We start from the raw sequence: 54,625 nt of genomic DNA, 5'->3' as shown, positions 1-54,625 counted from the left end.
CTGAGCTACCGGGGCGGGGAATCGCAGTATACCCGCCCTGTCCGCTGGTCCCAAACGCTCGCCCCGCCGTCGTTCCAACCCCCTGACGCGGTCCGGTCGACCCGGCCTTTCACGGACTGTCTCCCCTGCTGTGCGCTAGATTGCGCCACCGGCCTCACCACCCCCTTGGAGCCGAATCCTGAGGTCCTCGTAGCCACCGATGTGGGTCCCATCGATGAAGACCTGCGGGATCGAGCGCTCCCGGGGTAGGCGTTCCATGAACTCCGTGCGGACCTCGGGTTCGCTAATGTCCCGCTCGCTGTAGGCGATCCCATGTTCGGCAAGGAGTTGCTTGGCCCGTTCGCAGTAGCCGCAGCCGGGGCCCGTGAATATCTCTACCTGCATGATGTTTGCCCCCTGTGTTGGGGCGCGGCGCCGGCCGCGCCCCCGCTGACTTCAGTGTGAGATGGTGAGCTTCGGGTTTACGCCCTCGAACATGGGTTCAAGCGCGACCCCCAGTGCGTCGCCGAACTTCGAGACCGCAATGTAGGTGCAGGTGACGAAGGCGGCGTCGACGATCTGCGGCTCGCTCCAGTGCTTGTGCAGGCGTTCCCAGAGTTCCTTGGGCACCCGGTTCGCGTCCTCGCCGATCTGGACGGCAAAATCCAGCAATGCCTTCTCGCCGTCGCTGAACTGCGGGCTGTCCCGGTACTTCAGCCCGTCCAGGTCCGCGACCTTCTCCTCGGGGATCCCCAGCATGTCGGAGAGCCGTTCGTGCTGGACCACGCAGTACTGGCAGTCGTTGCCCTGGGTGGCCTTGAGGATCAACAGCTCCTTGGTCTGCCAGTCGAGGACGCCATCCTTGAGGATGGCCATAATGGTGTCGGTGAACACCTGGCCGTATTCCGGCTGGTGCCCAAACACCTTGAAGATATTGAGCAGCGCGCCGAAGCGCTCCTCGGCTGCGTCGTAGAAGGCTCGCGTGGCCGCATCGGCCTGTTCACGTTCGATGTAGGAAACAGCCATTTCCATCTCTCCTCTCTGTATGTGGAACGATCGTTCCAAACTTGCCAAAAAAACTACTCAAGCAGCGTCCGTGCCCGGGAGGCCACCGCTTCTCGCATGGCGGGATCCGCTTCCGAGCGATGGAGCACGCGCAGCCCGAGGAACAGGCCCAGGAGGGCCTCTGCGGTCTCCTCCGCGTCAAGGGTTGTCGGGAGCTCCCCTGCCTGCTGTCCCTGTCTCACCATGTCACGGAAGAACCCGCGCACGGCGGCGAGGGCGGAATTGACCAGCTCGCGCACCTGGGCATCGTGGGGACTGACCTCGAGGGCGGAGTTGACGAGCAGACAGCCGCCCGGTGCCCCCCGCGCGCCGTGCGCTGCGGCATCAAAGGCCGCGAGTATCGCCTCGCGCGGCGTGTGTTTCTCGGCAAGGCGCGCCAGGAATTCCTCGCGCTGGCGGCGGTCGTAGCGGCGCAGGCTTTCCAGGAACAGGCCGCGCTTGTCGCCGAAGCCCGCATAGAGGCTGCCGCGGTTGATGCCGGTGGCGCCGACCAGGGCGCTCACCGAGCTCCCCTCGTAGCCCTGCGCCCAGAAAAGCCGCATGGCCCGGTCCACGACCTCATCGGTGTTGTACTGTTTGTCCCATGGCATGGGGAAAGCGTGACGGGTGTGGAACGAACAGTCAACACAATGCCGACGAACGCCGTATGCGCGAGGGCTTACCGCCATAAACGGCGATGGTGCGTACGGTACGAAGAAAATGGGAGATGGGGGTGGCAAGCGTGGCCGGGCCTTGGGCTGGTCAACCCGCGAAGGCCCGTTGCTCACGATTGGTCGGCGATGTCTGGTGGAGCCGAGGGGAGTCGAACCCCTGACCTCTAGAGTGCGATTCTAGCGCTCTCCCAACTGAGCTACGGCCCCTTATGAAAGCGGCGAAAGTATATCACCGGCCCCGCTTGATGCCAAACCCGCCGGACGGTGTGGCCCCGCGGGTCCCTGTTCATTCGGCGGTGAGCAGCATCTTCACCGCCTTCTCCTCGGCGGCCCGGGAGAAGGCCTCGTAGGCGGCCTCGATCTCGTCGAGGCCGAAGCGGTGGGTGATCAGCCCGGCCGCGTCCACGCCGCCGGATTCGAGGATGCGCATTAGCACCGGTATGGTATTGGTGTTGACCAGGCCGGTGCGGATGGTGACGTTCTTGATCCACAACTCCTCGAGGCGGAACTCCACGCTCTTGCCGTGCACGCCGATGTTGGCGATGTGGCCGCCCGGGCGGACGATGCGCTGGCAGACATCGAAGGTCTCCGGGATGCCCACCGCCTCCATGGCCACGTCCACGCCTTCGCCGTCGGTCAGCTTCATCACGGCATCCACGGCATCGCCGGCGATGGTGTCGGTGGCGCCGAGGCTGCGTGCCATCGACAGGCGGTTTTCGTCGGGGTCGATCATGATGATCCGCGCGGGTGAGTAAAACCGGGCAGTGAGTAGCGCCGCCAGGCCGATGGGTCCGGAACCGACGATGGCGACGGTGTCGCCGAGGCCTACCTCGCCATTGAGCGCGCCGATCTCGTGGCCGGTAGGGAGGATGTCGCTCAGCATCACCGCCGCCTCGGAGTCGAGTCCCTCGGGCAGGGGATAGAGGCTGTTGTCGGCGTGGGGGATACGGACGTACTCCGCCTGGGTGCCATCGATCAGGTGGCCGAGGATCCAGCCGCCGTCGCGGCAATGGGCATAGATGCCGCGCTTGCAGTAGTCACAGCGCCCACAGGAGGTGATGCAGGAGATGAGCACACGGTCACCCGGGCGCACGTTGGCCACGCCCTCGCCGACGGACTCCACCACGCCAACGCCCTCGTGCCCTAGGGTGCGCCCGTCCTCCACGGCGGGGACATCGCCCTTGAGGATGTGCAGGTCGGTCCCGCAGATGGTGGTGTGCGTCAGGCGTACCACCGCGTCGGTGGGCTTCTCCAGCTCGGGGCGGGACTTCTCCTCCCAGCTGCGCTTGCCGGGCCCGTGGTAGACCAGTGCCTTCATCTGCCAATCTCCTTGGGGAATTCCCCTATACCGTCAGGGTGTCTCTCCGTGCATTATCGGCGAACACCTATTACATGAATAGGACAATCGTGACGATGGCGCGGCCCGACAATCCGCGGATTTCGGTGCTCATTCCGGCACTGGACGAGGCGGGGAATCTGCCGGCCCTCCTGGCCGATCTGCAGCCCTGGCGGGCCGCCGGCGATGAGGTCATCGTCTGCGATGGTGGCAGCCGCGACGGGACCCAGGAGCTGGCCCGGGCCGGGTCGGATCGCGTGATCAGCGCATCGCCGGGGCGGGCGTGGCAGATGAATGCCGCGGCGGCCACGGCCCGCGGGCGGTTGCTGTGGTTCGTGCACGCCGATTCACGGGTCCCCTCGCGGCTGCGCACGCAGCTCCTGGATGCCGATGCCGAGGACGCCGCCTGGGGGCGCTTCGACGTGCGCCTTTCGTGCCCGCGCCCGATCTTTCGGGTGATCGCCGCTGCCATGAACGCACGCTCGCGACTGAGCGGTATCGCCACCGGAGATCAGGGCATCTTCGTCCGCGATGAGGCGTTTCGCGCCGTTAGCGGCTTCCCGGAACAACCGCTGATGGAGGACGTGGCGCTTTCCACGCGGCTTCGCCAGCGGCTCGGCATGCCCCATTGCCTGGCCGGCCCGCTTTGGGCCTCGAGCCGGCGCTGGGAGGTCCATGGGATCTGGCGCACCGTTAGCCTGATGTGGCGCTTGCGCTATGCCTACTGGCGTGGGGCCGATCCCTCGGTGCTCCACGCCCGCTACTACGGATCCGGGGGCAGCGTGGGGGAGGGGAAGCGGTGCGGCGGCTGTTGATCTTCGCCAAACCCCCGGTGGCGGGACGGGTGAAGACGCGCCTGGCTCGCCGTATCGGGCAACGGGCGGCGCTCGCCGCCTACCATAGCCTGCTTCACGACACCCTTGCCCGGCTGGCCGGCGCCGGCCTCGCCACCGAGGTCGAGCTCTGGGGGGATGGCGGCCGGCATCCCGGTCTGACCCGGCTGGCTGTCCGCCATGGGGCACGATTCCGCCCCCAGGGTCAGGGGGATCTCGGTCGGCGGATGCACCGCGCCCTGGCTACGGCACTGGCGTCGGGCCGGCTGCCGGTGCTCGTGGGCGCGGATTGCGGTGGCATCACACCAGGGCACGTGGCCGATGCCTTCCACGCGCTGGAGTCCGGTTTTCCCGCCGTCTTCGCCCCCGCCGAGGACGGCGGCTACGCGCTGGTGGGTATCCGCGGGCCCATGCCGTCGATCTTTCGCGGTATTCCCTGGGGCGGTCAGCGGGTCATGGCCTGCACGCGGCGCCGGCTCGTGCGGGGCGGGTATCGCTGGCGGGAGCTTTCTGCGGCCTGGGACGTCGACGACCCGGCGGACCTGCGCCGCTGGCGCCACCGCCGCGGGCGGGGCGCGCTTGGAGGTGTCTCGCCGCGCCGGTATCCTTGAGCCCGCAGCAGCCGCCCCCGCCAAGGAGAGACGATGTTCCTGGAGCGCAACCCCCGCTTCGTAAGCCGCCTCACGCGCGACACCCTGGCGGTCATTCTCGCCGGCGGCCGGGGCGGTCGACTGGCCAACCTCACCGACTGGCGCACCAAGCCGGCGGTGCCATTCGGGGGCAAGTTCCGGCTTGTCGACTTCCCGCTTTCGAACTGCATTAATTCCGGGATCCGCCGTATCGAGGTGGTGACCCAGTACAAGGCCCATTCGCTGATCCAGCACGTGCAGCGCGGCTGGGGGTTCCTGCGCGGCGAGTTCGGTGAGTTCATCGAGGTGGTGCCGGCCCAGCAGCGTCTGGACAAGCCCCTCTGGTTCGCCGGTACCGCCGATGCCATCCACCAGAACATCGATATCATCCAGGCCCATAACCCGGGCTATGTGCTGGTGCTCGCGGGGGATCATGTCTACAAAATGGACTACGGCCCCATGATCGCCCAGCACGTGGCCAGCCGTGCCGATATGACCGTGGGCTGCGTGCGTATGCCCCGGGAGCGGGCCCGGTCCTTCGGGGTGATGACCATCAACGAGGAGGGACGGGTGCTGCGCTTCAACGAGAAGCCCTCGGAGCCCGAGCCTGACCCCGGCGACCCGGAGCGTGCCCTGGTCTCCATGGGGATCTACATCTTCAACCGGGATTATCTCTTCGAGCGCTTGCGTGCCGATGCCGAGGACATCGACTCCTCCCGGGACTTCGGCCGCGACGTGATCCCCGCGGCCATCGAACACGATCGGGTGATGGCCTATCCCTTTGCCGACGCGCGTTCCGGTGAGCAGCCGTACTGGCGGGACGTGGGCACGGTGGACGCGTTCTTCCAGGCCAACCTGGAGCTCATCGGCCGTACCCCCGAGCTGGATCTCTACGACGAGGACTGGCCCATCTGGACCTATCAGGCGCAGCTGCCGCCCGCGAAGTTCATCCATGACGTGGACGGGCGCGGTGGCATCGCTGTGGACTCCATGGTCTCCGGCGGTGACCTCATCGAGGGCGAGGTCCACCACTCGCTGCTATTCAGCCAGGTCCGGGTGCGTTCCGGGGCCCGGGTCACGGATGCGGTGATCCTCCCGGACGTGGAGGTGGGCGCCGGTTCTCGGGTGCGGCGCTGCGTCATCGATGAGGGCTGTCGCATTCCCCCGGGCACGGTCATCGGAGAGGACGAACAGGCCGACTGCGAGCGCTTCTACGTCACCTCGGCGGGGGTCACCCTGGTGACTGCGGAAATGCTCGGCCAGGAGGTCGCCCACGTCCGATAATGGAAGGGTTTTCCACTTTTTATGTTACCGATGAACGGTAGTTGTCGACATTTCTGTATCCATTGAAGAACCCCTTCTCAGCCCCTACAATTACACATGTCGCGGCGCAGCATAGCGGCAGCGAGAAAAGGTGTTTTCGAGGATGTTCTGAATTGGAGGTTCACCATGCGGAACGAAGGGCGTGACCTGATTTTCTTCCCCTCCCGGGCGCAGGAAGTGCTGTCCCTGAACGCGGCCGACCGCGATCAGTGGCTGCTTTTGGAGATGCGCCGGGCGCGCGCCCGCACGATCCGCCATGGGTTGACCGCGATTCGGAACTGGGTGGCGCGCCGTCTGGGGCTGGGCCATGCCGTCGCCGGGGGCAATGTGGTTTCCGTGCGCGAGCGCACCCGCGCCGGCGAGCAGCGCGAGGCGGGACGCCGGGTCGCCTGAGAGCGCCCCGCACGCGTCCGCGATGGAACGGCGGCCCGTAGGCCGCCGTTTGTCGTTGTGCGCCCGGCGCCACGCAGTAGCATAATCGGCGGCAGCGATGTGCCACCGGAGGATCCGCGATCATGGCTGATAGGCTTCGTCGTCTGACCGCGCTGGCCCTGGTGCTCGGGCTGCTGGGCGCCGCTGGCTGCAACACCATGGAAGGGGTGGGTAAGGATATCAAGGGTGCCGGTGAGGCGATCGAGCGCAAGGCCTCGGGAGAGTGAGGCAGGCCACGGGTTGCTCTGGTACCGGGAGGGGGACTTGAACCCCCACGCCCTTTCGGGCATCGGATTTTGAGTCCGACGCGTCTACCAATTCCGCCATCCCGGCAACACCGCCGTAGTATACGCGAATCGGGCAAAAACGGGGAAGCCGTACGCTGGGGTGGGGGCGGACCGATCGCTGCCCCCCGGCGGGTTTGCCAGCAGGCCCTTGGGAACTAGCCGCTCCTCGATCCAGTCCTGGCCTTTACCGTGGTGCTAGAAACCGCATCCACGTGACCCGCTTTCGCCAGCGCAGCCGGGCCAGGCGTCGGGTCTCAGCGACGCAGGAGAGGCATAGCTCCTCTGCTCTATGGATGGAGCTGTTGGGCGCGTAGCGAAGCAAGTCGTGAAAGCCGTGTACCAGGGTTCGCTGGCAACGCCGGCAGTTGGGGTCATCGACGCGACGATGGCCCTGCGGATTCGAGAGGTCGGTGCTGGCCTGCCCCATGATAGGATCCCTTGTTCGATGCTCTGCGGTAATCGAGCACCCACCCCTGCGATCTTACGCCCATATTGTTGAATAGATAGCGGGGGAGTAGTGCCGTTGATCGCCCCGTGCCGGCTCGGCTGCTACTATCGCCGGCTGTTCGTGGCCGGGACCGATCCCGATGCAATTGAGCGACTTCCAATTCGACTTGCCCGAGGAGCTGATCGCCTCGGAGCCACTGGCCGAGCGCAGCGCCAGCCGGCTGCTTTGTCTCGATGGCGGCAGCGGTGCGGTGGCGGACCGGCGTTTCGCCGACCTCCCCGATCTGCTCTTCGCCGGCGACCTGGTGGTACTCAACGACACCCGGGTGATCCCGGCGCGCCTGCACGGGCGCAAGGCGAGCGGCGGGGCGGTCGAGCTGCTGGTGGAGCGGCTTACCGGCGAACACGAGGTCCTGGCCCATGTGCGCGCCAGCCGGGCGCCGCGAGTAGGCACGGAGCTGGCGCTCGAGGGCGGGCTCCTGGCGAGTGTGATCGACCGCGAGGGCGCGCTCTTTCGATTGCGTTTCGCCGGCGACGAGCCCGTGTTGGGGTTGCTGGAGCGTCACGGTCACATGCCCCTGCCGCCGTACATCCGTCGCCCGGATACCCCGCTGGACCGGGAGCGTTATCAGAGCGTGTTCGCCAGCGAGTCCGGCGCGGTCGCCGCACCGACCGCGAGCCTGCATTTCGACGAGGCCTTGTTCGCGCGACTCGCCGAGCGTGGCGTGGATACGGCACGGGTGACCCTGCACGTGGGCGCCGGCACCTTCCAGCCGGTGCGAGAGGCGGACATCACCCGGCACCACATGCACAGCGAGTGGCTGCGGGTGCCGGAGGAGACCGTGGCGGCCGTTCGCCGCGCCCGTGGTGCCGGCGCGCGGGTGGTGGCGGTGGGGACCACCGTCGTACGGGCCCTCGAGGCCGCCGCGGAGGGCGGCGTCCTTGCCCCCTTTAGTGGCGAGACCGATATCTTCATCTATCCGGGCTTTCGTTTTCGGGTGGTGGACGCAATGATCACCAACTTCCATCTCCCCGGCTCGACGCTGATCATGCTCGTCAGTGCCTTCGCCGGCCGCGAGCACGTCCTCGCCGCCTACCGCCACGCGGTATCGGAGCGCTATCGCTTCTTCAGCTACGGCGATGCCATGTTCATCGCGCCACCGGCGCCGGAGGCCCGGGCATGAGCATCCGCTTCGAGCTGGGCGCCACCAGCGGCCGGGCGCGTTTGGGCCGGTTGTCGTTCTCCCGGGGTGCGGAGGTCCCCACGCCCGCGTTCATGCCCGTGGGCACCTATGGGACCGTCAAGGGGATGAGTCCGGAGGAGCTGCAGGAGCTCGGGGCAGGCATCATCCTTGGCAATACCTTTCACCTGTGGCTGCGTCCCGGCACCGAGGTCATCCGCGCCCACGGCGACCTCCACGATTTCATGAACTGGCACGGGCCGATCCTGACCGACTCCGGCGGCTTTCAGGTCTTCAGCCTGGGGGCGATGCGGCGGATTACCGAGGCGGGTGTGCACTTCCGTTCCCCTGTGGACGGCTCGGCGGTGTTCATGGGCCCGGAGGAGTCCATGGCGGTGCAGCACGCACTGGGGGCGGACATCGTGATGATCTTCGACGAGTGCACGCCCTATCCGGCCAGTGAGAGCGAGGCGGCGGCGTCCATGGAGCGCTCCCTGCGCTGGGCGGAGCGCTCGCGCCGCCACCACGACGCCCTCGGCAATACCAACGCACTGTTCGGCATCGTCCAGGGCGGTGTCCACGAGGGGCTGCGCAGTGCCTCGACGGCGGGCCTGCGGGAGATCGGCTTCGACGGCTATGCCATCGGTGGTCTGGCGGTGGGCGAACCCGCCGAGGAGCGCCACCGCATCCTCGATCACCTGGATCCAGAGCTGCCGCTGGAGCGGCCCCGCTATCTCATGGGGGTGGGCAAGCCCGAGGATATCGTCGAGGGTGTGCGCCGGGGCGTGGATCTGTTCGACTGCGTCATCCCCACCCGTAACGCGCGCAACGGCTTCCTGTATACCGACACGGGGGTGATGCGCATCCGCAACGCCCGTTTCGCCACCGACACGCGTCCGGTGGATGAAACCTGCGGCTGTTACACGTGTCGCAATTATTCGCGTGCCTATCTCCGCCACCTCGACCGCTGTCGCGAGATTCTGGGGGCGCGGTTGAACACGCTGCACAACCTGTACTACTTCCAGCGCCTGATGGCGGGCATGCGTGAGGCCATTGCCGTCGACCGGTTCGCCGAGTTCGCCGAAGCCTTCTACGCCCGACGCCGGGGGGTATGACATAATGCCCGACTTTGTCGCCGGAGCGGCCCTCCCGCGGCCGGCCGGGATTCATCCATTGAAGCCGAGGAGACCGACATGGACTTCCTGATTTCCGATGCCCTCGCCCAGGGCGAAGGCGCCGCCCCCGGGGGCACGCTGACCAGCCTCATCTTCCCCGTCGCGCTGATCGTGATCTTCTACTTCCTGCTGATCCGGCCCCAGCAGAAGCGGGCCAAGGAGCACAAGAAGCTGGTCGAGGGGCTGTCCAAGGGCGACGAGGTGGTCACCAGCGGCGGTATCGCGGGCAAGGTCACCGAGGTGGGCGAGAGCTTCGCCACCCTGGAGGTGGCTAACAACGTGGAGATCCGCATGCAAAAGAGCGCTGTCGCCCAGGTCCTGCCTAAGGGCACCCTCAAGCAGAAGCTCGAGAAGTCCGACAACGCCGAGGGGTGATCGCCCCGCCGCGACCAGGGAGTCGGCATGACCAACCGCTATCCGCTGTGGAAGTATCTCATCCTCTTGGTCGTCCTCGTCGGGGGGGTGATCTACGCGCTGCCCAATCTCTTTCCCCAGGATCCCGCGCTGCAGATCTCCACGGAGGCCGGCGATCCGCCGGCCGAGACGGTGCAGCAGCGAATCATCGACCTACTCGAGGAGATGGAGGTCCCCGTCAAGGGCACGGAGGTGCGCGATGAGCGCTTCCTGGTCCGGTTCCATGACACCGATGCCCAGCTGGCCGCCCAGGACGAGCTGACCGTTGCCCTTGGCAGCAGCTACACCGTGGCCCTGAACCTCGCCGAGTCCACCCCGCAGTGGCTGCGCTCACTGGGCGGCAGCCCGATGTTCCTGGGCCTGGACCTGCGCGGCGGGGTGCACTTCCTCATGGAAGTGGACGTGGATGCCGCCGTCGAGCAACGTCTGGAGCGCTATGTCAACGAGTTCCGTACGGTCCTCCGCGAGGAGCGGGTGCGCTATGACGGTGTCGCCATGGAGACCGGCGGGCTGCGCCTGGAGTTCAATGCCGCCCAGGAGCGCGAGCAGGCCTTCGAGGCGCTGCAGGGTGAGTACCCGGAGCTGGAGTTCTCCGCCGACGAGGCGGATGGCCAGTTCCTGATGTCGGCCACCCTCCCCGAGGAGGAGCTCCGCGAGCTCGTGGACTTCGCTGTGCAGCAGAACATCACCACCCTGCGTAACCGAGTCAATGAGCTCGGCGTCGCCGAGCCGGTGATCCAGCGCCAGGGCCGCGAGCGCATCGTGGTGCAGCTGCCCGGCGTCCAGGATACCGCCCGGGCCAAGGATATCCTCGGGGCCACGGCGACCCTGGAGTTCCGGCCCGTCGCCATGGAGCACTTCCCCTACCAGGGGGGAGCGGAGTCGCCGGCGCCGCCGGGTACCGAGGTCTATCCCCAGCGTGACGGTGGCCATGTGGCCCTGGAGCCGGACACCATCCTCACCGGCGAGTACATCACCGACGCCCAGTCGGGGCTCGATCAGCGCACGGGGCAGCCCGAGGTGGTGATTCGGCTGAACAGTGCCGGCGGGGATTTGATGAGCCGCTTTACCGCCGAGAACGTGAACAATTACATGGCGGTGCTGTTCATGGAGACCCAGACCATCACCGAGCGCGTCGACGGCGAGACCCAGCGGCGCCAGCAGACTACCCGCGAGGTGATCAGTGTCGCCCAGATCCAGGAGCAGCTCGGCAGCCGCTTCCGCATCACCGGCCTGGACAACCCCCGGGAGGCGCGCAATCTGGCGCTGCTGTTGCGGGCGGGCTCGCTGGCGGCGCCGGTGCAGATCATCGAGGAGCGCACCGTCGGGCCGAGCCTGGGGCAGGACAACATCGACCAGGGCTTCACCGCCGTGGTGGTGGGCTTCCTCCTGGTGGTGGCCTTCATGGCGCTGTACTACAGGGTCTTTGGGTTGGTGGCGGACGTGGCGCTGTTCGCCAACCTGGTGCTCATCGTCGCCGCGCTGTCGTTGCTGCAGGCCACCCTGACCCTGCCGGGCATCGCCGGCATCGTGTTGACGGTGGGCATGGCAGTGGACGCCAACGTGCTGATCTTCGAGCGCATCCGCGAGGAGCTTCGCGCCGGCGCCACGGCCCGCACCGCCATCGACTCGGGCTACGGCAAGGCGCTGTCGACCATCGCCGACGCCAACATCACCACCCTGATCGCCGCCATCGTGTTGTTCGCATTCGGCACTGGCCCGGTGAAGGGCTTCGCGGTAACCCTGTCCATCGGCATCATCACTTCGATGTTCACCGCGATCATGGGCACCCGGGGCCTGGTCAACCTGATCTACGGCAACCGCCGCAAGGCCAAGCTGGCCATCTAGGAGCCGCCATGGATTTCTTCAAGCGCGAGACCCACATCGACTTCCTCGGCAAGCGCCGTATCGCCGCGGTGATCTCGCTGGTGTTGCTGGCGGTGGCCATCGGGTCGCTGTCGCTGCGCGGGCTCAACTTCGGCCTGGACTTCACCGGCGGGACGCTGGTGGAGCTCGGCTATTCCGAGGGTGTGGCGTTGGATGCGGTGCGCGGCGACCTCGCCGATGCCGGCTACGAGGGGGCCGTGGTCCAGTACTTCGGCACCGCCCGGGACGTGCTCATCCGCATCCCCCCGGACGTGGATGCCGGCGAGCGGGTCGGCGATCGAGTGCTCGCCGCCGTCGGTGGCGAGGCGGAGCTCCGGCGCGTGGAGTTCGTCGGACCCCAGGTGGGTGAGGAGCTCCGCGAGCAGGGGGGGCTGGCCATGCTCTACGCCCTGGCGGGCATCCTCGCCTATGTGGCGTTCCGCTTCGAGTATCGCTTCGCCCTGGGGGCGGTGGCGGCGCTGGTCCACGACGTCACCATCGTGCTGGGCTTTTTCTCGCTGACCCAGGTGGAGTTCGATCTGACGGTACTGGCGGCGCTGTTGGCGGTGATCGGTTATTCGCTCAACGACACCATCGTGGTCTTTGACCGAATACGGGAGAACTTCGTGCGCGTACGCAAGGGGACGCCGGTGGAGGTCGCCAATCTCTCGGTAAACCAGACCCTGTCCCGCACGTTGATGACCTCCGCCACCACCCTGGCCGTGGTGATCACCTTGGCCATTCTCGGTGGCGCGCTCATCCGCCCGTTCTCCGAGGCACTGATCGTCGGGGTGCTCATCGGTACCTACTCGTCGATCTTCGTCGCCAGCGGCCTGGCCTTGGCGCTGGGGGTGAGCAAGGAGGACCTCATCCCGCCGGAGAAGGAGGGCGCGGACCAGGATGAGATGCCGTGACCGCCGCCCCGGGCGGTGTCAGCCGCCCAGCGCCTCGGTGAGGTGCGGGCGGAGGTGGGCGAGGAGATCGGCATGGAGCTTGAGGCTGCCGGCGGCGACGTTGCCGGTCTCCAGGAATGCCGGCGAGCCGGTGAAATCGGTGACGATCCCGCCGGCCTCCTGGACCAGCAGGGCCCCGGCGGCGATATCCCAGCGATTGAGCCCGATCTCCCAGAACCCGTCCAGGCGCCCGGCCGCCACGTAGGCGAGATCCAGGGCCGCCGAGCCGGCGCGGCGAATGTCGCGTGCGCTGTCCAAGACGTCGGCGAACATCCCGAGATAGGCGGGCTTGTGCTCGGGGTGACGGAACGGGAAGCCGGTGCCGAGCAGGGCGTCGTTGATGCTGCGGCGCTCGCGCATGCGCATCCTCCGGCCTTCCAGGGTGGCGCCGCCGCCGCGGGTGGCAGTGAAGAGCTCCTGGCGGATCGGGTCGTAGATCACCCCCGCCTCCGGCACCCCGCGATGGAGCAGCGCGATGGAGACCGCGAAGTGCGGGAAGCCGTGCAGGAAATTGGTGGTGCCGTCGAGGGGGTCGATGACCCAGAGGTAGTCGCCGCGGGCCTCGCCCCCGGACTCCTCGCCGAGGATGCCGTGGTCGGGGTAGGCGCGGCGCAGGGTGTTCACGATCTCGCGCTCGGCGGCGATGTCCACCTCGCTGACGAAATCGTTGGCGCCCTTGGTCTCTACCTGGATACGGTCGAGTCGGTCGCTGTTGCGGACAATGACGTTTCCGGCGCTGCGCGCGGCGCGCACAGCGATGTTCACCATAGGATGCATGGGGTTCGCCTGTTCGGGGCCGTCGATGGACAGCCCATTAGCATACCAGCAATCGGCCAGCGGCGGCACCTGCTAGCGGTGCCCGCAGGGAGCCCCTGAGGCATGCTCGATCACGTCCACATCCTGCTCGTGGGCACCACCCATCCGGGTAACATCGGCTCCGCTGCCCGTGCACTGAAGACCATGGGCCTCGCCCGGTTGCACCTGGTCGCCGCCTGCGCGGTGGACGAGCGTGCCCGCGCCAATGCCGGCAATGCCGGCGACACCCTCGCCGCCGCACGCACACATGGCGGCCTGGACGAGGCCCTGGTGGGCATGGGCCGGGTCTACGGCGTGACGGCGCGCCGGCGCCGCTACGGTGTGCCGTCACTCACCCCGCGCCGGGCGGCAGCGGAGATCGCCGGTGCCGGGGTGCCGGTGGCGATGCTCTTCGGCCGGGAGCATTCCGGGCTCACCAACACCGAGACCGGGCGCTGCCACCGGCTCGTGCACATCCCCGCCGATCCCGCCTATCCTTCGCTAAACCTCGCGGCGGCGGTACAGGTGCTTACCTACGAGCTGCGGCTCGCCGCGCTGGCGGGCGAGGGCACGCCCCAGCCGGAGGAGGCCGCGGCAGCCGCGGACCCCGCCCATCTCGCCGGCCTCTACGAGCACCTCTCCCGGGTCATGGCCGCCAGCGGTTACGCGGGTATCGACGAGCAGCGGCACCTGATGCTGCGCCTGCAGCGGCTGTTCAACCGCGCGTTGCCGGAGCGTGCCGAGGTCAATATCCTCCGGGGGCTGCTCGCCGCTGTGGAGCGCCGGCTGGATGCGGATGGTCGCGACTGACGCGACGCCGTTATAATACGCGTATGAACAGTTACACCCTGATGCGATCCGCGCTGCTGTGTAGTCGGCCCGGGTGAGCCGCTGGCCCACCCGGGCCCGTCCCGGCGTCCAGGCGCCTCCCCGTGCCACGGGGCCATTCATCGATCATTCAGGACATCCACGCCATGTTCGATCGCATCCGACAGGACATCGCCTGTGTCTTTCAGCGGGATCCCGCGGCCCGCAACGTCTTCGAGGTATTGACCTGCTATCCGGGCGTCCACGCCCTGATCTTCCACCGGGGCAACCATTGGCTGTGGAATCACCGCCTGCGCTGGCTGGCGCGGTTCCTGTCACTGTTCGCCCGCTGGTTCACCGGCATCGAGATCCACCCCGGCGCGCGCATCGGCCGGCGATTCTTCATTGATCACGGTCTCGGCATCGTTATCGGCGAGACCGCGGAGATCGGCGACGACTGCACCCTCTACCAGGGGGTGACCCTGGGGGGAACCTCGTGGGAGAAGGGCAAGCGCCACCCGACGCTGGGCGATGATGTCATCGTCGGCGCGGGGGCCAAGATCCTCGGCCCGGTGACCCTCGGTGATGGTGCTCGCGTGGGCTCCAATGCCGTGGTGGTCAAGGACGTCCCTGAAGGCGCCACCATGATCGGTATTCCCGCCCGCGTCGCCCGACGAGGCGGGGCTGCCACTGAGGAGGACCAGCGCCGCGCCGCCACCGCCCGCCGGATCGGCTTCGACGCCTACGGCGCCACCCAGGACATGCCCGACCCGGTGGCCAGTGCCATCAACGCCATCCTCGATCACGTGCACACCACCGACGAGCGGCTCGAGGAGATGTGCCGGGCCATGCGCAAGCTCGGGGCCGAGGTGAGCGACGAGCGCCTGCCGGAGCTCGGCGACTGCGGGATGGGCGAGGGCGGTGCCGGCGAGGCGGCGGAGACGCCTCAGGCCTCCACGGAGCGGCCGGACGAGCATCGCACCGGGACCCGCTGATGGCCGCCGAATCCGGTCCTTATCTGGATTACGCCGCCACGACCCCCCTGGATCCGGGGGTGCTGGCGGCAATGCGGCCCTGGTTGGAGGGGCTGGCGGCCAATCCCTCCAGCGACCACCCGCCGGGGCGGCACGCCGCTGCCGCCGTGTCTACCGCCCGGGTCCGGGTCGCCGCCTTTCTCAATGCGGCGCCGGAGGAGATCGTCTGGACATCCGGGGCCACGGAGGCGGACAACCTCGCCGTGCTCGGGGCCGCCCGCCATCAGTACGGCCGCGGCCGGGGGGATCACGTGGTAGTCGCCGCTACCGAGCATCGCGCGGTGCTCTCCGCCTGCGAGGCCCTGGAGCGTGAAGGGCTGTCCGTGACCCGGGTGCGCCCCGACGCGGACGGCACCATCGACCCGGCCGCGGTCGCCGATGCCCTCAGTGAACGAACGCTGCTCGCCTCGGTGGCCGCGGTGAACAATGAGACCGGGGTCACCGCCGACCTTGACGCCATTGCCGCGGCGGTGAAGGCGCGGGGCGCGCTTTTCCACGTCGACGCCGCCCAGGCGGCCGGCCGGGTGGCGCTGGATGTGCAACGGCTGCCGGTGGACCTGCTATCGCTGTCCGCGCATAAGTGCTACGGGCCCCAGGGGGTAGGCGCCTTGTACGTCCGCCGCAGGCCCCGACGGGTGCGCCTCGCGCCGCTGCTCCACGGCGGCGGTCAGGAGGGCGGGTTGCGCCCCGGTACCGTGCCGGTGGCCCAGGTAGTGGGTATGGGGGCGGCGTTCGCCCGGCTGGCCGAAGAGGCCCGCGCCGACGAGCGCCACCTGCGCGCCCTGCGGGCCCGCCTGGAACAGCGGCTGGCCGGAATCGGCGGCATCGTGCGCAACGGGCGCGCCGATGGCAGTCCTCATATCCTGAATATCGCCGTCCTCGGCGTGCATGGGGAGGCCTTGGCCGCGGCCCTCGGGGACCTGGCGGTTTCAGCGGGCTCGGCCTGCAGTGCCGGAAGCCCGGGGCCTTCTCATGTGCTCCGGGCTATGGGGCGGCCCGACCCCATCGCCCATGCCTCGCTGCGGCTCAGCCTCGGCCGCATGGTCACTGCCGCCGAGGTGGACGAGGCGGTTGCCCGGCTAGCAGCGGCGGCCCGGCGGTTGCGCGCCTTCTCGCCGCTGTGGCGGCGATTGAGCGCAGGGGAGCCGGCGGAGGCGGTGTATGCAACGGCGACCCCGCTGGCCTTGCTGGAGGGCTGTCGGGAGCCTGCCCATGGATGAGAGACTGCGGACGGTTTATGGTGCTGCGGTGGCGGCTCGTTTCCTCGGTCCCGCCCATGCCGGGCTGCCGGACGGCGAGGCTTGGGTGTCCGGCTCGGCGGGTCGCATCGGCGTGGGCCAGCTGGTTACCATCTGGCTGCGGGCGGGCCCGGACGGCACCCCGGTCGCGGCGCGTTTCGAGGCCTTCGCGGATCCGGTGGTGATCGCCGTCGCGGACTGGGCCTGCGAAAGGGTGGCGGCCGGGGAACTCGCCGACATCGTCGGCCATCGAATGATCGAGGCACTGGCCGTCCCAATAGATCATTCCGGTGGCGCGCTGATGGTGGAGGACGCATTCAACGCCGCCCGTGACGCCCTCGACGGTGCGCTCGGGCGGTGCGGCAACGACGGAGGTAGCGCGAGATGAATATTCAGGTGACCGAGCGTGCGGCCGAGCATATCCGCCGCTCCCTGGACAAGCACGGCAACGCCATCGGATTGCGGCTCGGCGTGAAGACCTCCGGGTGTTCCGGGTTTATGTATACCGTGGACTACGCCGAGTCGGTGGACGACGGAGACACCGTCGAGGACACGGCGGGGGTGCGTATCGTCGTGGACGCCAAGAGCCGGCCGTTCCTCGAAGGCATGGAGGTGGATTTCGTTCGCGACGGGCTCAACGAGCGTTTCGCCTTCCGCAACCCCAACGTCTCCGCCGAGTGCGGCTGCGGGGAGAGTTTCTCGGTGGCCTAAACCGCTGCGTTCAATTGCCCGGCTGGCAGTGCGGGGTTAGACTGTCGCGCTTATGGCGCGCATCCCGGTGCGGGCCGCTGCCGCACACCGCACGAACCCATTCCGAGAAACACGGAGTAGCCGAATGGCCGTAGAACGCACCCTGTCCATCGTCAAGCCCGACGCCGTCGCCAAGAACGCCATCGGTGAGGTCTACAGCCGCTTCGAGAAGGCGGGCCTGAAGATCATCGCCGCGAAGATGCTGCAGCTGAGCCGGGAGCAGGCGGAGGGCTTCTACGCGGTGCACCGTGAGCGTCCGTTTTTCAATGCGCTGGTGGAGTTCATGACCTCCGGGCCGGTGGTGGTTCAGGTGCTCGAGGGTGAGGACGCCATCCGCAAGAACCGGGAGGTCATGGGTGCCACCAATCCCGCTGAGGCGGCGGCTGGGACCATCCGCCACGACCTCGCCGAGACCATCGACGCGAACGCGGTCCACGGCTCCGACGCCCCTGAGACGGCGAAGACCGAGATCGAGTTCTTCTTCGGCGAAGATGACCTCTGCCCCCGCGACTGACATCACCGCCCGCGATGAGCCGGGCCGGGTGAATCTCCTCGACCTGGATCGCGCCGGGCTGCAGCGCCTTGCAGCGGATCTCGAAGAGAAGCCGTTCCGCGCCGTGCAGCTGCTGAAGTGGCTGCACCAGCGCCGGGTTACGGACTTCGAGCGGATGACGGATCTGAGCAAGGCGTTGCGGTCACGCCTGCGCGAGTGCGCCGAGGTGCGTCTGCCGCGGCCGGTGTTCGATCAGGAGTCCCGGGACGGAACCCGCAAGTGGGTCCTGGCCCTGGATGGCGGCAACGCCATCGAGACCGTTTTCATCCCCGAGAATGGCCGCGGGACGCTGTGCGTGTCCTCCCAGGTGGGCTGCGCGCTGGACTGCACCTTTTGCTCTACCGCGCAGCAGGGGTTCAATCGCAATCTCACCACCGCGGAGATCATCGGCCAGGTCTGGTTCGCCGAGGACGCCCTCGCCGCCGAGGGCCGCGGCCGGCGGGTGACCAATGTCGTGCTCATGGGTATGGGCGAGCCGCTGGCGAACTACCGCAGCGTCCTGCCAGCCACCCGACTCATGGTGGATCAGCATGCCTACGGGCTGTCGCGCCGCCGCGTGACGTTGTCCACCTCCGGTTTGGTACCCAATCTCCGACGGCTCGCCGAGGAGAGCGATATCAGCCTCGCGGTTTCGCTGCATGCGCCGAATGATGCGCTGCGCGACGAGATCGTCCCGGTGAACCGGCGCTATCCCCTTGCGGAGCTACTCGATGCCTGCCGCCTCTACGTCGAGCGCACGCCCCACCGGCGCATCACCTGGGAGTACGTCATGCTCGATGGGGTCAACGACGGTGATCGTCACGCGGCGGAGCTGGCGCGGCTGCTGGAGGGCATCCCCTCCAAGATCAACCTCATCCCGTTCAATCCCTTTCCCGGGGCGCGTTACCGTTGCTCGCCCGCCGAGCGTATCGAGCGTTTCTCGCGGCAGTTGCAGCGCGCGGGCTACATCACCACCGTGCGCCGGACCCGCGGCGAGGACATCGACGGGGCCTGCGGGCAGCTGGTGGGACAGGTGGATGACCGCATCCGACGGCGTCCCCGCTGGGGCGGGATGGAGGAGAGCCGGCCATGAAGGCGGTGCTGCTGGTCACGGCCCTCCTGCTCGGTGTCGGAGGCTGTGCCAGCACGCCGCCTGTAGAGGACGACGAGGGGCCGCGTACCGACAGCGAGCGTGCCTCCGAGGCCAACACCCAGCTCGGTGTGGCCTATCTCCGCGACGGCGAGCTTCAGCAGGCGTTGCGCAAGTTGCAGAAGGCGTTGCGCCAGGATCCGCGCAATGCGGACGCGCATACCGTCACCGGCGTGGTCTACGAGCGCCTCGACGAGCGCGCGCGTGCCGATGAGCACTACAGCCGCGCCGTGGACCTGGCTCCCAACAACGGGACGGCGCTCAATAATTTCGGCCGTTTTCTCTGCGATAATGGTGAGCTCGACCGCGCCCTTTCGATGTTCGAGCGGGCGGCGGCCAATCCGCTCTATGAGCGGGCGGCGCTGGCACTGACCAACGCCGGCAATTGCGCACTGAACGCCGGGCGCAGGGATGCCGGCGAGGATTTCCTGCTGCGTGCCCTGGAGGCGGACGAGGAGTACGCGCCGGCGCTGCTGCGCATGGCGCGGCTGCGCTACGAGGACGAACACTACATGAATGCGCGCGCGTTCTATCAGCGTTACCTGGCCGTGGCCTCGCAGACCTCGGAGTCGGCGTGGCTCGGTCTGCGTATCGAGCACGAGCTTGGTAACCGGGACGCGGCGGCGAGCTACCGGTTGTTACTCAGCAACCGCTTTGCGGACTCGCCGCAGACGCGCCGGATGCTGGAGTGGGAGAGCGATGGCAAGCCATGAGCCACAGCTAGCCGAGCCGGCGGAGGATACAGGGCTCGGGCCGGGGAGGCGGTTGCGCCTGGCAAGGGAACGTCGGGAGCTGGCCGTCGGCGCGGTGGCGGACGCGCTGCACCTGCAGCGCCGGATCGTGGAGGCCATCGAGGCGGATCGCTACGACGAGCTCCCGCCGGTGACCTTTACCCGAGGGTACCTGCGTTCCTACGCGCGGCTGGTCGAGGTCCCGGAGGAGGAGATCCTCCGTGCCTACGATCGCCTCGGCCACCGCGAGCCCGAGCCGGCGCTGACCCAGCCCGCCCCGCCGAGGCGCGGCCCGGCGAGCGGACCATCGCTTGCGCCGTGGCTGGTCGCGGCCCTGGCGGTAGCGGTGATCGGCGGCGGTGCCTGGTTCTGGGTCGCCGAACGGGGCTTGCCCGATGACTTGCTGGCCCGCCTCGGTGGTGCCGGCTCGACGCCGGCCGCTGGTGAGGACGTCGATGCGAGCGGTGGGGAAGGCAATGCGGCGGGCTCCCCGGACGGGGGCTCTACCCCCGACGGGGCGCTGTCCGCCGCGCCGGAGGCACCGGCCGCGGAGCCCGTTCCGGCGGAGCCGGAGGTTGGTGCCGACGCGTCTGCGGACACCGGCATGGCCGGCGAGATACGGCGACAGGAGTCGATCGCTGAGCGCGAAGGCGACGCGGCGGTCGATACGGAGGAAAGTATCGCCGGGGCGGAGGGGCCGGGGGGCGTGGAGCCGGAGGGCTCGCAGTCCGCGGAGACCGCCACCGCCGCCCGGGATGGGGACAGAGGCGACCAGGCAGCCGTCGCCGGGACCGCGCCGGAGGCCGAAACCCCCGCCGACGTCGAGACTGGCGATGTCGATCGGAGCGCAACCGCCCCGGACGGGGGCGGGGGTGAGGAAGCCACGACGGGCGCCGAGGAGGCGCTGGCCGCCGGCGGCGGGGCCGCGGAGCCCGGAGCTGCGACGCCGGACGATGGCGCGGAGACCGAAGGGGCCGGCGCGAGCGCCGAGACCCCGGCGGTGGGTGGTCCCGGCGAGACCCTCGAGTTCCGCTTCTCCGGGGAGTCGTGGATGGAGGTTACCGACGCCCGCGGCGAGCGCCTGCTCTTTGGCCTGATCCAGGGCGGGGAGTCGCACAGCGTGGCGGGGGAGCCGCCGTTCCGCATTGTCATCGGCGACGTGCAGGCCGTGACCCTCCGCTACGACGGCAATCCGGTGGCGCTCAACGAGCGTGCCAGCGGTCGGGTGGCCCGCTTCACCCTGGGCGAGCGTCCCTGAGATCCATCCAGCACCGACACGGAGAATACCTTGAGCAGCAGCCTGCAGAGCCTGCGCGGCTTCGCGGACATCCTGCCGGAGGCGAGCGCGCGCTGGCGTAAGGTCGAGGAGCGCCTGCGCCGCACCGTCACCACCTACGGCTATGAAGAGATCCGGTTTCCCCTGCTGGAGCGCACGGAGCTGTTCGCCCGTTCCATCGGCGAGGTCACCGACATCGTCGAGAAGGAGATGTACACCTTCGCGGACCGCAACGGCGAGAGCCTGACCCTGCGCCCGGAGGGCACCGCCGGCTGTGTGCGTGCGGCGTTGCAGCATGGTCTGGTCCACGGTGGCCAGAGCCGGCTCTGGTACATGGGGCCGATGTTCCGCTACGAACGCCCGCAGAAGGGCCGCTATCGGCAGTTCCACCAGATCGGTGCCGAGGTCTTCGGCGCCGACGGCCCGGACATCGACGCCGAGATGATCCTGATGACCGGGCGCATGCTCCGGGCCATCGGCCTCACCGATGTACGCCTGGAGCTCAACAGCCTCGGAACCCCTGCCGCCCGTAGCGCCTACCGGGAGCAGCTCCAGGCGTATCTGCGCGCGCATTACGACGAGCTGGACGACGACGCCCGGCGCCGGCTCGACACCAATCCGCTGCGCGTCCTCGACAGCAAGAACCCGGCGATGAAGGGCGTAATCGATGGCGCCCCGAGCCTGCTCGATGCCCTGGACGACGAATCCGCCGCTCACTTTGCTGCGCTGCGGCGCTGGCTCGATGACGCCGGCCAGCCCTATACCATTAACGAGCGCCTGGTCCGGGGCCTGGATTACTACACGCGTACCGTCTTCGAGTGGGTCAGCGATCGCCTCGGCGCCCAGGGGACGGTGCTCGCCGGCGGCCGCTACGACGGCCTGGTCGCCCAGCTCGGGGGACGGCCGACGCCGGCCATCGGCTTCGCGGCCGGGCTTGAGCGGTTGGTCTCGCTGGTGGAGGATAGTGGCGAACCGGCGCCGGTGCGGGGCGCGGACGCCTACCTGGTAGTCGCGGGGGACGCCGTCCGCGGCGAGGCGCTGCGCCTGGCCGAGCGGCTCCGTGACCGGCTGCCGGCCCTGCGTTTGCAGGCGAACAGCGGCGGCGGCTCGTTCAAGAGCCAGTTCAAGCGGGCGGACCGCAGCGGGGCACGCTATGCGCTGATTGTCGCCGAGGACGAGCTCGCCGCGGGTCGCGTCGGCGTCAAGGATCTGCGCGACGGCGGCGAGCAACAGCAGCTCGACGAGGGCACGCTGGTGGAGCGGCTGGCGGCGCTAGCCGCCCGGCGGCGCGAGGACACGGAGCGAGGGGGCTGAAGTGGCATACGAGACCGAAGAGGAACAACTCGAGGCGCTGCGGCGCTGGTGGCAGGAGAACGGCCGTTCGGTGATCGCCGGCGTCATCATTGCCATCGCCGGCGTGGTGGGCTGGCAGCAGTGGCAGGCCTGGCAGGAGCGATCGGCGTTGGAGGCCTCCGCGCAGTACGACCGCCTCAACGCGCGGACCGCCGCCGGTGAGGGGGATGCGGTGCGCGAGGCATTGACGACGCTCCAGGAGGACTCCGCCGGCAGCCCCTACGCGACGCTGGGCAGCCTGGCGGCGGCGCGCTATTTCGCGGAGCGCGACGACTTCGATGCGGCGATGGGTGTGTTGCGCTGGGCCGTGGATAACGCCCCCTCCGACGCACTGCGTCGGGTGGCCCGTCTGCGGCTCGGCGCCGTGGAGTACGCCGCCGGCGAGCTCGAGGCCGCCCTCGCGACCCTGGAGCCGGTTCCCGATGGGGCCTTCGCCGCCCGCTATCACGAGCTCCGCGGTGATGTCCTGGTCGCCGCGGGACGGGCGGACGAGGCGATCACGGCCTATCGGGACGCCTTGGAGGCGGATCCGCTGGGTCAGCGGCGCGGCTACGTGGAGGTGAAGCTCACGGATCTCGGCGCCGAGCCGCCGGAGGCCTCGTAATGGCACGCCTGTTTACGCTCCTCGCCCTCGGTGTGGTCCTCGCCGGCTGTGGCTCCCCCGATGCCTTCGAGGCGGAGCCCGCCGCCGCGGTGGAGGTGGTCGGTGAGCTTCAGCCGCAGCGGGCTTGGAGCCGGGACGTGGGGGCCGCGGCGGGCCTGCAGGACCGGCTTACTCCCGCCTATGCGGGTGGGCGGCTGTTCGTGGCCTCCGCCGGCGGCCGGGTGATGGCGCTGGACCCGGAGACGGGGCGCATCCTCTGGTCCCGGGAGCTCGGGCGCCCGCTCTCCGGCGGACCGGCGGCGGACGAGGAGCTGGTGGTTATTGGCAGCCGCAAGGGCCGAGTCATCGCCCTGTCCGCCGAGGACGGCTCCACCCGTTGGATCTCCGCCGTTACCAGCGAGGTCCTTGCCCCGGCGGCCCTCGGGTCAGACACCGTCGTGGCGCGCAGCAACGATGGCCGCGTGTTTGCCCTGGAGCGGGATTCCGGCGAGCGACGCTGGATCTACGACCGCAACGTACCCACTTTGAGCATCCGCGGTTACGGCGCGCCGGTGATCCCCAGCGATGGGGGGCGGGTCATCGTCGGCTTCGACAACGGCCGGCTGACGGCGCTCTCCCAGGACGAGGGATCGCCCCTTTGGGACGCCTCTGTGGCGGTGCCCCGCGGGGAGACGGACCTGGATCGCATGATCGATCTCGACGCCGACCCACTGGTGCGGCGGGACGCCGTCTTCGCCGTCGCCTACCAGGGCCGTGTCGCCGGCGTCGCCTTGGAGAACGGTCAGGTGGCCTGGGCGCGCGAGCTCTCCGGTTATGCCGGCCTCGCACTGGCGGGCCGCCGATTGCTGGTGCCCGATACCGATGGCCGTATCTGGGCCCTGGACCCGAGCAACGGGGCGTCGTTGTGGCGGCAGGATGCCCTGGAGGGGCAGGTGCTCTCCGGCGCCGCGGTCCATGGTGGCCACCCGGTGGTCGGTGGCAGTGACGGCTACCTCACCTGGCTGGAGCCGAACGACGGCGGGATCCTCGCCCGCCGTCGGGTCGACGACACCCGGCTGACGGTGGCGCCCCTAGTGGTGGATGGCCGGCTCTATGCCCTGAGCACCGGTGGCGTGCTCCAGGCATGGACCCTCCCCGGGGAATGAACCGAGCACGCCATGTGTCTGATCCTGGTGGCGGTGGGGGTACATCCCCGGTATCCGCTGGTGGTCGCCGCCAACCGCGATGAGTTCCACGAGCGCCCCGCCGAGCCGGCCCGCTGGTGGCCCGATCGGGGCGTGCTCGCCGGTCGTGATGCCCGGGCCGGCGGCACCTGGCTCGCCGTGGACCGTCGCGGGCGCTTTGCGGCGGTGACCAACTTCCGCGATCCGTCCCTGGAGCAGGCGCCGCGCTCCCGCGGTGAGCTGCCCCTAGAGCTGCTCGAGCACCCGGAGTTGGACGCCGGCCGCGAGGCCATCGCGGGGCGCATGGCACAGTATGGCGGGTTCAATCTACTCGGCAGTGATGGCCGGGCCCTGGTGCACCTGTGCAATCGCACCGCTGAGCAGCGCACCCTTCCGCCGGGCGTTTACGGGCTGAGCAACCACACCCTGGATACCCCCTGGCCCAAGGTCCGACGCGGGCGGGAAGGACTGCAGGCGCTCCTCCATCGGCCCACCGTGGATCCCGAGGCCCTGCTCGCCCTGCTCGCCGACCGCCGTGGCGTCGACGACGAGGCCCTGCCTGACACCGGGGTGCCACTGGAGTGGGAGCGGCGGCTGGCACCGATGTTCATCGTCAGCGAGGGGTACGGGACCCGTGCCTCCACCGCCTACTTGTTGGATGCCGAAGGGGAGGCCACCTTCGTGGAACGGCGCTTCCGGCCGGACGGCTCTGTCGCCGGCGAGACCCGGGACGCCTTCCGCGTCGCTTCGGGCGGTGTCTCATCCGCCTGAATCCGGTAGCGAATTGCGCCCCCAGGGGGCGGGTGATAGGCTCCCCCACACACTACACGCGGGGGCTGATTCGGGTGCCCCGCTTGGGATGATAGGGACACAACACACCGGCCCGGTCCCCCGGGCTGATCCCCCGCGCGAGGACGCTTGCGCGGGGCCGTAAGGGAAACCCAGCGGGAAGAAACGGAGGAGCTCAATCCATGCGCATTATCCTCTTGGGGCCGCCCGGGGCGGGCAAGGGTACCCAGGCCCAGGCCCTGTGTGAGGCCTACGGCATCCCCCAGATCTCCACCGGTGACATGCTCCGCGCCGCGGTGAAGGCCGGTACGCCCCTCGGCCAGGAGGCGAAAAAGGTGATGGACGCCGGCGGGCTGGTCTCCGACGACATCATCATGGGGCTGATCAAGGAGCGTATCGCCGAGCCGGACTGCGCCAACGGCTTCCTGTTCGACGGTTTCCCGCGGACCATCGCCCAGGCGGACGCCTTGGCCGCCGAGGGTATCCGCATCGACAACGTGGTAGAGATACAGGTCCCGGACGAGGAGATCGTCCAGCGCATGGCGGGCCGTCGGGTCCACCCGGCTTCCGGGCGGGTATACCACATCGAGCACGCGCCGCCGAACGAGCCGGGTAAGGACGATGTCACCGGCGAGCCCTTGGTTCAGCGCGATGACGACCAGGAGGAGACCGTCCGCAAGCGCCTGGAGGTCTACCACGAGCAGACCCGGCCGCTGGTGGACTACTACCGCCGGCTCTCCGAGCAGGGCGGCGCCGATGCCCCGAACTACGTGGTTGTCGACGGCCGCGGTAGTGTCGAGGACGTCCAGGAGCGGATCCGCGCCGAGCTGAAGGGCGGGTGAGCGCTCAGTCGCCGGCGCGGCTGGCCAGGCGTCGCAGCGCCTGCGCCAGCCGCGGGTCGTCGCAGCCGTCCGCGGTGGCCTCCAGCAGCCGGGCATTGTCCCGGCTGAGCTGCCGGGGCGGGGGGCGCCGCCCCTGCAGCCGCGGCGGTTCCACGGTGATGCGGCAGTGCCGCGGGATGGTGCCGATGAGCTCGGCGGCCGCGGCCAGCACCGCCGACTGTTGATAGCGAAGGCGTGTCGCCCAGGCCGGTGACCGGGCCACCAGCTGCACCTCCTCGGCATCCACACGGGCGAGTTGCCATTGGCCGGCCGCCTCGCCCGGCAGGGCACGCTGGAGGTGGCGCTGGACCCGTGCCAGGTGGCGCGAGCGCTCGCCGAGGCGGGGCAGCGGGCCCTCGCCCTGGCGGAGGACGCCGCGAAGGGCCCGGGGGCGCCCGTTCTTGGTCTCGCCGTTGGACGATCCCGCCGCCATTACGCACCTGATAATCCATGGCCGATTACGCTATAGTAACGCCCTGTCGCGAAGCGGTGTACCGCTTTCACTCCGCACCCAGCTCGGATGAGAACTCCCTATGTTAGGTGCCATTGCCAAGAAGGTCTTCGGCAGTCGCAACGAACGCGTGATCCGTCGGATGCGCAAGGCCGTGCAGCGGATCAACGCCCTGGAGGACGAGGTCCAGGCCCTGGACGACGCCGCGCTGGCCGCGCGCACCGAGGCGCTGCGCGAGCGTCACAACGCCGGCGAATCCCTGGATGACCTGCTGCCGGAGGCCTTCGCCACCGTCCGCGAGGCCGCCTGGCGGGTGCTCGGGATGCGCCACTTCGACGTCCAGCTCATCGGCGGCATCGTCCTCCACGAGGGCAAGATCGCGGAGATGAAGACCGGTGAGGGTAAGACGCTGGTGGCCACCCTCGCCGCCTATCTCAACGCCCTGGCGGACAAGGGCGTGCACGTGGTCACGGTCAACGACTACCTCGCCCGGCGGGACGCCGAATGGATGGGGCGGGTGTATCGCTTCCTCGGACTGGAGGTCGGGGTGGTGGTGCCGGGCATGGATCCGGCGGCCAAGCGTGAGGCCTACAGTGCCGATATCACCTACGGCACCAACAACGAATTCGGTTTCGACTACCTGCGCGACAACATGGCGTTGCGCCTGGAAGACCGGGTCCAGCGTGGCCGCGGCTTCGCCATCGTCGACGAGGTGGACTCCATCCTCATCGACGAGGCGCGCACACCGCTGATCATCTCCGGGCAGGCGGAACAGTCCAGCGAGCTCTACCAGCGCATTGACGGCCTGGTACCCCGGCTTACCCGCCAGGAGGAGGAAGAAGGCCCCGGCGACTACAGCGTCGACGAAAAGGCCCGGCAGGTCTACCTCACCGAGGAGGGGCAGGAGCGCGCTGAGGAGATCTTCAAGGAATCGGGCCTGCTCAAGCCCGAGGAAAACCTCTACGACGCGCGCAATATCTCGCTGGTGCATCACCTCAATGCCGCGCTCCGGGCCCATGCGGTGTTCCAGAAGGACGTGCATTACTTGGTCCGCGACGGGCGCATCGTCATCGTCGACGAGTTCACCGGCCGGGCCATGCCGGGCCGGCGTTGGGGCGACGGCTTGCACCAGGCCATCGAGGCCAAGGAGGGGGTGGAAATCCAGGCGGAGAACCAGACCCTGGCCTCCATCACCTTCCAGAACTATTTCCGCCTCTACGACAAGCTCGCCGGCATGACCGGCACCGCGGACACCGAGGCCTTCGAGTTCCAGCATATCTACGGGCTGGAGGTGGTGGTGATCCCCACCAACGAGCCCATGGTCCGCGAGGACCACCACGACCTCGTCTACCTCACCCAGCAGGAGAAGTACGACGCCATCCTCGCCGATATCAAGGACTGCCACGAGCGCGGTCAGCCGGTGCTGGTGGGGACTACCTCCATTGAGGCCTCGGAGCTGCTCTCGCGCCAGCTCCGGGAGGCGAAGATCCCCCATGAGGTGTTGAACGCCAAGCAGCACGAACGCGAGGCGGGCATTATCGCCCAGGCGGGGCGGCCCGGGGCGGTGACCATCGCCACCAATATGGCCGGCCGTGGCACCGATATCGTCCTCGGCGGTAATTTGGATGCTGAGCTTGCCGAGCTCGGCGAGGACGCCGACGAGGCGGAAAAGGAGCGTGTCCGCGCCGACTGGCACAAACGCCATGACCAGGTCATTGCCGCCGGCGGGCTGCACGTCATCGGCACTGAGCGCCACGAGTCCCGGCGCATCGACAACCAGCTCCGCGGCCGTTCCGGCCGCCAGGGTGACCCGGGCTCCACGCGGTTCTACCTCTCCCTGGAAGACAGCCTGCTGCGCATCTTCGCCTCCGATCGGGTCTCGGGGATGATGCAGCGCCTCGGGATGCAGGAGGGGGAGGCCATTGAGAGTGGGATGGTTTCCCGGGTCATCGAGAACGCCCAGCGCAAGGTCGAGGGCCACAACTTCGACATGCGCAAGAGCCTGCTGGAGTACGACGACGTCGCCAACGACCAGCGCAAGGTGGTCTACCAGCAGCGCGATGAGCTGCTGCGCTCGGAGGACATCTCCGAGACCATCGATGCCATGCGCGAGGACGTCGTCAATACCGTCATCAGTGAGCACGTCCCGCCGGGCAGCATCGACGAGCAGTGGGACATCCCCGGCCTCGAGGAGGCATTGGCGGCCGAGTTCAACGTCCGCCTCCCGGTCCAGGAGTGGCTCGACGAGGACGACAGCCTCCACGAGGACAGCTTGCGCGAGCGCATCCTGGAGGCGGTCATCGAGGCGTACCGGGAGAAGGAACAGCAGATCGGCAGTGAGCTGATGCGCCAGGTGGAGCAGACCTTCCTGCTGCAGGTGCTCGACAGCCACTGGAAGGACCATCTCGCCGCCATGGACCACCTGCGCCAGGGCATCCAGCTGCGGGGCATGGCCAGCCGCAACCCCAAGCAGGAGTTCAAGCGCGAGGCCTTCGAGATGTTCCAGGAGATGCTCGAGGGCATCAAACGCGAGACCATCAAGATCCTCAGCCATGTCCAGGTCCGCTCCGAGGAGGAGGCCCGGGCCGCCGAGGAGGAACGCCGCGCTCGGGAGCAGGCCTCCATGCGCACGCAGCACGCGGCCGCCAGCGCGCTTGCCGGCGGGGCCGCGGCCGCGGCCGGCGCGGAGGGAGCCGGTGGTGCGGCGGAGGAGGAGACCGCCACCGACGATCAGGGCACCTACGTCCGTGAGGGACGCAAGGTCGGCCGCAACGAGCCCTGCCCCTGCGGTTCCGGGCGCAAGTACAAGCACTGCCACGGCAAGCTGGCGGGCTGACCATGGCGGTGGGGGACGATGCCTTGCCGGTGCTGCATCCCGTCGACGGGGTGCGTCTGGCTACCACGGCCGCCGGGGTGAGCAAGCCCGGCCGACGGGACCTCACGCTGATCGAGGCGGCGGAGGGCGGTACCGCCGCGGCGGTGTTCACCGCCAACCGCTTCCGTGCCGCGCCCGTGCGGGTCGCCGCGGAGCACCTGGCTGCCGGTGCGCCGCGCTACCTGCTCATTAACACCGGCAACGCCAACGCCGGCACCGGAGCGCGGGGCATCGAGGACGCTCGGTGCTGCTGTGCCGCCGTGGCCGAGACGGCCGGCGTGTCCGTAACCACGGTGCTGCCGTATTCCACCGGCGTCATCGGCGAACCGCTGGCGGCGGAGCGGATCGTCGACGCCGTGCCGGGCCTGACGGCGGAACTCGCCGCCGATCGCTGGGCCGATGCCGCGACCGCCATCCTCACCACCGATACGCGGCCCAAGGGGGCGAGCGAACGCCTCGAGATCGGTGGGCGCACGGTGACGCTCACGGGCATCGCCAAGGGCTCGGGGATGATTCGCCCGAACATGGCGACCATGCTCGCCTTTATCGCCACCGATGCGGGATTGCCGGCGGGGCTCGCGGACGAGCTATTGCGCTCGGCGGTGGCGTCGAGCTTTAACCGCATCACGGTGGACGGCGACACCTCCACCAATGATGCCTGCACGCTCCTGGCCACCGGCCGTGCCGGTGTCACCATCGACGGCTCCGACCCCGTGGCTCGGGAGGCCTTCGCGGCGGCCCTGCAGCGTGTGGCTACGGCCCTGGCAAGGGCCGTCGTGCGTGATGGCGAGGGGGCTACCCGGGAGCTCATCGTCACCGTTCGTGGTGCGCGGGACGAGGCGGAGGCCGAGCGGGTGGGATTCACCGTGGCGGAGTCGCCGCTGGTGAAGACCGCCGTGTTCGCCGGCGATCCCAACTGGGGCCGGATCCTGGCGGCGGTGGGCCGGGCGGGGATCGTGGACCTGGACGCCGAACGGGTGGCGATCGCCCTGGGTGATTACGTCATCGCCAATGATGGGGGCCGGGTGGCTGGCTACGAAGAGGCCGAGGCGGCAAGCCGGATGGCGGGTACCGAGGTGCCGGTGGTCGTCGACCTGCGCCGCGGCGACGCCGTGGTCACCGTCCACGGCTGCGATCTTTCCTACGACTATGTCCGGATCAACGCCGACTACCGCTCATGAGGCGCCAACGGATCCACGTCGCCGTGGGCGTGGTCCACGGCGATGATGGCCGGATACTGATCTCGCGGCGCCCGGATACCCTGCACCAGGGCGGGCTCTGGGAGTTCCCCGGTGGCAAGGTGGAAGGGGGCGAGGGCGTAGGGCCGGCCCTGGTCCGTGAGCTGCGCGAGGAACTCGGCATCTCGGCTGCCCCGGAGCGCTGCATCCTGCGCATCCCCTTTGACTATGACGACCGGTCCGTGTTGCTGGATGTCTGGCATTGCCGGCATACCGGTGGGCAGCCGCGGACCCTGGAAGTGGCGGACTGGCGCTGGGTCGTGCCGGAGCGGCTGGGCGAGTACCGCTTTCCGGCGGCCAACCTCCCTATCCTGGATGCCGTGCGCCTGCCGTCGCGTTATCTCATCACCCCCTCGGATGAACCCATCGGGCGGCTGATCGAGGGTTTGGATGACGCCCTCGCGGCCGGTATCCGGCTGGTGCAGTGGCGGCGGCCGGCGGACGAGGTGGATGCCCTGCGGCGGGCGTTGGGGCGCTGCCGGGAGGCCGGCGCCCGGCTCCTGGTCAACGGGGATGTGACGTTGGCGTCCCGGGTGGGCGCCGACGGAGTGCATCTGCGCTCTTCACAGTTGCGCGAGCTCACCGGCCGGCCCTGGCCCCGTCCCGCGCTGGTGGCGGCCTCCTGCCATGACCCCGCCGAGCTGGAGCGGGCACTGGCGCTGGATGTGGACTTCGTGGTGCTCTCCCCGGTGGCGGCCACTGCCAGCCACCCCGGTGCCGAGCCCCTAGGCTGGGGGCGCTTCGCCGACTGGATCCGTGACTATCCCCGTCCGGTCTACGCCCTCGGCGGCATGTCCGAGGGGGAGCTCCCGCGGGCGCTAGCCGCCCGCGCCCAGGGCATCGCGGCGATCCGCGGCCTTTGGCCGGGCAGATGATTTTCTGTGTTTGCGGAGATAGGCCACAGATCAAAACCGAACGACGCAGATTCCTGCGCGTTTCCCGCGAATATCGGGCCGTTTATCGGTGTCGATCTGTGTTTAGCCGTGGCCTGCTCAAGGGCCTTCAGGAGTCGTCCTCGTGGCCGGGGGGTGGGTCATTGAAGGCCTCCGGGGCGGGTTCGCCGGGGATGGCGTGCTCACCCTCCACCCAGGCCCCGAGGTCGATGAGCCGACAGCGCTCGCTGCAGAAGGGCCGGTAGGGGGAGCGTTCCGACCACTCCACGGGCTGGTCGCAGTGTGGGCATTTGACGGTGGCGGGGGTGCTCATATGGCGCAGCAGGACAGCTCGAAGTCGATGTCGTCGTCCACCTGCTGGGGTCGCTCGGTGGCGCTGGGCTGCTCCATGAAGCGGATGGTGCAGAAGTGCTTGCTGCCGCTGATCTCCGGGAAGTACGGCGCATCCGCCGGCAGGCGCACGCGTAGCAGCTGGTAAGGGGAACCGCGCTCGAGGGTGCGCTGGTAGCTGCCGCCGGCAGCATGTTCCATCTGCGGATCGCCGCTCTCACGCAGCAGCGACAGGATCCGGCCGGTGGCCTCACGCAGTATTCCGAAGCCCGCGTACCACTCCTCCAGGTCCTCGCGCCGGCGCTGCGGTGGTCGGTTCAGCCAGAGGTGGTAGCCGGGCAGGTCGAAGGCGCAGGTGCCGCCCATGATCCCGGAGCGCTGGGCCACCGCGGCGAGGAACTCGTTGTCGCGGACGATCGCTGGGATGCCCGGTGGTGCGGCCCTGAGGCGCTGGGCCAGATCCCGGCACTCGTCGAGTAACGGGGCGAGCACCCGGGGGTCGACCCCGGGACGCTGCTCCAGCGCCTCCAGGGAGCTGACCAGCTGTTCCAGCTCCTTCTGGATTTCCGAGCGGAGGTCGCCGCGGGAGAGCAGCGCGACGATATCCACCAGCGTGCCCACCGCGAAGCGGCTGTGCCACTCGCTATCGCCGTCGATGCCGAAGCGGCCCTGGGCGAAGAGGAATTCCATCCGCAACAGGGTGCGTACCCGCTCGTTCAGTGGGTGCTCGTAGACGATATGCTGCGCGGTGGATTCGCTCATGATGCCTGCCTCGCGAAACGAGCCCCTATTGTGACGCAGCGTGGTGGATGCCACCAACCCGTCGCCGTCGGGCGTCACTCCCTGCGGGCCGAGGCCAGGTTCAGGTAGCGGCGGTGTAGGGCGTCCACCGCGCCCTCGATACCACTCGCGGGGCCATCGTTGTCGATGACGTCGTCGGCGCAGGCGAGGCGATCTTGCCGGCGGGCCTGGGCGGCGAGGGCCTGCCGGGCCTGTTCCGGGGTATGCCCGTCGCGGGCGCACAGGCGCGCGATCTGGGTATCCTCATCGGCATCCACCACCAGCACCCGGTCCACCCAGCGGTCCCAGCCAGCCTCCACCAGCAGGGGGACCACCAGCACCACATAGGGACCGGGGCTCTCGGTAATGCGTCGGCGTACCTCCGCCTCGATCCGGGGATGCAGGATGGCCTCCAGGCGCCGGCGTGCCGCCTCGTCGTCGAAGATACGCGCCCGCAGGGCCCGGCGGTCGAGGGCGCCGCTGTCATCGAGGATATCCGCGCCGAAGGCGGCCACCACGGCCGCGAGTCCCTCCGTGTCGCGCTCCACCACCTCGCGGGCGATCACATCGGTGTCCACCACATCGGCGCCGCGGCTGGCGAAGGCATCGGCCACCGTGGACTTGCCGCTGGCGATCCCGCCGGTGAGCCCCACTGTGAACATCAGGCGATCCCCGCGAAGCGCAGGTAGGCGTCCACGAGGGTGTCACCCCAGAGGAGGGCGATCCAGCCGGCCCCGGCGAGATATGGACCGAAGGGAATGGGCTGATCGCGATGGCGGCCGAGGCCGGCGATCATGGCCATTCCCACCGCGGCGCCCACCACCGACGAGGCGATGATGATCAGCGGTAACATCTGCCAGCCCAACCAGGCCCCGAGCAGGGCAAGGAGCTTGAAGTCGCCGTAGCCCATGCCTTCCTTGCCGGTAAGTACCCGAAAGCCATGATAGACCAGCCAGAGCACGCCATAGCCGGCCGCCGCGCCGATGATCGCCTCCGCAGGGGTGGCGAATATCGGTACCAGCGAGAGCAGCAGGCCGAGCCAGAGCCCGGGCAGTGTGAGGTTATCCGGAAGCAGGAAGTGGTCGAGATCGATGACCGTCAGGGCGATGAGCCACCAGGTCAGCAGCAGGCCCGCGAATCCGGTGAGCCCCCAACCGAGCTGCCACCAGGTGATGAGGGAGAACACCGCCGTGGCCGCCTCCACCACCGGATAGCGCACGCCGATGCGGGCGCCGCAGTCCCGGCAGCGCCCGCGCAGCAGGAGCCAACCGAGCACGGGAATGTTGTCCCAGGCGCGGATCCGCGCCCCGCAGGCGGGGCAGTGCGAGGGCGGGTGCAGCAGGTTGAACGTCGGGCGTTCCGGCGGTGCCTCGCCCCGGAGCTCGGCACACTGGACCGCCCACTCCGCTTCCAGCATGCGCGGCAGGCGCAGGGTGACGACGTTGAGGAAACTGCCGACGGCGAGCCCCACCACCAGGACGACCAACCCCTGCAGGCCGGGGCTTGCGGCCAGGACATCGAGCGCGGCCATGACGGTTCAGATCACCTGGCCGAGCTTGAAGATCGGCAGGTACATGGCGATGACCAGGCCACCAACCAGCACACCGAGGATGACCATGATGAATGGCTCGAGCAGGCTGGAGAGGCTGTCGATGGCCGCGTCCACCTCCTCCTCGAAGAAGTCCGCCACCTTGGTGAGCATGGTGTCCAGTGAGCCCGCCTCCTCGCCGATGGCGATCATCTGCACCACCATGTGCGGGAACAGTTTGGTCTGCTCTGTCGCCCATTGCAGTTGCTGGCCCTGGGCCACCTCCTCGCGCATGCGTAGCACCGCATTGCCGTAGACGGAGTTGCCGGTGGCTCCGGCGACGGAATGCAGGGCGTCCACCAGGGGCACGCCGGCGGCGAACATGGTGGACAGCGTCCGCGCGAAACGTGCCATGGCGGCCTTGCGCAGGATGGGCCCGACCACCGGGATGCGCAGGGAGAACCGGTCGAGGCCATGGCGGAAGCGTGGTGATCGCTTGTGCAGCTGGATCAGGCCCACCGCGGCGATGATGATAGCGCCGAGGATGTAGAGCCAGTTGTCCCGGGTGAAGTTGGACAGGTCGATGACCATGCGGGTGAAGGCCGGCAGGTCGGCGCCGAAGCCCCGGAACAGGGATTCGAACTGCGGCACCACGTAGATCAGCAGGATGCCGGTGACAATGATGGCCACCGCCACCACCGCCGCCGGGTAAAACATCGCCTTGCGGATCTTGCGCTTTATGGACTCGGTCTTTTCCTTGTAGGTGGCGATCTTGTCGAGGAGGGTGTCGAGCACGCCCGCCTGCTCGCCGGCCTCGATGAGGTTGCAGACCAGCTCATCGAAGTAGGCGGGGTACTTCGCCAGCGATTGCGACAGTGGAGTACCGGACTCCACGTCGTCCTTGATGCCCATGACCAGGCGCTGCATGTTGGGGTTCTCGTGACCCCGGCCGATGATGTCCAGGGCCTGCACGATGGGCACGCCGGAGTCCAGCATCGTGGCCATCTGGCGCATCAGCACCGCGATGTCGCCGGGCTTGATGCGTTTGCTACGCTCGCCTTCCATGAGCTGGGCGATGGCGGACTTGCGGCGGATGCGCTGTGCCGCGATGCCCTGCTTGCGCAGTGTGGCCCGCAGGTTTGATGCGTTCTCCGCGCGGCTGTCGCCCTTGATCTTGCGACCGTTGCGGTCGACCCCTTCCCAGTTGAAGCTCGTGAGCTTCGCGGCCTTCGTCGCCATGTATTCAGTCCACCGTCACCCGGTTGATCTCCTCGAGGCTGGTGATGCCCTCGCGCACCTTGTCTAGCCCCGAGCCCCGTAGGTCCTTGATCCCTTCCCGCTTCGCCTGCTCGTCGAGCTGCATGGAGTTGCCCCCCTCCATGATGATCTCGCCCATCCGCTCGGAGACCGGCATGACCTGGTAGATGCCCACCCGCCCCTTGTAGCCCGCGACGCACTGATCACAGCCCTTGGGGCCGTACACCGTGAGATTGTCCACCTCCTCCTCCAGGAACCCCGCCTCCAGCAGGGCCTCCCGGGGCAGCTTCTGGGGCTGTTTGCACTGGCTGCAGAGCCGCCGGGCAAGGCGCTGGGCGATGATCAGGCCCACCGAAGAGGCGATGTTATAGCCCGGCACGCCCATGTTGAGCAGTCGTGTCAGGGTTTGAGGGGCGTCGTTGGTGTGGAGGGTCGATAGCACCAGGTGGCCGGTCTGGGCGGCCTTGATGGCGATCTCGGCGGTCTCCAGGTCGCGGACCTCGCCGACCATGACCACATCCGGATCCTGGCGCAGGAACGAGCGCAGGGCGCCGGCGAAGGTCAGCCCCGCCTTCGGGTTGACGTGCACCTGGTTGATCCCGGTGACGTTGATCTCCACCGGGTCCTCGACGGTACAGATGTTGCGGTCCGTGGTGTTGAGGATATTCAGCGCCGTATACAGCGAGACCGTCTTGCCGGAGCCCGTGGGACCGGTGACCAGCACCATGCCATAGGGCTTGTGGATGTAATCGAGGAAGCGCTCCTTTTGCTCCGGGGCGTAGCCGAGCTGCTCGATGCCCATTTGTGCCGACGCCGGGTCTAGGATGCGGAGCACGATCTTCTCGCCGTAGATCGTGGGCAGCGAGCTCACGCGGAAGTCGATGGCCCGGCGTCGGGAGAGATTCATCTTAATGCGCCCGTCCTGGGGGACCCGGCGCTCGGCGATGTCCAGCCGGGACATCACCTTGAGGCGGGCCGCCAGGCGGGGGGCCAGCGTCACCGGTGGGCTGGCCATGGTCTGTAGCACCCCGTCCTGGCGGAAGCGCACCCGGTACTCCCGCTCGTAGGGCTCGAAGTGGATATCGGAGGCGCCGCGGTTGATGGCATCCAGCAGCACCTTGTTGATGAAGCGCACCACCGGCCCGTCATTGGCGACCTCCGTGGCGGCGACGTCCTCATCGGCCTCCTCCTCGCCGCTGACCTGGAGGTTCTCCAGGTCTTCGTCCAGGTCCATGTCGGCCAAGGAGTCGCCGGAATCGGTGAGCGCCCGCTCGATGGCGGAGGCGAGCTTGTCGTCCTCCACCACCACCGGCTCGGTAATCAGGCCGGTGTGGAACTTGAACTCGTCGAGGGCGCGGAGGTTGGTAGGGTCGGAGACCGCCACGTAGAGGCGCTTGCCCCGGCGTACCAGTGGCAAGGCGCGGTGATGGCGGATCAGGCGCTCACGGACCAGCGCTACCGCGCTGTTGGTGAAATCCATGGCGTCGATATCAAACAGCGGCAGGCCGAACTCCGCCGAGCCGGCGGCGGCGATCCGCAACGCCGGGACGAGGCGGTGCTCGACGAGGTAGGTCACAAAGGGCTGCCCGACCTCGCGTGCGGCCGCCAGGGCCTGCTGCGCCTGTTCCGCGGAAAGCAGCCCGTCGCGTACCAGTCGCCCGGCAAGTCCCCCGAGTTTTCCTGACGGATTAGCGGTGGCCATCGGCGCTGCTATGTCCCCGTCGGTGCGTTGCCGTTATTTCCCACATTACGTCGACTGTAACGCAGCTATGCCCGCGTGGTAAGCGCTTGGTAACGCCGCACATCCCGGCCGGTGTCCCCGGGTGTGCTGAACCGGGAAATCCGTCGCACTCCGCGCGTTCAATCAACAGGCGCCGATGCGGCTGGCGGAGGTGGCCGGCGGCGCGGCACCGGCCGCCGCGTGATCAGCCCTCGTTGACCTGGTCCTTGAAGCCCTTGCCGGGACGGAAGGTGGGGACGCGGCTGGCGGCGATGCGGATGGTTTCCCCGGTCTGGGGATTGCGGCCGGTGCGGGCGGCGCGCTCGCTGTGGGTAAAGCGGCCGAAGCCGGTGATGCTCACGTCGGTACCGTCGGCGACCGTGCCCTGGATGGTATCGAACAGCGCATCCACCACCTCGGCGACCGTTTTCCGGGGGACGTCGTCACAGCGGTCGCGGACCGCATCGATAAGCTGATTCTTGTTCATTACGGGACTCATGCTGCTCCCTCCATTCTTTGTTAGTCGGGGCTAATCCTGGGCGGGTCAGGCGCGTAGGCACCTCACCGTTGCGTGCTTGCAAGCACTCGGCGGAGTTCAGCAGACGCTATCCGGTGCTGTCCAGTAGGGGCGAGTAGAACGCGGGCGGGGTGTGGCGCGGATCACACACCGGGCGGTGATTCCACAAAAAAGGCCGGGTCCCGGACCCGGCCTTTGGGGATTCTGGTCGGGGTGACTGGATTCGAACCAGCGACTCCTACGTCCCGAACGTAGTGCTCTACCAAGCTGAGCTACACCCCGATTGTGAAGCGGCTAGTAGCGGCGGTCGGCGGCGAAGCGGGCAAGCGCCGCGAGCGCCTCGCCGAGGGAATCGTCCACCGCGAAGCGCAACGCCTCCTCGGCCCGTTTCGCTTCCTCTTCAGCGAGTCGGCGAGTATAGGCAATGGCATCGGTCTTTGCAATGGCATCGCAGACCTCCGCGATGCGCTCGCGGCCACCCGCCTCGATGGCCTCGCGGATCAGTGTACGGGTGGTCCCGTCGCCCACTTCCATGGCGCGGATCAGCGGCATGGTGGTTTTGCCCTCCGCGAGGTCGTCGCCCACGTTCTTGCCGATCTCCGCGGGGTCGCCGTCGTAATCCAGGGCATCGTCGATGAGCTGGAATGCCGTGCCCAGGTGGCGGCCATAGGCGCCGGCGGCCTCGGCATCACCACCGGCAAACAGGCCCCCGAGATAGCAACCCGCCTCGAACAAGGCCGCGGTCTTGCGGTAGATGACATCCTGGTAGCGGGGCTCGTCGACGTCTGCGTCGTGGACGTTGAGCAGCTGCAAGACCTCGCCCTCGGCGATGGTGTTGGTGGCCAGGGCAAACACGCGCATGGCCTCCTGGCTGTCGAGCTCCACCATCATCTGAAACGAGCGGGTGTAGAGGAAATCCCCCACCAGCACGCTCGCCTCGTTGCCCCAGATGTGATTGGCCGTATCCTGTCCGCGGCGCACCTCGGAGGCGTCCACCACGTCGTCATGGAGGAGGGTAGCGGTATGGATGAGCTCGACGATGGCCGCCAGTGGGATGTGGTGGGTGCCCTCGTAACCAGCGGCGCGGGCGGTGAGCAGGACCACCATGGGGCGGAGCCGCTTGCCGCCGCTGTTGACGATATAGCCGCCGAGCTGATTGATGAGTGCCACGTCCGAGCGCAGGCGGTGGCGAATGGCACGATCCACGGCCTGCATGTCGTCCGCCACCAGGGCGCGAATATCGGCGAGATCCATCGGCTGTTGCGTCCAAGAACCGGGTTGTGGCGGTGGGGTCGCTGCGATGCTAGAGAGGGGGTGGGGGGGTGTCAAGGAACTGCGCCCGGGCACCGCCCGCGCAGTTGACCTCGCCGGCCGTCCGGCCTATCATTCGCGGTCTTTAGTTTCCCAGACCGCAATCGCAGCGAACCGAATCTTTGGAGAACGCAGCCATGTACGCCGTGATCAAGACGGGGGGCAAGCAGTATCGCGTCAGCGAGGGCGATGTCCTCCGCGTGGAGAAGATGGACGCCGAGGCCGGGTCGACGGTGGAGTTCGATCAGGTGCTGATGGTCGGCGGTGACGACGTCAAGGTGGGTTCTCCGCTGGTGGACGGCGGTCGCGTCGCCGCCGAGGTCGTGGCCCATGGCCGTGGCCGCAAGGTGGAGATCGTGAAGTTCCGGCGCCGGCAGGGCTATCATCGCAAGCACGGCCACCGCCAGCACTACACCGAGGTCAAGATCACCGGCATCCAGGCCGGCTGAATCGGAGGGTTAACGAGCCATGGCACACAAGAAGGCAGGCGGCAGTACCCGTAACGGCCGCGACTCGGAATCGAAACGTCTCGGCGTCAAGCGCTTCGGCGGCCAGGCCGTGCGCGCCGGCAACATCCTGGTGCGCCAGCGTGGCACCCATTTCCACGCCGGCAGCAACGTGGGGGTCGGCCATGACCACACCCTGTTCGCCAAGAGCGACGGCGAGGTGGTGTTCGAGCGCAAGGGGCCGCGGCAGCGACGCGTAGTGAGCGTGCGGCCGGCGAGCTGATCGGAAGCCAAACCGAACCCCGAAAAGCCCCGTCGCCGCACGGGGCTTTTTTATGAGCGCTCCCGAGGTGGCAGCATGAAATTCGTGGATGAGGCCCGAATCCGGGTGGCCGCCGGCGATGGCGGTGACGGCTGCGTGAGCTTCCGTCGGGAGAAGTTCGTCCCCCGCGGCGGGCCCGACGGCGGTGACGGTGGCCGTGGGGGCAGCGTCTACCTGGTGGGCGATGAGGGTCTCAATACCCTCGCGGATTTCCGCCATAGCCGTCGCTATGCCGCCGAGCGCGGCGATAACGGCCGCGGCCGGCAGATGACCGGGCGCAGCGGCGAGGACGTCGTGGTGCCCGTCCCCGTGGGCACCGTGGTGGTGGACGCCGAGACCGGGGAGACCATCGGTGATGTGACCGCCGAGGGGGAACGGCTGCTGGTTGCCCGCGGTGGCGATGGCGGCATCGGCAACATCCATTTCAAGAGCTCCACCAATCGGGCGCCGCGACAGTCCACCCCGGGCCAGTCTGGTGAGCGTCGGGAGCTGGGCCTGGAATTACGGGTGCTCGCCGACGTGGGCCTGCTGGGCCTGCCCAACGCCGGCAAGTCCACGCTCCTTCGCGCCGTTTCCGCGGCGCGCCCGCGAGTGGCGGACTATCCCTTCACCACCCTCTATCCCAGCCTGGGTGTGGTCCGGGTGGGGCCCGGTCAAAGCTTCGTGATGGCCGACATCCCCGGCCTCATCGAGGGGGCGGCGGAGGGCGCGGGCCTCGGCGTGCGTTTTCTCAAACACCTGGCGCGGACCCGGTTGCTGCTGCACGTGGTGGATGTCTCCTGTATCTACGACGACCGGGATCCCGCCGAGGATGCCGCTTCGGTGGTCGGCGAAGTGGCCCGTTTCGATCCGGCGCTGGCGGCGCGGGAGCGCTGGCTGGTCCTCAACAAGATGGACCTGATCCCCGCCGACGAGCAGGAGGCCGTGACCGCCGAGATCGCCGCCGCCATGGGCTGGGATGGGCCGGTGTTCGCCGTCTCCGGCGAGACCGGTGAGGGCACCGCAGAGCTTTGCCGTCGGGTCATGGTCCGGCTGGAGAGCATTGACGAGGAGGGCGACGAGCATGGACCAGGGGGCTGACTGGCGGCGGCGACTGGGGGAGACCCGGCGCTGGGTGGTCAAGATCGGCAGCGCCCTGGTTACCAACGACGGCCGTGGCCTGGATCGGGAGCGCATTGCGGACTGGGTGCGCCAGATCGCCGACGCGCGTCGTCGCGGCGTGGAGGTGGTGCTCGTGTCCTCGGGCTCGGTGGCCGAGGGCGTCCAGCGGCTCGGCTGGACACGCCGTCCCCATGCCCTGCACCAACTGCAGGCCGCGGCGGCGGTGGGCCAGATGGGGCTGGTGGAGGCCTATGAGGGCAAGTTCCGCCGCTTCGGCCTGCACACCGCCCAGGTGCTGCTCACCCACGAGGATCTGGCCGACCGCCGGCGCTATCTCAACGCCCGTAGCACACTCCGGAGCCTGCTCGCCCTGGGCGTGGTGCCGGTGGTCAACGAGAACGATACCGTGGCCACCGACGAGATTCGCTTCGGCGACAACGATACCCTGGCCGCCCTGGTGGCCAACCTGGTGGAGGCGGATGCGCTGTTCATCCTCACCGACCAGGCCGGCCTTTACGACGCCGATCCCCGGGAACATCCCGGGGCCGCGCTGATCCGGGAGGCGGACGCCGACGATCCGGCCCTGGAGGCCATGTGCTCGGATGCCGCCGGGGTACTCGGCAGCGGCGGGATGCGCACCAAGGTGCGCGCGGCCTCGCGGGCCGCCCGTTCGGGGGCCGCCACGGTGATCGCCTCCGGCCGGGAGGAGGACGTCCTCGACCGGCTTTCCGGCGGTGAGGGGATCGGCACCCTGCTCTGGCCGTCCCGGGAACGGCTGGCGGCGCGCAAGCAATGGCTCGCCGGTCAGCTCCAGGCCCGCGGAAGGCTCTGGCTGGATGCGGGTGCGGCGCGGGTGCTCCGCGAGGATGGTCGCAGCCTGTTGCCCGTGGGGGTGACCCGGGTGGACGGGCGATTCATCCGCGGCGAGATGGTGACCTGCGTGGATCCGCAGGGCCGCGAGGTGGCGAGGGGGCTGGTGAACTATGGATCCCAGGACGCGCGTCGCCTCGTCGGCGTTCCGTCCTCACGGATCGAGGCGGTCCTCGGCTATGTGGATGAGCCGGAGCTCATCCACCGCGATAACCTGGTGCTTGTCGAGGAGGGCCCGCGCTGAGCGCGGGACGCGGCCCTCAGCCGAGGGCCTTGATCCGCTTGGCGAGGCGGCTCTTGTGGCGGGCGGCCTTGTTCTTGTGGATCAGCCCGCGGGTGGCGAACCGGTCGAGCACCGGGACGGCCTCGTTGTAGGCGGCCTCGGCCTTCGCCTTGTCACCCGCCTCGATCGCCTGGACCACCTGCTTGATCTGGGTACGCATCATCGAGCGACGGGCCTGGTTGTGGCGGCGGCGCTTCTCGGTCTGGCGAGCGCGCTTCTTTGCGGAGGCGATGTTAGCCAAGATCCAACTCCTGCTGGTTTGAAAGCCGAACGGACTAAAGCCGCGAATATTGGCGCTTGCCGCCCGCTATGTCAACCGCCGGAAGCCGCCGCGTCCAGGGCGGTGAGAAAGCGGCCGTGCCAGTCCCGTAGATCACTGGCGCGCAGCCTCCCGAGCATGGCCTGGTGGCGCTCGCGGCGCTCCGCCAGCGGCATGGACAGGGCCTGCTCCAGGGCCTCCGCGATGGTGTCGATGTCGAAGGGGTTGATGAGCAGCGCGGCGTCCAGCTCCTGCGCTGCCCCGGCGAGCTCCGAGAGTATCAGCACGCCGGGATCATCGCGATCCTGGGCGGCCACGAACTCCTTGGCGACCAGGTTCATGCCGTCACGCAGGGCCGTGACCAGGGCGGCGTCGGCGTGGCGGTAGAAGCCCATGAGGGACGCGCGGGCGAAGCTGCGGTGGAGGTAGTGCACCGGCACCCAATTGAATTCAGCGTAACGGCCGTTGATGTGGCCGGCCATGCCCTCCACCTCATGGCGCAGGTCTCGGTAGTCCGGGATCTCGGTGCGCGAGGGGGTGGCGACCTGCATGAATACCACCTTGCCGCGCCGGTCCGGGTGGCGCTCCAGGAAGCGCTCATAGCCGGCAAGCCGGGCCCGCAGCCCCTTGGTGTAGTCCAGCCGCTCGACGCCGATGATCAACCGGCCGTAGAGGCCGTCGATGCGCCGGCGCACCCGCCGGGAGTCGCGCCCGTGGGCCGCCAGCGCCGCCAGCTCGTCCACCGCTACGCCTACCGGGCACACCACGGTGGCCGTGCGCCCCGCCTCCCCGTGCACGGCAACGCCGCCCTCCACCGTGGCGCCGAGGGCGTGGTGCGCCGCGTCGAGAAAGGCCTCCCGGTCGGCCTCGGTCTGAAAGCCCACCAGGTCGTAGCGGCACAGCGCGCTCAGCAGGGCGCGATGATCCGGCAGCGCGCGCAGCACCTGGTAAGGCGGGAAGGGGATGTGCAGGAAAAACCCCAGGGGCTGGCGCAGGCCCTGTTCGCGCAGGGCCTCCCCGAGGGGGATGAGGTGGTAGTCGTGGATCCAGAAGCGGTCCCCGGGCTCGGCGACCGCCGCGAGCTGGGCGGCAAAGCGGCGATTGACGGCCCGGTAGCGGTTGTAGTCCGTGCGGCTGTAACACATGGACATGGGCATGAGGTGGAACACCGGCCAGAGCACCCGGTTGGCGTAGCCCAGGTAGTAGTGCTCGTGCTCCGAGCCGGTCAGCGGCACCCGGAGATAGTCGATGCCGTCGTGACTGCTGTGCTCGATATGCTCGGGATCACCGCCGATGCGACCGTTCCAGCCGAACCAGATCCCGCCGTGCTCGGCCAGCGCCCGCTGAATCGCCACGGCCAGGCCCCCGGCCTGATTCTCCCCGGCGCGGGGGAGGGCGACGCGGTTGGATACGGCGATCAGTCGTCCCGACATGCTAGTGCTCCGTATCGATCAGAAGGCGTCCTCCCAGCCCCGGGACAGGCGCATGGCCGTGCTGATGATGCCGACCATGCTGTAGGTCTGGGGGAAATTGCCCCACAGCTCTGCGGTATTCACGTCCAGGTCCTCGGACATCAGCCCCAGGCGGGTGCGGCAGTCGAGCATGTTGGCGAACAGCGCCCGGGCCTCCTCGGTCCGGCCGATGGCCGCCAGGGCGTCGATAAACCAAAACGTGCACACGTTGAAGGCATTATCGGGGCGCCCGAAGTCGTCCTCCCGCCGATAGCGGAACAGGTGATCACCGGCCTGCAATTCCCGCTCCACCGCCCCCACCGTGGCGACAAAGCGCGGATCCCCCGCGTCCAGGAAACCGAGCTCGTGGAACAGCAGCAGGCTCGCGTCCACGTCGGCGCCGCCGAAGCGGTCGACGAAGTGGCCGAGCCGGGCGTTCCAGGCCTGCGCGCAGATCACCGCGTGCATGTGCCGGGCCTGCTCCGCCCAGTAGGCCTCGCGTTGACCGAGGCCGAGGCGGGCGGCGATGCGGGCGAGCCGGTCGCAGGCGGCCCAGCACATCACGCTGGAGTAGGTGTGCACCTCGCGGCGGCCGCGGTATTCCCAGATCCCGGCGTCCGGTTGGTCGAACAGGGCGGCGGCGCGCTCGCCGAGCCCCTCGAGGCGGTGGAACAGTGGCTCCAGGTCGTCGCCGTCCAGGCGCTCGTCGAAGAAGGCCTGGGTGGCGGCGAGGACCACCGCGCCATAGACATCGTGCTGGTCCTGGCGGAAGGCGTCGTTGCCCATGCGGACCGGTCGCTCGCCGCGGTAACCGGCAAGTGCCGTGGCCGTGCGCTCCTCCAGTTGTCGCTCGCCGGTGATCCCGTAGACCGGCTGTAGCGCCGTGTCGCCGGCCTCGGCCACCAGGTTCACGATGAAGTGGATGAAGTGCTCCATGGTGCGCGTGGCACCCAGGCGGTTGAGCGCACGCACCACGAAGTAGGCATCGCGCAGCCAGCAGAAGCGGTAGTCCCAGTTGCGCCCCGTGCCCGGCGCCTCTGGGATGGAGGTGGTCACCGCCGCGATAATGGCGCCGGTGGGCTCGAAGCTCGAGAGCTTGAGCGTGATGGCGGCGCGGATCACCGCCTGCTGCCACTCCAGGGGGATGGCCAGGGAGCGCACCCAGTCCTCCCAGTAGTCCCGGGTGCGCTCGAGGAAGCGTGCGCCGGCCTCGGGCACGGACTCCGCGAGCGTCTCGTCCGGGCCGAGGATGAAGGTCAGCGGTTCATGGAGCACGAAGCCGCGCTCCTCGAGCAGGTAGGTCAGCGGCGCATCGGTGGTCAGGCGCAGCACCTGCTCGTCGCAGACGTAGCGGATGTGATTGCTGCCGTGGGTGAGCGTCGGCTCCGCGGTTCCCCAGGCGCTGGTGGGGCGCAGCCGCACACGGACATGCGGTGCCCCGGACAGCGGCTCGACGCGGCGGACGAGCATCACCGGGCGAAAGGTGCGTTGGTACTGCTTGAACCGCGGCGCAAAGTCCGTGATCCGCACCCGGCCGCCATGGGCGTCGGTCAGCTCGGTGTGGAGGATGGCGGTGTTGCGCTGATAGTACTGACGGCCTTCGATGCGGTCGGTGAGGTCCACCGCGAACAGGCCGCGGTGCCGGTCATCGAGCAGTCGGGAGAACAGCGGGTCGCCGTCGAAGCGCGGGAAGCACCCCCAGACCACGGTCGCCGCCTCGTCCACCAGGGCGGCGATCTGGCCATTGCCCACCAGCCCCAGCTCCAGGGAGGGCCGGGTCACGGCGGTGTCGGCAGCGCGTCCAGCCATTTCAGGGTCTCCTGCGCATTGTCCAGGCGGTAGCGGGCCACGGTGGGCGCATTTTCCTCATCCACCCGAATACTGTAGCCGTCCAGTGCGTTCACCACCGAAAAGGCGTCCTCGTCGGTGCGGTCGTCGCCGACGAAGGCCGGCCTCCGGCCCGCGAAGGGTGGCTCCGCCATGAACGCCCGCACCGCCGAGCCCTTGTCAAAGCCAGCGGGGCGCAGCTCATGGACGAACTTGCCGCTCAGCACCTCGTAACCGCCGCCGAGGCCGTGCGCCAGCGATTCCAGCAGCGCCCGCAGCGCCGGGCCGGCGGCGGGGGCGTGGCGGTAGTGGGCGGCGAGGGCGTGGCGCTTGTCCTCCCAGTAGACCCCCGGATGGGCCCGGGCGAACGCCTCCAGCTCCCGGCACGCGGGGCCCAGCAGGGTCGACGGGTCCGGGGGATGGTGGAGCGTGCCGTCGGCGCCGCGACGTTCCAGGCCGTGGACGCCGGCGAGGGCCAGCCGTGCCGGCGCGAGTAGGCGGTCCAAGGTGTGGATGGGCCGGCCGCTGATCACGGCTACCGCGCCGTCGAGGCGGCGTTGCAGGCCGGCGAGGCGCTCCGGGAGGTGGTCGGGGACTTGGACGGCGTCCGGGTGCTCGGCGAGCGGTACCAGCGTGCCGTCGAAATCCAGGAACAGCGCCCAGTCCGTCGCGATCGCGGGTGGTTTCGGCATGGCGTAAGCATAAGGGCCCGGGCGGGGCCACCCAACCCCCTGACGTCGCCGCGGCGACGCGCTAGAGTGCACGCCTTGTCCGCTAGCCCGGAGGGCGGTACGTGAAGGCCATTGGCCTGGTGCGCTCGCTGCTGACGTTCGGCTCCTGGACCCTGGTCTCCCGGGTCCTCGGGCTCGTTCGCGACGTGGTGCTGGGCGTGGTGTTTGGGCCCTCGGCGGCCATGGACGCGTTCTTCGTCGCCTTTAAGATCCCCAACTTCATGCGCCGGCTCTTCGCCGAGGGGGCCTTCTCCCAGGCCTTCGTGCCGGTGCTTTCGGACTACCACGCCAGCGCCGGTGCCGCCGAGGCGCGGGATCTCGTCCGGCGGGTCTCCGGGAGCCTGGCGGTGGTGCTGCTCGGGGTCACCATCGCGGGCGTGTGGGGCGCGCCCGCGCTGGTGCGCGTGTTCGCGCCCGGCTTTGCCGACGATCCGGCGCGCCTGGTCGAGGCCACGGCGATGCTGCGCATCACCTTCCCCTATTTGATGCTGATCTCGCTGACGGCCTGTGCCGGTGCCGTGCTCCACAGCCTCGGCTCCTTCGGCCCGCCGGCCTTCGCCCCCGTGCTGCTCAACATCTGCCTGATCGCTGCCGCGCTCTGGCTCTCCGACGCCTTCGAGCCCGGGGTGCAGGCCCTGGCCTGGGCGGTGGCCCTGGCCGGGGCATTGCAGCTCGCGTTGCAGCTGCCCTTCCTCGCCCGGCAGGGCATGCTGGTGTGGCCGCGGCCGGACTTCCGCCATCCCGGCGTGCGACGGATCCTGCGGCTGATGGGGCCGACCCTGTTCGGTACCTCGGTGCAGCAGGTCAACCTGCTGGTGGATACCATCCTGGCCTCGTTCTTGATCACCGGCAGCATCAGCTGGCTGTACTGGTCCGATCGGTTGGTGGAGTTCCCGCTGGGCATCTTCGGCGTGGCGCTGGGTACGGTGATCCTGCCGCGGCTGTCCCGGGAGCACGCCGCCGCCGGCCCGGAGACCTTCAACCGCACCTTGGACTGGGCGCTGCGCCTGACCTTGGTGCTCATCGCCCCGGCCACCGTCGGGCTGATGGCGCTGGCCGCCCCGATGCTGGCGACGCTGTTCCAGTACGGCGCCTTCGGCGCCCGGGACGTGCAGGCGGCGAGCTTCAGCCTGTTCACCTATGCGGCGGGGCTGCTGCCCTTCGTGCTGGTCAAGGTCCTGCTGCCCGGCTATTTCTCCCGCCAGGACACCCTCACCCCCGTGCGGTATGCCGCGGTCGCCATGGTGGTGAACGCCGCCTTCAGCGTGGCGGCGGTGATGTTGCTCCGGGGCACCGGCGTGGCCCACGCCGGCATCGCCCTGGGCACGGCCCTGGCCGCGGGGGTGAACGCCGGCCTGCTGGGTTGGGGATTGTACCGGGCGGGGGTCTACCGGCCGTTGCCGGGCTGGCGTTGGCTGGGCCGTCGGGTGGCGCTGGCCACGCTCGCCATGACCGCGCTGCTGTATTTCCCGGCGAGCCGGCTCTCCCTGTGGCTGGAGGCCTCACTGTTCGAGCGGGTCGGGATGCTGGCCGCCACCATCGCCGCGGCGGCGGGGGCGTACTTCGCGGTGCTGTTCGCGCTCGGGCTGCGGCCGTCCGCGCTGCGTGAGCCGCCGGCGGTGGAGGGTCAGCCCGATTAAGGCAGGCTGGATGAGGCCGCTTTCGGGTGCGAGGCATGCCTTCGTCGGTCGCTCCTCGCGACTGACGCCGGCGCCGCGTTGCTTCCCCCGCGTCGCGTAAACCCCTTACAATGGCGGAATTTGAGGACCGGGACGGTAATGGAGCTCATCCGGGGCAGCCACAACCTGCTGCCGTGGCATCACGGCTGCGTGGCCACCATCGGCAATTTCGACGGCGTGCACCGGGGCCATCATGCCGTGATCTCGCGGTTGCACGAGCAGGCCCGGGCGCGGGGGTTGCCGGCCACCGTGGTGACCTTCGAGCCCCATCCGCTGGAGTACTTTGTCCCGGAGCGGGCACCGCCGCGGATCACCGGTTTGCGGGACAAGCTCAACGCCCTCGCCGAGTGCGGCGTGGACCGGGTACTGTGCCTGCGTTTCGGGCCGGCTATCGCCAACATGCCGGCGGAGGCGTTCATTGATGAGCTGCTGGTCCGGCGCCTGGGCATCGAGTTTCTCATGGTGGGGGATGACTTCCGCTTCGGCCACCGGCGTCGCGGGGACTTCGAGATGCTGCGGCAGGCCGGCCCGGAGCGCGGCTTCGAGGTGGAGCGCATGCCCACCGTGGCGGATGGCGAGAGCCGCATCTCGAGCACCCGGTTGCGTGAGGCCCTGGCCGTCGGGGATCTCGCCAGCGCCGAGCACCTGCTCGGGCGACCGTACCGCATCAGCGGCCGGGTCAGCCGTGGGGACGCCATCGGCCGGGAGCTCGGCTGGCGCACGGCCAATATCCGCTTCCGCCGGGTGAGGCCCGCGGTGCACGGCGTCTTCGCCGTCACCGTCGAGGGCCTGGGCCCGAGCCGCCGGGGGGTGGCCAGCGTGGGGACCCGCCCGACGGTGAACGGCCGGGCGACGCTGCTGGAGACGCATCTCTTCGATTTCGATGCGGATATCTACGGGACGCACATCAGCGTGACCTTCCGGGCCTTCCTCCGCGGCGAGGAGCGGTTCGAGAGCATGGAGGCGCTGCGCGAGCAAATCGCCGCCGACGCCGCTGACGCGCGGGCGTGGTTCCAACGTAACCATCGGGCACAGCCAACGACCAACGATCGCAGGAAGACGTCGTGACCGACTACAAAGACACCCTGAACCTGCCGAAGACGGACTTCCCCATGCGCGCCAACCTGGCCAAGCGGGAGCCGGACCGGGTGCAGCGCTGGGCCGAGGAGGACCTCTACCACCGCCTGCGCGAGCGCCGCGCCGGCCGAGAGAAGTTCATCCTCCACGACGGCCCGCCCTACGCCAACGGTGAGATTCACATCGGCCACGCGGTCAACAAGATCATCAAGGACATCATCGTCAAGGCCCGCACCCTGGACGGCTACGACGCCCCCTACGTGCCGGGCTGGGACTGCCACGGCCTGCCCATCGAGCACAAGGTGGAGCAGACCCTCGGCGAGGCCGGGGAGGACGTGGATCCGGCGGAGTTCCGCGCGGCCTGCCGGCGTTTCGCCGAGGAGCAGGTGGAGGGGCAGAAGCGGGACTTCCAACGCCTGGGCGTCATCGGTGACTGGGATGACCCCTACCTCACCATGAACTACCGCACGGAGGCGGACATCCTCCGGTCGCTGGGGCGCATCGTCGCCCGCGGCCACCTCAAGCGCGGCTACAAGCCCGTGCACTGGTGCACCGACTGTGGCTCCGCCCTGGCCGAGGCGGAAGTGGAGTACCACGAGCACACCTCGCCGGCCATCGACGTGCGCTTCCCGGTGGTGGATGGTGAGGCCCTGCGGCGGGGCTGCGGCGCCATGGGCATCGAGCCGGACGCGCCGGCCTCGGTGGTGATCTGGACCACGACCCCTTGGACCCTGCCCGCCAACCAGGCGGTGACCCTGCACCCGGAGCTCGACTACGTGCTGGTCTCCGTGGAGCAAGGCGAGGAGCTGTTGCTGCTCGCCGAAGACCTCCACGAGGAGTGCCTGGAGCGCTACGGCCTCACCCACTACGGCATCATCGGGCGCTGCCTCGGCCGGGACCTGGAGGGCATCCAGCTGCGCCACCCCTTCTTGGAGCGGCAGGTACCGGTGATCCTCGGCGAGCACGTGACCACCGAAGCGGGTACCGGCGCGGTGCATACCGCCCCCGGCCACGGCGCCGATGACTTCGAGATGGGCCAGGCCTACGACCTGCCGCTGGAGAACCCGGTGGGCGACGACGGCCGCTTCCTGCCGGGCACCGAGCGATTCGCCGGGCTGTTCGTCTACGATGCCAACCCCAAGATCGTCGAGGCCCTGCGCGAGACGGGCACGCTGCTCAACGTCGAGCCCTACGACCACAGCTACCCCCATTGCTGGCGCCACAAGACGCCCATCCTCTTCCGTGCCACGCCCCAGTGGTTCCTCAACCTGGACGCCCACGGCGTGCGCGAGAAGACCCTGGAGGCGCTGCCCCATGTGCGCTGGTTCCCGGATTGGGGCGAGGAGCGCATGGCCTCGATGGTGCGCAACCGCCCGGAGTGGTGTATCTCCCGGCAGCGCAACTGGGGCGTACCCATCGCGCTGTTCGTCGACCGCGAGACCGGCGAGCCCCACCCGGAGACCGACCGCTTGATCGAGGCCGTCGCCCAGCGCATGGAGGCGCGCGGCATCGATGCCTGGTTCGAGCTGGCCCCCGAGGAGTTGCTCGGCGAGGAGGCGGGGCGCTACGAGAAGGTCACCGACATCCTGGACGTGTGGTTCGACTCCGGCACCACCCACGCCTCGGTGCTGGAATCCCGACCGGAGCTCGCCAAGCCGGCGGACCTCTACCTGGAGGGCTCGGACCAGTACCGGGGCTGGTTTCAGTCCTCGCTGCTCACCGGGATGATGCTCGACGGCCGCCCCCCCTATAAGGGCACGCTCACCCACGGCTTCACCGTGGACGAGCACGGTTACAAGATGTCCAAGTCCCGCGGCAACGTCATCGCCCCCCAGGAGGTGATGAACAAGCTCGGCGCGGACATCCTGCGCCTGTGGGTGGGCTCCACCGACTACACCGGCGAGATCGCCGTCTCCGACGAGATCCTCAAGCGCACCGCCGACAGCTACCGGCGTCTGCGCAACACCGCGCGCTTCCTGTTGGCCAACCTGGCGGGCTTCGAGCCCGCCACGGATTGCGTCGAGCCCGAGCGGATGTTGCCGCTGGACCGCTGGGCCCTGGACCGGGGCTTGCAGGTGCAGCAGGACGTGATCGCCGCCTATGACGGCTACGACTTCCACCAGGTCACCCAGCGGGTGCACAACTTCTGCGTGCTGGATATGGGCGGCTTCTACCTGGATGTCATCAAGGACCGCCAGTACACCACCCAGCGCGACAGCCTGGCCCGACGCTCCTGCCAGACGGCGATGTACCACATCGTCGAGGCCCTGGCGCGGTGGCTCGCCCCCATCCTCTCGTTCACCGCGGACGAGCTCTGGGCCCATATCCCCGGCGAGCGGGACGAGTCCGTGTTCCTCGCCGAGTGGTACGACGGGCTCGTGGCGCTCGACGACGAGCGCTTCGGCCGCGAGTTCTGGCAGCACATCCTTGGTCTGCGCGAGGTGGTGGCCAAACGCATCGAAGAGCTACGCAACGAAAAGGTCCTCGGCGCCAGCCTGGAGGCGGAGGTGGAGCTCTACTGCCCGGAGCCGCTGTACAGCGAGTGGCGGCAACTCGGTGAGGAGCTGCGCTTCCTGCTGATCACCTCCGCGGCGCGGGTGCATCCCCTGCAGGCCAAGCCCGCCGGCGCCACCACCGCGACCCTGACCGGCGGTCACGAGATCGGCCTGGTGGTCTCCGCCACCGAGCACGGCAAGTGCGCGCGCTGCTGGCACCATTCCCAGGATGTGGGCCTCAACGCTGACCACCCCGAGCTCTGCGGCCGCTGCGTGAACAACGTCGCCGGCGAGGGCGAAGAGCGGTTCTATGCCTGACCGTAGGAGCGCGCCTTGTGCGCGAACCGTCCCCGGGAAAGCGGGTAGGGCGGATGGAGCGAAGCGCAATCCGCCGCGGCACCGTAGGAGCGCGCCCCGCGCGCGAACCTTCGCCGGCAGGGCCGGCGCCTACACCGGCCCTCGCTGAACCATGCTGCGCTTCGGCCTCATCATCGCCGCCCTGGTGCTCCTTGCCGACCAGGCCACCAAGGCCTGGGCCGTGGCAACGCTCACCGCGTACCGCCCCGAGCCCGTCCTGCTCTTCCTCAATTGGACGCTGTCCTACAACCCGGGGGCTGCCTTCAGCCTCCTCGCCGACCACGGCGGCTGGCAGCGGTGGCTGTTCACCGGCCTGGCCCTGGCGGTGAGCGCCTACCTGATCTGGTGGCTGCGCCGCGTGCTACCGGGGGAGCGCCTGGTCGCCGGTGCCCTCGGACTGATCCTCGGCGGCGCGCTGGGCAACGTCATCGACCGCCTGCGCCTGGGCCACGTGGTGGACTTCATCGACCTCCACGCCGGGGGCTGGCACTGGCCGGCCTTCAACATCGCCGACAGCGCCATCACCCTCGGCGTTGCCGCCCTGATCCTCGCCGCCCTGCTCGGCCGGCGGTTGTAGGGTTTCCGTCGGCCCGCTTCAGCGTTTCCGCCCTTTGTTTGCGGGCTTGGCCTGAGTCCATCTGAGGCCTCGATCCCACGTAGCGTGAACGGTAAGAAGTGCCCTTCCCAATATGGGCAATTAGGAGTACGTTTAGGAGGACGCTCAAAGATGCGGCAGGAGGTGGCTGTGCATCGTTCGCGGTTTGACGAGGATATTCGGCCACTCACCGAATTTCGCTCCGGTGCGGCCTCGTTCTTGCGCCAGATCCACGAAACCAAGCGGCCCATGGTACTCACGCAACGTGGGCGCGGGGTGGCGGTCCTCGTCGACGTCCACGAGTACGAGGCAATGCAAGAGCGCCTCGAGCTGCTGGAGGAGCTATACCAGGCTGATCGGCAGCTTGAGGCGGGGGAGGGCATTGGCCATAAGGATGCGAAGGCGCGTGCCCTGGCGCGGCTCAGAAGATGAAGATCGTGTGGTCGCCCTTGGCGGTCGAGCGCATCGAGGAGTATGCGGAGCGAATCGCCTGGGATAATCCGGCGGCGGCTACTCAATGGGTAGAGGAAATCTTCGGCAAGGTGGATTCGCTGGCGGAGTTCCCGGAGATGGGCCGGCTTGTTCCCGAGCTGAGAAGAGTTGATATCCGCGAGCTTATCTTTGGGCAGTTCCGGATCATTTACCGCGTGGGCGACTCGATCTACATCCTTACCGTCAGGCACAGTAGGCAGCTGCTATCGGACTCGGATATTGAAGAGGACGCGTGACTTCCCCTTTACGAGACGGAGGCTGGTCTCGAGAGCGGCCAATGGAGAGTGAAGCGTTTGATAGAGCATACGGGCCGCACTCGCGGACACGGTAGCCGAAGCGGCGCCCCGCATGCCAGAATTCCCACAAATCCGTAGACCGGCTGCCACCATGCCCGAGATCGTCCTCGCCAACCCCCGCGGCTTCTGCGCGGGCGTCGACCGCGCCATCTCCATCGTCGAGCGCGCCCTAGAGTGCTTCGGCGCGCCCATCTATGTCCGCCACGAGGTGGTGCACAACCGCACCGTCGTAGAGGATCTGCGCAGCAAGGGCGCGGTATTCGTGGAGGAGCTCGAGGAGGTGCCCGCCGGCGCCACGGTGATCTTCAGTGCCCACGGCGTCTCCCAGGAGGTGCGCGAGGAAGCGGACCGGCGCGGGCTGCGGGTGTTCGATGCCACCTGCCCGCTGGTGACCAAGGTCCACATCGAGGTGCAGAAGCACGCCAGCGAGGGCCGCGAGGTCATCCTCATCGGCCACGACGGCCACCCGGAGGTGGAGGGCACCATCGGCCAATACGTGGGCGAGGGCGCCGACCGCGGCGCCATCTACCTGGTGGAGACCCCCGAGGACGTGTGGCGGTTGCAGGTCCGTAACCCGGCGGAGCTCGCCTTCGTCAGCCAGACGACGCTCAGCATGGACGACACCTCACGGGTGATCGACGCCCTGCGCGAGCGCTTCCCCCAGATCCAGGGGCCGCGCAAGGACGATATCTGCTACGCCACCCAGAACCGCCAGGACGCGGTGAAGGACCTCGCCGCCCAGGTGGACCTGATGATCGTGGTGGGGTCTGCGAACAGCTCCAACACCCGACGCTTGAAGGAGCTCGCTGAGCGCATGGGCGTGACCGCCTACCAGATCGATGGCGCCGATGACCTGCGTCGCGAGTGGCTGGAAGGGCGGGAGCGCATCGGCGTGACCGCCGGCGCCTCCGCGCCCGAGGTGCTGGTCAGGGGCGTGGTGGACCGTCTCGCCGAATGGGGCGGGACGCGGCCGGCGGAGCAGGCCGGCCACACCGAGGACGTGGTGTTCTCACTGCCGCGGGATCTCACGCGGGAGATCCGGCGGCGGAGTGCGTAACGGCGTTGCCTATCCGTCTAGCCGGGCTTTCTCTCCTCGTTGCGTCTGTCGATCAGAGTTGACGCCACGACGCGATATCGCCGAAGTCAGCTGACTGGAAATACTGCGAACCGACTCGGGACAGCGCCTCACTGCTGTACATGATTGTCGGTGTTCCCTTGTGATCGGAAAGACTGAGTTCATCTGCAATCACCGCTCCGGCTATACGGGGAGTTCCTCGCATATCAAGCTTTCCGCCGCTGCGTACATAAATGAGTCCCTCAAAATACTCGTTGCCCTTGAAGCTCAATGTGGCGCCGTCGTCGACGATTATGATTCCTCGGACGTTTTCATCAACACGCGTATCCGAAGTTATATGGTAAATCGATGGGTCTTCCGGGTTGAAGCCGTCCGCGTCGGAATCGAAGCTGTCTTTTTTGTTTGGATTTTCAAGAAGCTGATCAATTAGGCCGTCATCGTTTTCGCCGCCATCGGTGCCTTCCCATTTTTCATACAGAGCCTCCATAGACCCGCCCCCCTGCTCGTACGTCTCTTCGTCGCGGATCGAACCAATGTCTTCCATCACCGGATCGCCGTTCTCGTCCATCACCGGATCGCCGTTCTCATCCCGGTGATAGAACTCGCCCTCGGTATGTAGTCGGCGCTGAAAAACTCGCAACCCACTGATGTGGGGTAGGTTACGGCATTTCGCGGCCTTCTGAAATTGCCGGT

General features: G+C 68.6%; 58 protein-coding genes and 4 tRNA genes (1 of these 62 cut by a window edge). 38 read left to right on the top strand and 24 right to left on the bottom strand.

Annotated elements, in window-relative coordinates:
- The 6 genes from ACQ754_RS12275 to ACQ754_RS12250 all read right to left on the bottom strand — a co-directional run.
- A tRNA-Arg gene (locus ACQ754_RS12275) sits at positions 1 to 15 on the bottom strand (it extends 62 nt beyond the left edge of the window).
- A 120-nt stretch (positions 16 to 135) separates the two neighbouring features.
- Positions 136 to 384 carry a glutaredoxin family protein gene (locus ACQ754_RS12270; RefSeq protein ID WP_440997326.1) on the bottom strand — a complete coding sequence of 83 codons (249 nt, stop codon included), beginning with the start codon at positions 382 to 384 and terminating at the stop codon, positions 136 to 138.
- A gap of 51 nt (positions 385 to 435) precedes the next feature.
- A complete protein-coding gene (locus ACQ754_RS12265; protein WP_440997325.1) occupies positions 436 to 1,005 on the bottom strand; it encodes a carboxymuconolactone decarboxylase family protein in 570 nt (189 codons plus the stop codon).
- 53 nt (positions 1,006 to 1,058) lie between these two features.
- The gene (locus ACQ754_RS12260; RefSeq protein WP_440997324.1) at positions 1,059 to 1,634 is read right to left on the bottom strand and encodes a TetR/AcrR family transcriptional regulator; all 576 of its coding nucleotides are present in this window, start codon (positions 1,632 to 1,634) and stop codon (positions 1,059 to 1,061) included.
- Positions 1,635 to 1,828: 194 nt separating this feature from the next.
- Positions 1,829 to 1,904 (bottom strand) — tRNA-Ala (locus tag ACQ754_RS12255).
- Positions 1,905 to 1,983: 79 nt separating this feature from the next.
- Positions 1,984 to 3,015: a zinc-dependent alcohol dehydrogenase family protein gene (locus ACQ754_RS12250; RefSeq protein ID WP_440997323.1), complete on the bottom strand. Its 1,032-nt coding sequence runs from the start codon at positions 3,013 to 3,015 to the stop codon at positions 1,984 to 1,986.
- 74 nt (positions 3,016 to 3,089) lie between these two features.
- On the opposite strand from ACQ754_RS12250, the gene ACQ754_RS12245 reads away from it, so the two are divergent.
- The 5 genes from ACQ754_RS12245 to ACQ754_RS12225 all read left to right on the top strand — a co-directional run bounded on the left by ACQ754_RS12245 (position 3,090) and on the right by ACQ754_RS12225 (position 6,477).
- Positions 3,090 to 3,848, top strand: a complete 759-nt coding sequence (locus ACQ754_RS12245; RefSeq protein ID WP_440997322.1) for a TIGR04283 family arsenosugar biosynthesis glycosyltransferase — start codon at positions 3,090 to 3,092, stop codon at positions 3,846 to 3,848.
- A complete protein-coding gene (locus tag ACQ754_RS12240; protein WP_440997321.1) occupies positions 3,833 to 4,477 on the top strand; it encodes a TIGR04282 family arsenosugar biosynthesis glycosyltransferase in 645 nt (214 codons plus the stop codon). Before ACQ754_RS12245 ends, ACQ754_RS12240 begins: the two co-directional genes overlap by 16 nt.
- A 33-nt stretch (positions 4,478 to 4,510) precedes the next feature.
- Positions 4,511 to 5,779 carry a glucose-1-phosphate adenylyltransferase gene (gene glgC, locus ACQ754_RS12235; protein ID WP_440997320.1) on the top strand — a complete coding sequence of 423 codons (1,269 nt, stop codon included), beginning with the start codon at positions 4,511 to 4,513 and terminating at the stop codon, positions 5,777 to 5,779.
- 165 nt (positions 5,780 to 5,944) lie between these two features.
- On the top strand, positions 5,945 to 6,211 hold the full coding sequence (locus ACQ754_RS12230; RefSeq protein ID WP_440997319.1) for a hypothetical protein: 267 nt from the start codon (positions 5,945 to 5,947) through the stop codon (positions 6,209 to 6,211).
- A gap of 122 nt (positions 6,212 to 6,333) precedes the next feature.
- Positions 6,334 to 6,477 carry an entericidin A/B family lipoprotein gene (locus tag ACQ754_RS12225; RefSeq protein WP_440997318.1) on the top strand — a complete coding sequence of 48 codons (144 nt, stop codon included), beginning with the start codon at positions 6,334 to 6,336 and terminating at the stop codon, positions 6,475 to 6,477.
- Positions 6,478 to 6,496: 19 nt separating this feature from the next.
- Here ACQ754_RS12225 and ACQ754_RS12220 read toward each other — a convergent pair.
- Both ACQ754_RS12220 and ACQ754_RS12215 read right to left on the bottom strand, forming a co-directional pair.
- Positions 6,497 to 6,583, bottom strand: a tRNA-Leu gene (locus ACQ754_RS12220).
- 138 nt (positions 6,584 to 6,721) lie between these two features.
- The gene (locus ACQ754_RS12215; RefSeq protein WP_440997317.1) at positions 6,722 to 6,964 is read right to left on the bottom strand and encodes a hypothetical protein; all 243 of its coding nucleotides are present in this window, start codon (positions 6,962 to 6,964) and stop codon (positions 6,722 to 6,724) included.
- A 160-nt stretch (positions 6,965 to 7,124) separates the two neighbouring features.
- Between ACQ754_RS12215 and queA the strand changes: the two genes are divergently transcribed.
- From queA to secF, 5 genes are all read left to right on the top strand, one after another.
- Entirely contained in the window at positions 7,125 to 8,168 is a 1,044-nt protein-coding gene (gene queA / locus ACQ754_RS12210) for a tRNA preQ1(34) S-adenosylmethionine ribosyltransferase-isomerase QueA (protein ID WP_440997316.1), read from the top strand.
- Positions 8,165 to 9,280: a tRNA guanosine(34) transglycosylase Tgt gene (gene tgt / locus ACQ754_RS12205; protein WP_440997315.1), complete on the top strand. Its 1,116-nt coding sequence runs from the start codon at positions 8,165 to 8,167 to the stop codon at positions 9,278 to 9,280. The genes queA and tgt overlap by 4 nt, the downstream gene beginning before the upstream one ends.
- Positions 9,281 to 9,358: 78 nt before the next feature.
- Positions 9,359 to 9,715, top strand: a complete 357-nt coding sequence (gene yajC / locus ACQ754_RS12200) for a preprotein translocase subunit YajC (protein ID WP_440997314.1) — start codon at positions 9,359 to 9,361, stop codon at positions 9,713 to 9,715.
- Positions 9,716 to 9,742: 27 nt separating this feature from the next.
- Positions 9,743 to 11,602: a protein translocase subunit SecD gene (secD, locus tag ACQ754_RS12195; RefSeq protein WP_440997313.1), complete on the top strand. Its 1,860-nt coding sequence runs from the start codon at positions 9,743 to 9,745 to the stop codon at positions 11,600 to 11,602.
- Positions 11,603 to 11,610: 8 nt separating this feature from the next.
- The gene (secF, locus tag ACQ754_RS12190) at positions 11,611 to 12,534 is read left to right on the top strand and encodes a protein translocase subunit SecF (RefSeq protein ID WP_440997312.1); all 924 of its coding nucleotides are present in this window, start codon (positions 11,611 to 11,613) and stop codon (positions 12,532 to 12,534) included.
- Positions 12,535 to 12,552: 18 nt separating this feature from the next.
- On the opposite strand, the gene ACQ754_RS12185 is transcribed toward secF, so the two are convergent.
- Entirely contained in the window at positions 12,553 to 13,350 is a 798-nt protein-coding gene (locus ACQ754_RS12185; protein WP_440997311.1) for an inositol monophosphatase family protein, read from the bottom strand.
- Positions 13,351 to 13,452: 102 nt separating this feature from the next.
- Between ACQ754_RS12185 and ACQ754_RS12180 the strand changes: the two genes are divergently transcribed.
- The 14 genes from ACQ754_RS12180 (at position 13,453) to adk (ending at position 25,637) form a co-directional block, all read left to right on the top strand.
- On the top strand, positions 13,453 to 14,178 hold the full coding sequence (locus ACQ754_RS12180; protein ID WP_440997310.1) for an RNA methyltransferase: 726 nt from the start codon (positions 13,453 to 13,455) through the stop codon (positions 14,176 to 14,178).
- A 164-nt stretch (positions 14,179 to 14,342) separates the two neighbouring features.
- Positions 14,343 to 15,170, top strand: coding sequence for a serine O-acetyltransferase (gene cysE / locus ACQ754_RS12175; RefSeq protein ID WP_440997309.1), 828 nt, complete (start codon positions 14,343 to 14,345; stop codon positions 15,168 to 15,170).
- Positions 15,170 to 16,429 (top strand): cysteine desulfurase family protein, encoded by a 1,260-nt coding sequence (locus ACQ754_RS12170; protein ID WP_440997308.1) that lies wholly within the window; start codon positions 15,170 to 15,172, stop codon positions 16,427 to 16,429. The genes cysE and ACQ754_RS12170 overlap by 1 nt, the downstream gene beginning before the upstream one ends.
- A complete protein-coding gene (locus tag ACQ754_RS12165) occupies positions 16,422 to 16,835 on the top strand; it encodes a hypothetical protein (protein WP_440997307.1) in 414 nt (137 codons plus the stop codon). The genes ACQ754_RS12170 and ACQ754_RS12165 overlap by 8 nt, the downstream gene beginning before the upstream one ends.
- On the top strand, positions 16,832 to 17,158 hold the full coding sequence (locus ACQ754_RS12160) for a HesB/IscA family protein (protein WP_440997306.1): 327 nt from the start codon (positions 16,832 to 16,834) through the stop codon (positions 17,156 to 17,158). The genes ACQ754_RS12165 and ACQ754_RS12160 overlap by 4 nt, the downstream gene beginning before the upstream one ends.
- 124 nt (positions 17,159 to 17,282) lie before the next feature.
- Positions 17,283 to 17,711, top strand: coding sequence for a nucleoside-diphosphate kinase (ndk, locus tag ACQ754_RS12155; RefSeq protein ID WP_440997305.1), 429 nt, complete (start codon positions 17,283 to 17,285; stop codon positions 17,709 to 17,711).
- A complete protein-coding gene (gene rlmN, locus ACQ754_RS12150; protein ID WP_440997304.1) occupies positions 17,689 to 18,822 on the top strand; it encodes a 23S rRNA (adenine(2503)-C(2))-methyltransferase RlmN in 1,134 nt (377 codons plus the stop codon). Before ndk ends, rlmN begins: the two co-directional genes overlap by 23 nt.
- Positions 18,819 to 19,592, top strand: coding sequence for a type IV pilus biogenesis/stability protein PilW (gene pilW, locus ACQ754_RS12145; protein ID WP_440997303.1), 774 nt, complete (start codon positions 18,819 to 18,821; stop codon positions 19,590 to 19,592). The genes rlmN and pilW overlap by 4 nt, the downstream gene beginning before the upstream one ends.
- Positions 19,579 to 20,868, top strand: coding sequence for a RodZ domain-containing protein (locus ACQ754_RS12140; RefSeq protein WP_440997302.1), 1,290 nt, complete (start codon positions 19,579 to 19,581; stop codon positions 20,866 to 20,868). Before pilW ends, ACQ754_RS12140 begins: the two co-directional genes overlap by 14 nt.
- Positions 20,869 to 20,898: 30 nt before the next feature.
- Positions 20,899 to 22,200 (top strand): histidine--tRNA ligase, encoded by a 1,302-nt coding sequence (hisS, locus tag ACQ754_RS12135; protein WP_440997301.1) that lies wholly within the window; start codon positions 20,899 to 20,901, stop codon positions 22,198 to 22,200.
- 1 nt (position 22,201) lies between these two features.
- Positions 22,202 to 22,843 (top strand): YfgM family protein, encoded by a 642-nt coding sequence (locus tag ACQ754_RS12130; protein ID WP_440997300.1) that lies wholly within the window; start codon positions 22,202 to 22,204, stop codon positions 22,841 to 22,843.
- Entirely contained in the window at positions 22,843 to 23,988 is a 1,146-nt protein-coding gene (gene bamB, locus ACQ754_RS12125; RefSeq protein WP_440997299.1) for an outer membrane protein assembly factor BamB, read from the top strand. The genes ACQ754_RS12130 and bamB overlap by 1 nt, the downstream gene beginning before the upstream one ends.
- Positions 23,989 to 24,000: 12 nt before the next feature.
- Positions 24,001 to 24,777, top strand: a complete 777-nt coding sequence (locus ACQ754_RS12120) for an NRDE family protein (RefSeq protein ID WP_440997298.1) — start codon at positions 24,001 to 24,003, stop codon at positions 24,775 to 24,777.
- A 200-nt stretch (positions 24,778 to 24,977) separates the two neighbouring features.
- Entirely contained in the window at positions 24,978 to 25,637 is a 660-nt protein-coding gene (gene adk / locus ACQ754_RS12115; RefSeq protein WP_440997297.1) for an adenylate kinase, read from the top strand.
- 4 nt (positions 25,638 to 25,641) lie between these two features.
- On the opposite strand, the gene ACQ754_RS12110 is transcribed toward adk, so the two are convergent.
- On the bottom strand, positions 25,642 to 26,109 hold the full coding sequence (locus ACQ754_RS12110; RefSeq protein WP_440997296.1) for a DciA family protein: 468 nt from the start codon (positions 26,107 to 26,109) through the stop codon (positions 25,642 to 25,644).
- A gap of 100 nt (positions 26,110 to 26,209) precedes the next feature.
- On the opposite strand from ACQ754_RS12110, the gene secA reads away from it, so the two are divergent.
- Genes secA through ACQ754_RS12095 form a run of 3 tightly spaced genes read left to right on the top strand, consistent with a single transcriptional unit; the run spans position 26,210 to position 31,115 of the window.
- Entirely contained in the window at positions 26,210 to 28,963 is a 2,754-nt protein-coding gene (gene secA / locus ACQ754_RS12105) for a preprotein translocase subunit SecA (RefSeq protein ID WP_440997295.1), read from the top strand.
- A gap of 2 nt (positions 28,964 to 28,965) precedes the next feature.
- Entirely contained in the window at positions 28,966 to 30,183 is a 1,218-nt protein-coding gene (gene argJ / locus ACQ754_RS12100) for a bifunctional glutamate N-acetyltransferase/amino-acid acetyltransferase ArgJ (protein WP_440997294.1), read from the top strand.
- Entirely contained in the window at positions 30,180 to 31,115 is a 936-nt protein-coding gene (locus tag ACQ754_RS12095; protein ID WP_440997293.1) for a Nudix family hydrolase, read from the top strand. The genes argJ and ACQ754_RS12095 overlap by 4 nt, the downstream gene beginning before the upstream one ends.
- Positions 31,116 to 31,242: 127 nt before the next feature.
- On the opposite strand, the gene yacG is transcribed toward ACQ754_RS12095, so the two are convergent.
- The 9 genes from yacG to ACQ754_RS12050 form a co-directional block, all read right to left on the bottom strand.
- A complete protein-coding gene (yacG, locus tag ACQ754_RS12090) occupies positions 31,243 to 31,446 on the bottom strand; it encodes a DNA gyrase inhibitor YacG (RefSeq protein WP_440997292.1) in 204 nt (67 codons plus the stop codon).
- On the bottom strand, positions 31,443 to 32,225 hold the full coding sequence (zapD, locus tag ACQ754_RS12085; RefSeq protein WP_440997291.1) for a cell division protein ZapD: 783 nt from the start codon (positions 32,223 to 32,225) through the stop codon (positions 31,443 to 31,445). Before zapD ends, yacG begins: the two co-directional genes overlap by 4 nt.
- Positions 32,226 to 32,299: 74 nt before the next feature.
- Complete coding sequence (gene coaE, locus ACQ754_RS12080) at positions 32,300 to 32,905, bottom strand: dephospho-CoA kinase (protein WP_440997290.1); 606 nt, start codon at positions 32,903 to 32,905, stop codon at positions 32,300 to 32,302.
- Positions 32,905 to 33,774, bottom strand: a complete 870-nt coding sequence (locus tag ACQ754_RS12075) for a prepilin peptidase (protein ID WP_440997289.1) — start codon at positions 33,772 to 33,774, stop codon at positions 32,905 to 32,907. Before ACQ754_RS12075 ends, coaE begins: the two co-directional genes overlap by 1 nt.
- A 6-nt stretch (positions 33,775 to 33,780) precedes the next feature.
- Positions 33,781 to 35,010, bottom strand: coding sequence for a type II secretion system F family protein (locus ACQ754_RS12070; protein WP_440997288.1), 1,230 nt, complete (start codon positions 35,008 to 35,010; stop codon positions 33,781 to 33,783).
- Between the two features lie 4 nt (positions 35,011 to 35,014).
- Positions 35,015 to 36,730 carry a type IV-A pilus assembly ATPase PilB gene (gene pilB, locus ACQ754_RS12065; RefSeq protein WP_440997287.1) on the bottom strand — a complete coding sequence of 572 codons (1,716 nt, stop codon included), beginning with the start codon at positions 36,728 to 36,730 and terminating at the stop codon, positions 35,015 to 35,017.
- A 223-nt stretch (positions 36,731 to 36,953) separates the two neighbouring features.
- On the bottom strand, positions 36,954 to 37,247 hold the full coding sequence (locus ACQ754_RS12060; RefSeq protein WP_440997286.1) for an HU family DNA-binding protein: 294 nt from the start codon (positions 37,245 to 37,247) through the stop codon (positions 36,954 to 36,956).
- A 223-nt stretch (positions 37,248 to 37,470) separates the two neighbouring features.
- Positions 37,471 to 37,547 (bottom strand) — tRNA-Pro (locus ACQ754_RS12055).
- 12 nt (positions 37,548 to 37,559) lie between these two features.
- Positions 37,560 to 38,519: a polyprenyl synthetase family protein gene (locus ACQ754_RS12050; protein ID WP_440997285.1), complete on the bottom strand. Its 960-nt coding sequence runs from the start codon at positions 38,517 to 38,519 to the stop codon at positions 37,560 to 37,562.
- A 194-nt stretch (positions 38,520 to 38,713) separates the two neighbouring features.
- Here ACQ754_RS12050 and rplU point away from each other — a divergent pair, with 194 nt between their 5' ends.
- From rplU to proB, 4 genes are all read left to right on the top strand, one after another.
- A complete protein-coding gene (gene rplU, locus ACQ754_RS12045; protein ID WP_440997284.1) occupies positions 38,714 to 39,025 on the top strand; it encodes a 50S ribosomal protein L21 in 312 nt (103 codons plus the stop codon).
- Positions 39,026 to 39,044: 19 nt separating this feature from the next.
- Positions 39,045 to 39,305, top strand: coding sequence for a 50S ribosomal protein L27 (gene rpmA, locus ACQ754_RS12040; protein ID WP_440997283.1), 261 nt, complete (start codon positions 39,045 to 39,047; stop codon positions 39,303 to 39,305).
- A 75-nt stretch (positions 39,306 to 39,380) separates the two neighbouring features.
- Positions 39,381 to 40,424 carry an Obg family GTPase CgtA gene (gene cgtA / locus ACQ754_RS12035; protein WP_440997282.1) on the top strand — a complete coding sequence of 348 codons (1,044 nt, stop codon included), beginning with the start codon at positions 39,381 to 39,383 and terminating at the stop codon, positions 40,422 to 40,424.
- Positions 40,408 to 41,559, top strand: a complete 1,152-nt coding sequence (gene proB, locus ACQ754_RS12030; RefSeq protein ID WP_440997281.1) for a glutamate 5-kinase — start codon at positions 40,408 to 40,410, stop codon at positions 41,557 to 41,559. The genes cgtA and proB overlap by 17 nt, the downstream gene beginning before the upstream one ends.
- Positions 41,560 to 41,575: 16 nt before the next feature.
- Here the strand turns inward: proB and rpsT are convergent, their stop codons facing one another.
- The 4 genes from rpsT to otsB all read right to left on the bottom strand — a co-directional run bounded on the left by rpsT (position 41,576) and on the right by otsB (position 45,827).
- Positions 41,576 to 41,839 carry a 30S ribosomal protein S20 gene (gene rpsT, locus ACQ754_RS12025; RefSeq protein WP_440997280.1) on the bottom strand — a complete coding sequence of 88 codons (264 nt, stop codon included), beginning with the start codon at positions 41,837 to 41,839 and terminating at the stop codon, positions 41,576 to 41,578.
- Positions 41,840 to 41,910: 71 nt separating this feature from the next.
- A complete protein-coding gene (locus ACQ754_RS12020; protein WP_440997279.1) occupies positions 41,911 to 43,290 on the bottom strand; it encodes an alpha,alpha-trehalose-phosphate synthase (UDP-forming) in 1,380 nt (459 codons plus the stop codon).
- Positions 43,291 to 43,308: 18 nt separating this feature from the next.
- On the bottom strand, positions 43,309 to 45,117 hold the full coding sequence (locus tag ACQ754_RS12015; protein WP_440997278.1) for a glycoside hydrolase family 15 protein: 1,809 nt from the start codon (positions 45,115 to 45,117) through the stop codon (positions 43,309 to 43,311).
- Positions 45,087 to 45,827 carry a trehalose-phosphatase gene (otsB, locus tag ACQ754_RS12010; protein WP_440997277.1) on the bottom strand — a complete coding sequence of 247 codons (741 nt, stop codon included), beginning with the start codon at positions 45,825 to 45,827 and terminating at the stop codon, positions 45,087 to 45,089. The genes ACQ754_RS12015 and otsB overlap by 31 nt, the downstream gene beginning before the upstream one ends.
- 101 nt (positions 45,828 to 45,928) lie before the next feature.
- On the opposite strand from otsB, the gene murJ reads away from it, so the two are divergent.
- The 7 genes from murJ (at position 45,929) to ispH (ending at position 53,914) form a co-directional block, all read left to right on the top strand.
- Positions 45,929 to 47,506 carry a murein biosynthesis integral membrane protein MurJ gene (gene murJ / locus ACQ754_RS12005; protein ID WP_440997276.1) on the top strand — a complete coding sequence of 526 codons (1,578 nt, stop codon included), beginning with the start codon at positions 45,929 to 45,931 and terminating at the stop codon, positions 47,504 to 47,506.
- Positions 47,507 to 47,644: 138 nt separating this feature from the next.
- Positions 47,645 to 48,613, top strand: a complete 969-nt coding sequence (gene ribF, locus ACQ754_RS12000) for a bifunctional riboflavin kinase/FAD synthetase (protein ID WP_440997275.1) — start codon at positions 47,645 to 47,647, stop codon at positions 48,611 to 48,613.
- Positions 48,610 to 51,435: an isoleucine--tRNA ligase gene (gene ileS, locus ACQ754_RS11995; protein WP_440997274.1), complete on the top strand. Its 2,826-nt coding sequence runs from the start codon at positions 48,610 to 48,612 to the stop codon at positions 51,433 to 51,435. The genes ribF and ileS overlap by 4 nt, the downstream gene beginning before the upstream one ends.
- A gap of 151 nt (positions 51,436 to 51,586) precedes the next feature.
- Positions 51,587 to 52,051 carry a signal peptidase II gene (lspA, locus tag ACQ754_RS11990; protein ID WP_440997273.1) on the top strand — a complete coding sequence of 155 codons (465 nt, stop codon included), beginning with the start codon at positions 51,587 to 51,589 and terminating at the stop codon, positions 52,049 to 52,051.
- 168 nt (positions 52,052 to 52,219) lie between these two features.
- Positions 52,220 to 52,501, top strand: a complete 282-nt coding sequence (locus ACQ754_RS11985; RefSeq protein ID WP_440997272.1) for a type II toxin-antitoxin system Phd/YefM family antitoxin — start codon at positions 52,220 to 52,222, stop codon at positions 52,499 to 52,501.
- Positions 52,498 to 52,797: a type II toxin-antitoxin system RelE/ParE family toxin gene (locus ACQ754_RS11980; RefSeq protein ID WP_440997271.1), complete on the top strand. Its 300-nt coding sequence runs from the start codon at positions 52,498 to 52,500 to the stop codon at positions 52,795 to 52,797. Before ACQ754_RS11985 ends, ACQ754_RS11980 begins: the two co-directional genes overlap by 4 nt.
- Positions 52,798 to 52,948: 151 nt before the next feature.
- On the top strand, positions 52,949 to 53,914 hold the full coding sequence (ispH, locus tag ACQ754_RS11975) for a 4-hydroxy-3-methylbut-2-enyl diphosphate reductase (protein WP_440997270.1): 966 nt from the start codon (positions 52,949 to 52,951) through the stop codon (positions 53,912 to 53,914).
- Positions 53,915 to 53,966: 52 nt separating this feature from the next.
- On the opposite strand, the gene ACQ754_RS11970 is transcribed toward ispH, so the two are convergent.
- Positions 53,967 to 54,625 (bottom strand): hypothetical protein (locus ACQ754_RS11970; RefSeq protein ID WP_440997269.1); only part of this gene is annotated, 659 nt, incomplete at its 5' end.

Origin of the sequence: Arhodomonas sp. SL1 (genome assembly GCF_052060015.1) — a bacterium.
GTDB lineage: Bacteria > Pseudomonadota > Gammaproteobacteria > Nitrococcales > Nitrococcaceae > Arhodomonas.
The sequence above is the reverse complement of the archived record's forward strand: the minus strand, read 5'-3'. Positions and strand labels throughout refer to the sequence as shown.

Coding starts and splice junctions, on each gene's coding strand:
- ACQ754_RS12270 (WP_440997326.1), bottom strand. CDS start 384: ATGCAGGTAGAGATATTCACGGGCCCCGGCTGCGGCTACTGCGAACGG.
- ACQ754_RS12265 (WP_440997325.1), bottom strand. CDS start 1,005: ATGGCTGTTTCCTACATCGAACGTGAACAGGCCGATGCGGCCACGCGA.
- ACQ754_RS12260 (WP_440997324.1), bottom strand. CDS start 1,634: ATGCCATGGGACAAACAGTACAACACCGATGAGGTCGTGGACCGGGCC.
- ACQ754_RS12250 (WP_440997323.1), bottom strand. CDS start 3,015: ATGAAGGCACTGGTCTACCACGGGCCCGGCAAGCGCAGCTGGGAGGAG.
- ACQ754_RS12245 (WP_440997322.1), top strand. CDS start 3,090: ATGAATAGGACAATCGTGACGATGGCGCGGCCCGACAATCCGCGGATT.
- glgC (WP_440997320.1), top strand. CDS start 4,511: ATGTTCCTGGAGCGCAACCCCCGCTTCGTAAGCCGCCTCACGCGCGAC.
- ACQ754_RS12230 (WP_440997319.1), top strand. CDS start 5,945: ATGCGGAACGAAGGGCGTGACCTGATTTTCTTCCCCTCCCGGGCGCAG.
- ACQ754_RS12225 (WP_440997318.1), top strand. CDS start 6,334: ATGGCTGATAGGCTTCGTCGTCTGACCGCGCTGGCCCTGGTGCTCGGG.
- ACQ754_RS12215 (WP_440997317.1), bottom strand. CDS start 6,964: ATGGGGCAGGCCAGCACCGACCTCTCGAATCCGCAGGGCCATCGTCGC.
- queA (WP_440997316.1), top strand. CDS start 7,125: ATGCAATTGAGCGACTTCCAATTCGACTTGCCCGAGGAGCTGATCGCC.
- tgt (WP_440997315.1), top strand. CDS start 8,165: ATGAGCATCCGCTTCGAGCTGGGCGCCACCAGCGGCCGGGCGCGTTTG.
- yajC (WP_440997314.1), top strand. CDS start 9,359: ATGGACTTCCTGATTTCCGATGCCCTCGCCCAGGGCGAAGGCGCCGCC.
- secD (WP_440997313.1), top strand. CDS start 9,743: ATGACCAACCGCTATCCGCTGTGGAAGTATCTCATCCTCTTGGTCGTC.
- secF (WP_440997312.1), top strand. CDS start 11,611: ATGGATTTCTTCAAGCGCGAGACCCACATCGACTTCCTCGGCAAGCGC.
- ACQ754_RS12185 (WP_440997311.1), bottom strand. CDS start 13,350: ATGCATCCTATGGTGAACATCGCTGTGCGCGCCGCGCGCAGCGCCGGA.
- ACQ754_RS12180 (WP_440997310.1), top strand. CDS start 13,453: ATGCTCGATCACGTCCACATCCTGCTCGTGGGCACCACCCATCCGGGT.
- cysE (WP_440997309.1), top strand. CDS start 14,343: ATGTTCGATCGCATCCGACAGGACATCGCCTGTGTCTTTCAGCGGGAT.
- ACQ754_RS12170 (WP_440997308.1), top strand. CDS start 15,170: ATGGCCGCCGAATCCGGTCCTTATCTGGATTACGCCGCCACGACCCCC.
- ACQ754_RS12165 (WP_440997307.1), top strand. CDS start 16,422: ATGGATGAGAGACTGCGGACGGTTTATGGTGCTGCGGTGGCGGCTCGT.
- ACQ754_RS12160 (WP_440997306.1), top strand. CDS start 16,832: ATGAATATTCAGGTGACCGAGCGTGCGGCCGAGCATATCCGCCGCTCC.
- ndk (WP_440997305.1), top strand. CDS start 17,283: ATGGCCGTAGAACGCACCCTGTCCATCGTCAAGCCCGACGCCGTCGCC.
- rlmN (WP_440997304.1), top strand. CDS start 17,689: ATGACCTCTGCCCCCGCGACTGACATCACCGCCCGCGATGAGCCGGGC.
- pilW (WP_440997303.1), top strand. CDS start 18,819: ATGAAGGCGGTGCTGCTGGTCACGGCCCTCCTGCTCGGTGTCGGAGGC.
- ACQ754_RS12140 (WP_440997302.1), top strand. CDS start 19,579: ATGGCAAGCCATGAGCCACAGCTAGCCGAGCCGGCGGAGGATACAGGG.
- bamB (WP_440997299.1), top strand. CDS start 22,843: ATGGCACGCCTGTTTACGCTCCTCGCCCTCGGTGTGGTCCTCGCCGGC.
- ACQ754_RS12120 (WP_440997298.1), top strand. CDS start 24,001: ATGTGTCTGATCCTGGTGGCGGTGGGGGTACATCCCCGGTATCCGCTG.
- adk (WP_440997297.1), top strand. CDS start 24,978: ATGCGCATTATCCTCTTGGGGCCGCCCGGGGCGGGCAAGGGTACCCAG.
- ACQ754_RS12110 (WP_440997296.1), bottom strand. CDS start 26,109: ATGGCGGCGGGATCGTCCAACGGCGAGACCAAGAACGGGCGCCCCCGG.
- secA (WP_440997295.1), top strand. CDS start 26,210: ATGTTAGGTGCCATTGCCAAGAAGGTCTTCGGCAGTCGCAACGAACGC.
- argJ (WP_440997294.1), top strand. CDS start 28,966: ATGGCGGTGGGGGACGATGCCTTGCCGGTGCTGCATCCCGTCGACGGG.
- ACQ754_RS12095 (WP_440997293.1), top strand. CDS start 30,180: ATGAGGCGCCAACGGATCCACGTCGCCGTGGGCGTGGTCCACGGCGAT.
- yacG (WP_440997292.1), bottom strand. CDS start 31,446: ATGAGCACCCCCGCCACCGTCAAATGCCCACACTGCGACCAGCCCGTG.
- zapD (WP_440997291.1), bottom strand. CDS start 32,225: ATGAGCGAATCCACCGCGCAGCATATCGTCTACGAGCACCCACTGAAC.
- coaE (WP_440997290.1), bottom strand. CDS start 32,905: ATGTTCACAGTGGGGCTCACCGGCGGGATCGCCAGCGGCAAGTCCACG.
- ACQ754_RS12075 (WP_440997289.1), bottom strand. CDS start 33,774: ATGGCCGCGCTCGATGTCCTGGCCGCAAGCCCCGGCCTGCAGGGGTTG.
- ACQ754_RS12070 (WP_440997288.1), bottom strand. CDS start 35,010: ATGGCGACGAAGGCCGCGAAGCTCACGAGCTTCAACTGGGAAGGGGTC.
- pilB (WP_440997287.1), bottom strand. CDS start 36,730: ATGGCCACCGCTAATCCGTCAGGAAAACTCGGGGGACTTGCCGGGCGA.
- ACQ754_RS12060 (WP_440997286.1), bottom strand. CDS start 37,247: ATGAGTCCCGTAATGAACAAGAATCAGCTTATCGATGCGGTCCGCGAC.
- ACQ754_RS12050 (WP_440997285.1), bottom strand. CDS start 38,519: ATGGATCTCGCCGATATTCGCGCCCTGGTGGCGGACGACATGCAGGCC.
- rplU (WP_440997284.1), top strand. CDS start 38,714: ATGTACGCCGTGATCAAGACGGGGGGCAAGCAGTATCGCGTCAGCGAG.
- rpmA (WP_440997283.1), top strand. CDS start 39,045: ATGGCACACAAGAAGGCAGGCGGCAGTACCCGTAACGGCCGCGACTCG.
- cgtA (WP_440997282.1), top strand. CDS start 39,381: ATGAAATTCGTGGATGAGGCCCGAATCCGGGTGGCCGCCGGCGATGGC.
- proB (WP_440997281.1), top strand. CDS start 40,408: ATGGACCAGGGGGCTGACTGGCGGCGGCGACTGGGGGAGACCCGGCGC.
- ACQ754_RS12020 (WP_440997279.1), bottom strand. CDS start 43,290: ATGTCGGGACGACTGATCGCCGTATCCAACCGCGTCGCCCTCCCCCGC.
- ACQ754_RS12015 (WP_440997278.1), bottom strand. CDS start 45,117: ATGGCTGGACGCGCTGCCGACACCGCCGTGACCCGGCCCTCCCTGGAG.
- otsB (WP_440997277.1), bottom strand. CDS start 45,827: ATGCCGAAACCACCCGCGATCGCGACGGACTGGGCGCTGTTCCTGGAT.
- ribF (WP_440997275.1), top strand. CDS start 47,645: ATGGAGCTCATCCGGGGCAGCCACAACCTGCTGCCGTGGCATCACGGC.
- lspA (WP_440997273.1), top strand. CDS start 51,587: ATGCTGCGCTTCGGCCTCATCATCGCCGCCCTGGTGCTCCTTGCCGAC.
- ACQ754_RS11980 (WP_440997271.1), top strand. CDS start 52,498: ATGAAGATCGTGTGGTCGCCCTTGGCGGTCGAGCGCATCGAGGAGTAT.
- ispH (WP_440997270.1), top strand. CDS start 52,949: ATGCCCGAGATCGTCCTCGCCAACCCCCGCGGCTTCTGCGCGGGCGTC.